This window comes from Microbacterium sp. NPDC087589, assembly GCF_044743635.1.
Taxonomy (GTDB): Bacteria; Actinomycetota; Actinomycetes; order Actinomycetales; family Microbacteriaceae; genus Microbacterium.
Map to the genome: position 1 here is coordinate 165,561 of NZ_JBIUWV010000002.1, position 57,671 is coordinate 223,231.

Below are 57,671 nucleotides of genomic sequence, written 5' to 3' on the forward strand. Positions count from 1 at the left end.
GCAGCTCACGCTCGAACTCGGCGAAGATGACGAGGGCCCGCTGTTCGCCACTCTCGTGAGAGCGCTGCCGAGGGAGCTGCCCTGGTGGCATCGCGTGAGCGGTCGTCGTCTTCCGCTCGATGACGTCGACGTGCTCTACGTTCACGGCTGGTCGGACTACTTCTTCCAGAAGCGGCTCGCGCGCTTCTGGACCTCGCGGGGTGCACGCTTCTTCGCTCTCGACCTGCGCAAGTACGGACGCAGCCTGCGCGACGGCCAGACTCCTGGCTACATCACCGACCTCGTCGCGTACGACGACGACATCGCTGCCGCGCTGCACGCGATGGGCCGCGGGTCCGAGGTCACTGCATCCCCGCGCAGCCTGGTGCTTCTCGGCCACTCGACCGGTGGGCTGATCCTGAGCCTGTGGGCATCGCGGCACCCCGAGACGGCGGATGCGGTGATCCTGAACAGCCCGTGGCTCGAGTTCCAGGTCGCCTCGGCCCGCCCGCTGATCGCGCCGATGGCCGAGCTGCAGGCGCGGTGGGCTCCGCGAGAGGTCGCCCCGCAGGTCGATCTCGGGTTCTACACGCGCGCACAGCAGGAGGTCGCCGACCCCGAGGATCCTGTCGAGGTGAACCTGTTGTGGCGGCCGGCGCAGACGATGGCCGTGCATGCAGGATGGTTCCACGCGATCCTCTCCGGTCATGCCCAGGTCTCGGCAGGGCTGTCGATCGACGCGGCCGTGTGCGTGCTGCTGTCGGCACGATCGGCGACGCCTACGCGATGGTCCGAGGATCTCACCAGAGCAGACTCGGTTCTGGTCGTCGACGACATCGCGCGGGCGGCGCTCAAGCTCGGCCCGTCCGTCACTGTCGAGCGCATCGACGGAGCCCTGCACGACGTATTCCTCTCTCGCCATGAGGCGAGAGAGGAAGCGTATCGGCGCCTCGACCGGTGGGTCAGAGGCTGGACGGCCGCGCGCTGACCGCGCTCAGAACTAGCCCTCAGACGTAGTGCATCAGGCGCGCCTGGCGCTCGGCATCGTCGGCATCGCCGCGCAGCACCGCGTCATGGAAGCTCCGATAGACCTGGAGCATGCGCTCCCGGTCGTTCTCGGGCACGCTCCAGCCGCGGAGGTTGCGGAACAGCGCCATGCTCGCGTCGTTGATCAGCACCTGATGCTGCAGGTTTCGACTTCGTGCGCTGAGAAACGAGAACACCGCCCACCGGGTGTTGGAGATGTGCACGTCGTCATCGAGGGCCGTGTACATCTCTTCGACGAGTTCCGCCAGGCTCTCGCGCTCTTCCTGGCTCATGCGCGCGACGCCCATGCGCGCCGCGATCCCGGCCTGATAGCCCGCGAACTCGAGCGTCTGCTCGACGGTCTCGGGAGTGACCGCGGTGACCTCGGTGTATCTGCTCGGGTACATCGTCACGAGCCCGAGACGCTCGAGGCGCTGTAACGCCTCTCGCACCGGAGTCCGCGACACGTGCAGTTCTTCAGCGACATCGACATCGCGGATTCGATACCCCGGCTCCAGCACACCGTCGACGATCTGCGCGCCTATGTGCTGAAAAACCTCCTCCGCCAAGAGCTGCTTGCTCTCTCTGACACTCGTCATCGAGCTGTTGTTGTTCATGGATTGCCCCCAGTTGCTTTCCAGATCCGGGCTCCCCATGATGTGCCCGGACGGCCACTACATCACGAAGTCGATCGCGATGCCAATAATCCACAGACGAGTTTTCGGGCGAGCGCATCGGCGCTCGCCCTCGGGGCGTCGTCGCAGAGTTCAGTACGGGTGGTTTTCTGTGGCCGACGGGTGTTGGGACACCCGCCGGCCACAGACGATGGCGTGCACGGAGCTGCACTGCGCCCAGTCCCCACAAGGCGGGAACCGCGATCCGCGAAGCGCGGAGCCGTGGTTCGGCAGCGCGTCATGCATCGCCGCATCGTCTGTCGCGTTCGGGACGCGACTGCATCCAGTCTCGGGCACTGCGGCCCATATATCGGAATGGGATCAGCGGGCATAAAGAAGGGGGACGGATGCCTCGGCATCCGTCCCCCTGAGATCTGAGAGGTCAGCGGTAGTTGATGAACTGCAGGTCGAGATCGAGGTCTGAGCTCTTGAGCAGAGAGATCACGGACTGCAGGTCGTCGCGGCTCTTCGACTGCACGCGCAGCTCGTCGCCCTGGATCTGGCTCTTCACGCCCTTGGGGCCCTCGTCGCGGATGATCTTGTTGATCTTCTTCGCGTTCTCCGACGAGATGCCGTCCTTGAGGGTCGAGACGATGCGGAACTCCTTGCCGCTCGCGAAGGGGTCGCCCGATTCGAGGCTCTTGAGTGAGATTCCGCGCTTGATGAGCTTGGACTGGAAGACGTCGAGAACGGCCTTCGCGCGCTCCTCGGTGCCGGCGATGATCAGGATCTGCTCGCCGCTCCAGGCGATGGAGGAGCCGGTGCCCTTGAAGTCGTAGCGCTGCTCGATCTCCTTGCGCGCCTGGTTCAGGGCGTTCTCGGCCTCCTGGTGATCCACTTTCGAGACGATGTCAAAGGAACTGTCAGCCATAAGCAAAGTGTATCGACACCACCGTTTTCCTGCTCACTTGGAAGCGCTTCCATAGGTCGCCGTCCTGCATTCCGCGGTTACAGCTTGATATCGAAGGCCTCTTGCGTTGTCATTCCTGTCGATCTCGTTGCATACTGTAAGCGCTTGCAGTACCGCAGGTCACCAGCACTTCAGAGAGGCACACACCAATGAAGGTGAACAAGAGGGGCATCGTCGCCGCCGGCGTCATCGCGATCGTTTCGACTCTTACGCTTGCCGGTTGCTCGACCGCGACCGATGGCGGCGACTCGGCCGAGGGCGAGAGCAGCGGCACGCTGACCGTCTGGGTCGACGCCGAGCGCGTCGCCGCGCTGCAGAGCGCCGCCGACTCCTACGAGGACAAGACCGGAGTCAAGGTCGAGCTCGTGGGCAAGTCCGTCGACGACATGAAGGACGACTTCATCCAGCAGGTGCCGACCGGCAAGGGGCCCGACGTCGTCATGGGCGCTCACGACTGGCTCGGTGAGCTGTCGACCAACGGCGTCGTCGCACCGCTCGAGCTCGGCGACTCGTCGGCCGACTACCTGCCCGTAGCCCTGCAGGCCGCGACCTATGACGGCACCGTCTACATGCTTCCCTACGCGGTCGAGAACATCGCCGTGCTGCGCAACGCCGACATGGTCCCCGCCGCCCCGTCGAGCTTCGATGACATGGTCTCGAAGGGCACCTTCGTGGTCGAGCAGGGCACCGAGGGCAACCCCTACCACCTGTACCCGTTCCAGACGGCGTTCGGCGCCCCGGTCTTCGGCACCGACGACTCGGGCAGCTACGATTCCGCCGACCTCCAGCTCGGCAGCGAGGGCGGCACGGCGTTCGCCGACTGGCTCGCCGCTCAGGGCGCAGCGGGCACGCTGAACACCGACATCGACGGTGAGATCGCCAAGCAGCAGTTCCTCGACGGCACGGCGGCCTTCTGGCTGACCGGCCCCTGGAACGTCGGCGCGGCAACCGACGCCGGCATCAACGTCGCGATCGACCCGATCCCGAGCCCCACGGGCGAGACCGCTTCGCCGTTCGCCGGTGTCAAGGGCTTCTTCGTGAGCTCCGAGTCGAAGAACAAGGTCGCAGCGAACGACTTCCTCGTGAACTACATCGGCACCGAAGAGGTGCAGCTCGCGCTGTTCGAGGCCGGCAACGTCCTGCCCGCGCTGACGGACGCCGCCGACACCGCGGCCGCCGATTCGATCATCGCCGGCTTCCAGGCCGTCGGTGCCGATGCCGTGCCGATGCCCGCGATCCCCGCGATGGGTTCGGTCTGGGAGTTCTGGGGCGTGGCCGAGGCCGCGATCATCAACGGCGCCGACCCGACGACGACGTGGCAGAAGCTCGTCGACGACGTGACCGCAGCGATCCAGTAAGACACCCAGCACAACCCCTGCCGGGGCGGACCTCGTCCGCCCCGGCAGCTCGACGACGGGGACGAGATGACACTGACCGAAGAGCCCACGGCTCCACTGAACAAGCGCCAGCGCCAGGCGGCGAAGATCGCCGAGGCCGCGTCCGGCCCCATCGGCTGGATGCTGCTGAAGATCCTGCTGCTGGCGATCGTCGACGCCATCGCGCTGTACGCGGCGTTCGTGCTCTTCGGACAGCAGGAATGGCTGGTGCTCGGCCTGGTCGTCGCCGTCACGGTCCTCGTCAACTACATCTACTTCTCGCGCAAGCGCATCCCCGCGAAGTACCTGACCCCTGGCATCATCTTCCTGATCATCTTCCAGGTGTTCACCCTGCTGTACACGGGGTACATCGGCTTCACGAACTACGGCACCGGGCACAACGGCACGAAGGACCAGGCGATCTCGTCGCTCCTCGCATCCGCCCAGGAGCGCGTCGAGGACTCCGCGACCTATCCGGTCACGGTCGTCGAGCAGTCCGGCACCTACGGCCTGCTCGTGACCGACCCCGAGTCGGGTGACGCGCTGCTCGGCACTGCTGAGCAGCCCCTGCAAGAGGTCGACGCCGACTTCCAGGGTGGCCAGGCAACGGCCGTCGACGGATGGACCACGCTTCCGCTCGCGAAGGTGTTCACCCTGTCGGAAGAGCTCGAGAAGCTCTCGGTGCCGTTCAGCGACGACCCCAACGACGGCAGCCTGCGCGCTCCGGACGGTCAGAAGGGCTACCTGTACGTCTCGACGCTCGAGTACGACGCGGATGCCGACACCATCACCGATACGACGACCGGCGCCGTGTACTCCGACACCGGGCAGGGGTCGTTCATCGCCGAGGACGGCGCCGAGCTGCTGCCGGGCTGGCAGACCACCGTCGGGTTCGACAACTTCGTGCGCGCGGTGACCGACGAGAACATCCGGGGTCCGCTCATCTCGGTGACGATCTGGACCTTCGCGTTCGCGCTGCTCTCCGTCGCGACCACGTTCTTCCTCGGGCTGCTGCTCGCCCTGGTCTTCAACAACACGCGGATGCGGTTCCGCAACGGCTACCGGATCATCCTGATCCTCCCGTACGCGTTCCCGGCGTTCCTGTCGGCCCTCGTGTGGGCGGGCATGATGAACGAGAGCTTCGGCTTCATCAACCAGGTGATCTTCGGGGGAGCGGACATCCCGTGGCTCACCGACCCGAATCTCGCGAAGGTGTCGGTGCTCCTGGTCAATCTCTGGCTGGGATTCCCCTACATGTTCCTGGTCTGCATGGGCGCCCTGCAGGGCATCCCCGAGGACGTCAACGAGGCGGCGGTGATGGACGGCGCGAACCCGTGGCAGGTCTTCCGCCGCATCAAGCTGCCGCTGCTGCTCGTCACGGTCGCGCCGCTGCTGATCTCGTCCTTCGCTTTCAACTTCAACAACTTCAACCTGATCTACATGCTGACCAAGGGCGGGCCGCGGTTCGAGGACGTCAGCATCCCGGTCGGGCACACCGACATCCTGATCTCGATGGTCTACAAGGTGGCGTTCACGGGTCAGTCCCGCGACTACGGTCTCGCCTCCGCGTTCACCATCCTGATCTTCATCGTGGTCGCGACGATCTCGATCATCAGCTTCCGCAAGACCAAGGCCCTCGAGGAGCTGAACTGACATGAGCACCACGGACACCGGCACCGCCCGCCCCGTCGCCGTCGACGTCGCGCAGAACCTCGCGCCCCGCCGTCGCAGCGTCGGCGCGTGGTTCGCAGACACCGGATGGCGCCACGTGATCGCCATCGTCGTGAGCGCCTTCGCTCTCTTCCCGCTGCTGTACGTCGTCTCGGCGTCGCTCAACCCGAACGGCACGCTGACCGGCTCGAACCAGCTGTTCTCGGCGTTCGGCTTCGACAGCTACGTGCGCATCCTCAGCGATCCGCAGAATCCCTACGGGCTGTGGTTCCTGAACACGCTGGTCATCGCAGTGGTCACCGGAGCCGTCACCGTCTTCATCGGCGCCCTCGCCGCATATGCCTTCTCGCGCATGCGTTTCGCCGGTCGTCGCATCGGGCTCGTCACGATCGTGGTGGTGCAGATGTTCCCGCAGCTGCTCGCCGTGGTGGCGATCTTCCTGCTGATGTCGACGCTGGGGGACTGGTTCCCCGCCATCGGCCTGAACACGCACACGGGCCTGATCCTCGTGTATCTCGGTGGCGCGCTCGGCGTGAACACCTACCTGATGTACGGCTTCTTCAACACGCTCCCGATGGAGCTCGACGAGGCCGCCCGCATCGACGGAGCCGGGCACGCCCGCATCTTCTTCACGATGATCCTGCCGCTGGTCGCGCCGATCCTCGCCGTGGTCGCGCTGCTGTCGTTCATCGGCACGGTCAACGAGTACGTGATCGCGAGCGTCATGCTCGTCGACGTCGACCAGCAGACCCTGGTCGTGGGGCTGACGAAGCTCGTCGCCAACCCGCGCTACGCGGACTGGTCGGCGTTCTCGGCCGGCGCGGTGATGGCAGCCATCCCGGTGATGATCCTGTTCCTCTTCCTCCAGCGGTACATCGTCGGCGGGCTGACGGCCGGCGCGACCAAGGGCTGATCGACGGTTCTGGTCGTATCGCGCCCGGCGTTGCGATGCCGGGCACGGCGCCGGCGGTCGTAGCGTGAGGGCATGACACGTGTCGCGGGGCGGAACGCGGTGATCAGCTGGATCGCCGCAGTGCTGTGCATCGGGGTGGTGGGTGCGCTGATCTGGTTCTCGATGCCGATCGTGCCGGTCGTCGCCTCGTTCGTCGGCGACGTCCTCCGCTCGACTCTTCCCTAGCGGTGCCGCCATGCCTCGTCCGGTGAGCGAGGCGCACGATCACGGGCTCGGCGACACGTCGGCACGCCTCCGTCGGGGCGCGGGCGCGCGGCGGTAATCTCGCAGAGCACACATCCGATGAGAGGCGCACCCATGAGTGACCCCGAGGTTCCCCAGCCCGAGCGGCCGAAAGACGTCAACGACGTCGTCGACAGCGCGAACGCTGGACTCGACGACGCCGCTGCAGCGAGTGCAGGCGTGCACAGCACGCCCGCGGACCCCACGAACGAGACGTCGGCCACGACACCGAGTGAGCCCGTCGTCGATCCCGACGTCGCCGCGTTCGAGGCTGCCGAGAACGAGCACCCCGGCACCTTCGCGACGCCGGAGCTCAACGACCCGAAGTACCTCGACGACGCGGACGACACGACGAAGTCGTGGAACACGGATGCCGACACGACGAAGTCGTGGAACACGGATGCCGACGCGACCGCCGCATACACGCCGCCGGCCGCGCACGATCAGTCGGCTCTGGCCGGAGCCGCATACTCGTCGTCCGACCAGGCCGAGACCCGGATCGTCCCTTCGGAGCCGGCGGTCGCCGAGCCCGTCGTCGCTCCGGTCCAGCAGCAGCCGATCTTCGTCCAGGCTCCCGAGCCGCCCCGCGAACGCGGCAACCGCGGCACTGCGGGCGCCATCGGCCTGCTCGCGACCATCGCCTTCGCGATCCTCTACCTGGGTGCGACGCTCGGCCTCCGCGCCGTCGCGGGCGACATCACGGGCGAGAACATCGGCGAGGCCGCGCTCGCTCCTCTGATGACCTGGGGCTACTGGGTTCCGGTCGTCGGATTCTTCCTCGGCTTCTGGCTGCTCGGAGCGTTCATCAACCGCGGACGCTGGGGACTCTGGGTGGTCTTCGGCATCCTCGTCGGCCTCGTCGCCTACGGTGCGCACATCCTCGGTGCGCTCTTCGAGGCGCCGTTCTGGCTGCTGACCGCTCGCGAGGGCAGCGAGCTCATCGGCGCGCAGCTCTTCCACCCGCTCGCCATCGCGGCGTTCGTCTTCGCCCGTGAGCTGACCATCTGGTTCGGAGCCTGGGTCGCCCGCAGCGGCGCACGCAAGACCGAGCTCAACGCCGAGGCACAGCGCGAGTACGAGCGCACGCTCGAGGCCGGCCCGACGCTGGCCAGGTAGTCACGGACATGTCATCGCCGAACCCCCGTGGACCCGAGTCCGCGGGGGTTTCGGTCATCCTGGCGCTGGTGCTCGCCACGGTCAGCTTCTTCGCTCTCGCGGTGTTCGGCCTCGGTGCGGTGAGCGTCGTCACCGACAGCGACATCATCGCCGTCCGAGGTCTCGGTCCGCTGCCCGGTGCGATCGGGATGCTGGCTGCGGTGGCGACATTCGCGCTGTCGCTCCGATCGTCGCTGCGGCGAGTGCAGCCGTCGTTCGTGTCGGCGCCGGGGGTCGCACTGGCCACGGCGCTCGCGCATCTGGTCGTCGTGTGGATCGGGGTCGCCGTCGCACGCGGCGACCTCATCGTCGCGACGGTCGTCGCGGGGGATCTCGTGCGCGGGGGAGCGAGCGCGGTGCTCCTCGCCGCCGCCGCGATCGCTGCCTGGGGCGGGATCGCGCTGCGGCGCACGCGCGCTCAGCATCCGCAGTGGCCCTGGGAGCGCGAAGAAGACGAGTGACGCGCCGCCGTGACGCGGAAATCTCCGCGTCGGCGGCGCCTGAGCCGTACGCTCTAGGTGTGGAGCGCTCGTTGGAGACGCAGGTCGACCAGGCCGTCGAGGCCTGGTTGCGCTGGGTGCCGCGCTGGGAGCCGGCGACCCATCGCGGTCGGGTCGCGCCCTGCCGACGCTGCCTGGGGTCGCCGATCCTGTCGGCGGCGGGTATCGGTTCGAACACTCCGCACGGTGTGCAGCACGGACTCTCGACGCGGATCAAGACGATCGTCGACCACGCGGTGGCGGACTACACCGCCAGGAACCTGCCGATGCTGCAGCGTGAACTCGATCAGCAGGCCGCGCGGAACCGGGCGCGCAGCTACCACCCGGCTGACGGTCTGGATCCCGAGTTCGACGGACTGCCGCTCGACCCCGAGCCCGTTCCCGGCGCGCCGTTCCTCTTCACGATCGCGGGCATGGCCGATGAGGCCGTTGCCGATCTGCCGCCCCTGCCTCCGCTTAGCGACGAGGCGAAGGTCGCCCTGCGGCAGGAGGTGGCCCTCGCCGACGAGTACGCGAACATGGTCGGCCGCGAGATCTGCGGCATCCTGCTGCGTCACCGCCTCTACATCCAGGCCGCGATCTCGCAACACGTCGAACCGCAGATCGAAGCGCTGCTGGCCGAGCTCACCGACTCGCTCGATTCCCCTTTCGACGCCGATCAGCCGTAGCCGTCCCGGTCCGTTCCGCTCAAAGGCGCCCGTGCGGCCACGGCTCTGCCTGCGGATCCGCTGAGAGCTGCGAGCGCGAGTGGCCATGACCCATGCCCACTGGGTATCGTTTTTCGATAGATACCCATTGGCGATCGATAGGGCAACCATCCATCCACGTGTCACTCGCGTTCTCAAGGCGCTGATCATCGTTCTGCTCGCACTCCTGCTGGCGAGCCAGACCCTGGTCATCCCCGAGGTGGCCCGCATCACGGCCGTCCGCAATCCCGACGTCGCCTGGCTCGAGGTCCCCGGCATCATCGGCGCGGTGCTCTTCCTCGCCCTGATCCAGGTGACGCTCGTGTGCATCTGGTTCCTGCTCTCGCTCGTGCAGGACGATCGCATCTTCCGTGTCGAGGCGTTCCGATACGTCGACATCATCCTCGGCGCGCTCATCGCAGCCGGGGCGGTCATCCTCGCGTCGTACCTGGTGATCGTCGCGAGCCGCGCGGTGTCGCTGTCTCTCTCCCTGCTCGCAGTGCTGGGAATCGTGGTCAGTGCGGCCCTCGCGCTGCTCGTGGTCGTGCTGCGAGGTCTGCTGCGCAAGGCTCTGGAGCTCGAGCAGGACATGTCGGAGGTCGTCTGATGCCGATAGTCATCGACCTCGACGTGCAGCTCGCGATCAAGAAGATGAGTGTGCAGGACTTCGCCGACGCGATCGGCATCACGCCGGCGAACGTCGCCGTGCTCAAGAACGGTCGGGCCAAGGCAGTGCGTTTCACCACCCTCGAGGCGATCTGCCGCGTGCTCGAATGCCAGCCGGGAGACATCCTGCGCTGGGTTCCCGATTCCGAGGAGCAGTGATGACCACCACATCGACCCCGAGTGTCGAGGCGTCGTCGATCACCTGGGGTGAAGCCGTCGCGCGTCACCTGCTCGATGGCGGCACCTGCCCGGTGTGCCAGTGGGCACTGGACGGCGGATGCTGTGCGCGATGCGGTTCCGACCTGCGTGGCCCTGTCGGCATCGAGATCTGGAAGGCGTCACTCGCGGCTGCCGTCGCGCTCCGCGCTCGCGATGAGACCCTCCGTCGTGTCCCGACCGTTCCTGCGCCGGTCGCCACCGCGCGGGTGTCCGTCCCCGTGACGAACGCACCCCCGCCAGCGGGGGTGGCCGGGCCGCCGTCGTCGCCGCCACCGAGAACGGGTGGGCGGGGCGCCGCGACATCCCCGCAGAGCAGCGCGACGCTGCAGTCGGTGCTGGCGACGGCCGGGGCAGGGCTCTTCGCCGTCGCAGCGATCGTCTTCACCTACTTCAACCCCGACCTCGCCGACCGCGCTCTGCGCAGCGTGATCGTCGGGCTGATCACGATGCTGTTCCTCGGCGGAGCCTGGCTGCTGTCGCGCCGAGGTCTGCGTTTCTCCGCCGAAGCGGTCGGCGGCCTCGGCCTCGTGTTCGCGGGCCTCGACGTGCACGCGGTCGCCCAGCTCGCGGCGCCGCAGATCGACCCGTGGGGCACCGCGGCGGTCGCGACCGCCGGCGCCGCGCTCGTGGTGCTGGGCGCCGGCAGGCGTTTCGGCATCCGGATCTGGCAGTGGGTCGCGGTGGTGGCGCTGTCGGTCGCCCCGGCGATGCTCGGCGCTGCCGGCGGCACGGCACTCTCCGGTGCCGTCGGTGCGATCGGGGTCGCTTTCGCGGGCGCGGCGATCGTCGAGTGGCTCAGACTGCCCAGGGTCGAGCGCATCACGCTCGTCGCCGTGCAGCTGATCGCCGCTGTGAGTGCCCTCCTGCTGCTGGTGCGCATCGACGGCGACCTGACGACGTCACTGTTGACGGCGAGCGGACTGCTGCTCCTCATCGCGGTGCACGCCGTGATCGCTGCCCGGCGGATGCTGCGGCCCCTCTGGTCGTATTCCGCTGGCGCGACAGGGTCCGCGGCGCTGGTGCTCGCCGTCTACGGAGTGCCCGGCATCCGCGACCTCGACATGTCGTGGCACTTCGCGATCGCTCCGGCCGTGGCATCCGTCGCTCTTGTGCTGGTGGGCGTGCTGGTGCCGCTGCCGTCTCGTGTGCCTCGCGCATATACGGTCGCGGGCGCGCTGACCGTGCTCGCCGTGCCATCAGCCGTGCTGCTGATGCTCGCCGGAATCACCGGCGGGACGACAGTGATCGCGTTCCTCCGACAGGGCCCCGCACTCACCGGCGAAGGCGTCGCGGGCTGGGGAGGCCCGCTCGGGCTCGCCGCGGTCAGCGGTGGCCTGGCCGTCTACGCCTCGCTCGCCCGCGAACGCGACGGCATACGGTTCTTCGCCGTTCCTGCCTCGCGACTCGCACTCGCCTTCGCTGCCGTCGCGATGCTCGTGCTCGGCTGCGGCGGCCTGCTCGTGCTGCCGGCGTCGATCGTCGTGCTGATCGGGATGGTGCTCGCGATCTCGGCGATGCTGCGGTGGATGCCGAAGAGCATGACGGGCAGGGGCATCCGTCCGATTCTGCTCGTCGCCGCTCATCTGGCTCTCGCCTCGGCCGTGATGGTGGCCTGGCGGGAGCCGTCGAGCGTCGCGGCGGCGGGCGCGGCGACGCTTCTCGCCGTTGCCGCCCTCGCCGCGGTGCGCCCTGCGCGCTGGCGATTCCTCTACGTCGGTGCGGGCTTCGCCTACGGCCTGGTCCTGGTCGCGACGGCCCTCGCAGAGAGTGGCGTCGACGGCATCGCGCAGCTGTGCCTCACCGCATCCTCGGGTCTGCTGGTCGCGATAGCCGCGACCTATCTGCCCGCGATCGGCGCTCGCTCGTGGCAGGCGATCCTGGTCGTCTCGGCGGTGCCGTTCGGCATCGGGGTGCTGCAGGTCGTCATCGAGCGCAGCGGATGGACGGCGCTGTCGACGGGGCTGATGTTCGTGCTGGCGATGACGCTGCTGCTCACCCGTCGACCGGGACTCACCGTGCTGGTCCGCACGACGGCGGCCGGGATGCTCGTGCCCACGCTCTCCGTAGTGGTCGTCTGCCTGGGTGCGCAGCTCCTGGCATCGAGCGGGTCTCCGATCGTCCTGCCGATCGTGGCGGTCGTGGTCGCACTCGCTCTCGCCTCGTCGTCGCTCGTGAGTGATGTGCTGCTCGCCAGGGGCCACTCTGCGCGCACGGTGAAAGCCGCTCGCGTCGGGATCGAGGCCTCGGCGCTGCTCACCGGGGTGATCGCGACGGCGCTCGCTCTCGCCCGCGACGCGGCCGGGCTCGGAACAGCCCTCCTGGTGCTGCTGATCATCGGTCTCGGGGCCGTGGCCGCCGCGCTCTTCGCCGGTCGTCGCTATGCGTGGGCGGTCGCCGGGGCCTCCTTCACGGGTGCCCTGTGGTGCACGTGGGGGATCGCCGGGGTCGACGTGCTCGAGGCGTACCTGCTGCCGCCGACTCTCGGGGCCGCGCTCGTCGGCCTGCTCCTCACACTCCGCGGACGCCGCTCGACGGCTCTGTTCTCCGCAGGCATCCTCATCGCCGTCGCTCCGCTGCTCGCGGCCGTCGCCGTGGCAGGGGCAGATGCCGATCAGCCCGCCGTCGCGTGGCGGGTCGTCGGGCTCCTCGCCGCATCGTGGGCGCTGCTGGTGTCGGAGATGCGGCTGGGCCGGGTTCGGGCGGGGTCCCGCCTGCATCGAGTCCGCGCCCTGCGCATCCCGATCCTCGCGGCCGCGGCGCTCGCGGCGACCGTCGGGCCACTGCAGGGCGTCCGCATCGGTCTGGGCTGGGACCTGCCGGCGGTGCACGGTCTGGGGCTCTTCCTCTGCTGCGTCGGCGTCAGCGCCGCGGGTGCTGCGGCGCTCATGCTCGCGGGCCGAGGGATCAGACGCGCGGCCGCCGATCGCTCCGTGCTGCGCACCACGAGGTGGCTCGGAGCCCCTGCGGCATTCGCCCTCGCAGTCGGCACCTGGTTCGCCATCGAGCGCGACTGGTTCTCGGTCTGGCCGATGTGGATGCTGATGCTCGGCTACCTCGTGGCGACCGTCGTCATCGCACACCGCGTGACTCGGCGCGAGACCACGGCGCCGCCGGTGTGGTTCCTCTTCGCGGTCGCGTTCGTGACCGCTGTCGTGGCGTGGAGTCCGCGAGACCTGCGTGTCGAGTGGTTCTCCCTGCCGCTGGGGGCGTTTCTCCTGCTCGCCGGGGTGATCGCCCTGCGGCGACAGCCGTCGGAGCCGGGTGGTGCGCGCCCCACGATCGACAGCTGGCCGGGTCGCTGGACAGGGTCGTGGGCGCTGCTCGCGCCGGGCATCGTCACGATGATGATCGCGTCTATCGTCTCGACCTTCACCGACCCCCTGACCTGGCGGGCGATCCTCGTGATGGTGCTCGCGCTGATCGCCATCCTCGTGGGTTCTCGCGAGCGGCTCGCCGCTCCGTTCCTGCTCGGTCTCGTCGTGCTGCCGGTCGAGAACGTGTTCGTGTTCTCGGTGCAGATCGGTCGGGGCGTGGAGTCGATGCCGTGGTGGATCACGCTCGCGGTGATGGGCGCGGTGCTGCTGATCATCGCCGTCACCGCCGAACGCCGGACGGGGGAGGGGAGCGGTGTGGCCGCGCGCGTGCGAGACCTGCGCTGAGCGCGGTCGAACACCTGCGCTCATTTGACCACCACGTTGCGCGGCATTACACTTGATCAGGTGTGTGCACGTCTCGACGTGCGCGCTGGGCGTCGGCACCATGCCGGTCCGCCCCCACGGCATACCCACCACCACAAAGGCTCGTCGATTCCGGCGTGCCGGTGGGTCACTGATGTGAAACCCATCACGCTGTCACCGTGCAGCATTATGAGGAGAGAACGTGCCAACCATTCAGCAGTTGGTTCGCAAGGGTCGCTCGCCCAAGGTCACCAAGACCAAGGCGCCTGCACTCAAGTCGAACCCGCAGCAGGCCGGGGTCTGCACCCGCGTCTACACCACCACCCCGAAGAAGCCGAACTCGGCGATGCGCAAGGTCGCTCGTGTGAAGCTCCGCAACGGCACCGAGGTGACCGCCTACATCCCGGGTGAGGGTCACAACCTCCAGGAGCACTCCCTGGTGCTCGTCCGCGGTGGTCGTGTCAAGGACCTCCCCGGTGTTCGCTACAAGATCGTCCGTGGCGCCCTGGACACCCAGGCCGTCAAGAACCGTAAGCAGGCTCGCAGCCTCTACGGTGCAAAGAAGGGCTGAGTCCAATGCCTCGTAAGGGTCCCGCCCCCAAGCGTCCCGTCGTCAACGACCCGGTATACGGCGCTCCGATCGTCAGCCAGCTGGTCAACAAGATCCTGGTCGACGGCAAGAAGTCGCTCGCCGAGTCGATCGTCTACAACGCCCTCAAGGGTGTCGAGGCGAAGAACGGTCAGGATGCCGTCGCCACTCTGAAGAAGGCGCTCGACAACGTGCGCCCGACTCTCGAGGTCAAGAGCCGCCGCGTCGGTGGCTCGACCTACCAGGTTCCGGTCGAGGTCAAGCCGCACCGCGCGAACACCCTCGCGCTGCGCTGGCTCGTCAGCTACGCCAAGGGTCGTCGTGAGAAGACGATGACCGAGCGTCTCCAGAACGAGATCCTCGACGCGTCGAACGGTCTCGGTGCAGCGGTCAAGCGCCGTGAGGACACGCACAAGATGGCCGAGTCGAACCGCGCGTTCGCTCACTACCGCTGGTAAACAGCTTCGCCCGCCCCTGATCACCATCGGGGGCGGGCACCCCCTCTTCGCAGTACGACTGCACAAAAGATAAGGACACTCCTGTGGCACAAGACGTGCTCACCGACCTGAACAAGGTTCGGAACATCGGCATCATGGCTCACATCGATGCTGGCAAGACCACCACGACCGAGCGCATCCTGTTCTACACGGGCGTCAACCACAAGCTCGGCGAGACCCACGACGGTGCCTCGACCACCGACTGGATGGAGCAGGAGAAGGAGCGCGGCATCACGATCACGTCTGCCGCCGTGACCTGCTACTGGAACAAGAACCAGATCAACATCATCGACACCCCCGGTCACGTGGACTTCACGGTCGAGGTGGAGCGCTCGCTCCGCGTCCTCGACGGTGCTGTCGCCGTGTTCGACGGCAAGGAGGGCGTCGAGCCCCAGTCCGAGACCGTGTGGCGTCAGGCCGACAAGTACAACGTCCCCCGCATCTGCTTCGTCAACAAGATGGACAAGCTCGGCGCGGACTTCTACTTCACCGTCGACACCATCATCAACCGCCTCGGCGCCAAGCCGCTGGTCATCCAGCTGCCCATCGGTGCGGAGAACGACTTCATCGGCGTCATCGACCTCGTCGAGATGCGTGCGCTCGTCTGGGCCGGTGACTCCAAGGGTGACGTCACCATGGGCGCCTCCTACGAGATCCAGGAGATCCCGGCCGACCTCAAGGAGAAGGCAGACGAGTACCGTCAGCAGCTCCTCGAGACCGTCGCCGAGACCGACGACGCTCTGCTCGAGAAGTTCTTCGGTGGCGAAGAGCTGACCGTCGCAGAGATCAAGGGTGCGATCCGCAAGCTCACCGTGGCTTCCGAGATCTACCCGGTGCTCTGCGGTTCGGCGTTCAAGAACCGTGGTGTGCAGCCGATGCTGGATGCCGTCGTCGACTACCTCCCGAACCCGCTCGACGTGGGCTCGATCGAGGCGCACGACCCCAAGGACTACGACACGATCATCGAGCGTCACCCCGACGCGAAGGACCCGTTCGCGGCTCTCGCGTTCAAGGTCGCGGTGCACCCGTTCTTCGGTCGCCTGACCTACGTGCGCGTCTACTCGGGCCAGCTCGACTCCGGCGCTGCGGTCATCAACTCGACCAAGGGCAAGAAGGAGCGCATCGGGAAGATCTTCCAGATGCACGCCAACAAGGAGATCCCGGTTCCCTCGGTCACCGCCGGCAACATCTACGCGGTCATCGGTCTGAAGGACACCACCACCGGTGACACCCTCACCGACCCGACCTCGCCGGTCGTGCTCGAGTCGATGACCTTCCCCGAGCCCGTCATCGAGGTCGCGATCGAGCCGAAGACCAAGGCCGACCAGGAGAAGCTGGGTGTCGCCATCCAGAAGCTCGCTGAGGAGGACCCGACCTTCCGCACGGAGCTCAACCCCGAGACCGGTCAGACGACCATCAAGGGCATGGGCGAGCTGCACCTCGACATCCTCGTCGACCGCATGAAGCGCGAGTTCAACGTCGAGGCGAACGTCGGCAAGCCGCAGGTGGCGTACCGCGAGACGATCCGCAAGGCCGTCGAGAAGTACGACTACACGCACAAGAAGCAGACCGGTGGTTCGGGTCAGTTCGCGAAGATCCAGTTCAACATCGAGCCGCTCGACCTCGACGACGAGAAGACGTACGAATTCGTCAACTCGGTCACCGGTGGTCGCATCCCGCGTGAGTACATCGGCTCGATCGATGCCGGCTTCCAGGACGCCATGAACGTCGGCGTGCTCGCCGGCTACCCGATCGTCGGCGTCAAGGCGACGATCGTCGATGGTGCTGCTCACGACGTCGACTCTTCGGAGATGGCGTTCAAGATCGCAGGTTCCATGGGTATGAAGGAAGCCCTGCGTCGGGCGAACCCGGCGCTCCTCGAGCCGCTCATGGCGGTCGAGGTGCGTACGCCTGAGGAGTACATGGGCGACGTCATCGGCGACCTGAACTCGCGTCGCGGCCAGATCCAGTCGATGGAAGACGCTGCTGGCGTCAAGGTCGTCCGTGCACACGTCCCGCTGTCCGAGATGTTCGGCTACATCGGCGACCTGCGCTCGAAGACCTCGGGTCGCGCCGTCTACTCGATGGAGTTCAACAGCTACGCTGAGGTTCCCCGCGCTGTGGCCGACGAGATCGTCCAGAAGCACCAGGGCGGCGAGTAACACTTTCCTGGGAGCCGGGCCCCGGCTCGGCTCCCAGGTCACCTACAACTTCACATTCCCTCTCTACTAAACTGAGATTCACACCCGTAGAGAACCGGTCGCAAACCAGTGCCCGGCACCCTCTACATGACGTCCTGAGGAGGACCCAGTGGCTAAGGCCAAGTTCGAGCGGACCAAGCCGCACGTCAACATCGGAACCATCGGTCACGTTGACCACGGCAAGACCACGCTCTCCGCAGCGATCTCGAAGGTGCTTGCTGACAAGTTCCCGTCTGACACCAACGTGCAGCGCGACTTCGCTTCCATCGACTCGGCGCCGGAAGAGCGCCAGCGTGGAATCACCATCAACATCTCGCACATCGAGTACGAGACCCCCAAGCGCCACTACGCGCACGTTGACGCCCCCGGCCACGCCGACTACGTCAAGAACATGATCACCGGTGCTGCTCAGATGGACGGCGCGATCCTCGTGGTCGCCGCCACCGACGGCCCGATGGCTCAGACGCGTGAGCACGTGCTGCTCGCGAAGCAGGTCGGCGTGCCGTACCTGCTCGTCGCGCTGAACAAGTCCGACATGGTCGACGACGAGGAGATCCTGGAGCTCGTCGAGCTCGAGGTCTCCGAGCTGCTCGCCTCGCAGGGCTTCGCTGAGGACGCTCCTGTCGTCCGCGTCTCCGCTCTCAAGGCCCTTGAGGGCGACGAGAAGTGGGTTCAGTCGATCCTCGACCTCATGGAGGCCGTCGACGAGAACGTGCCCGACCCCGTGCGCGACAAGGACAAGCCGTTCCTGATGCCCGTCGAGGACGTCTTCACGATCACCGGTCGTGGAACCGTCGTCACCGGCCGCGCCGAGCGTGGCACGCTGGCCATCAACTCCGAGGTCGAGATCGTCGGACTCCGTCCGACCGTCAAGACCACGGTCACGGGTATCGAGATGTTCCACAAGCAGCTCGACGAGGCATGGGCCGGCGAGAACTGTGGTCTCCTGCTCCGTGGCACGAAGCGTGAGGACGTCGAGCGCGGTCAGGTCATCGTCAAGCCGGGTTCGGTCACGCCGCACACCGACTTCGCCGGTACCGCGTACATCCTGTCGAAGGATGAGGGTGGGCGTCACAACCCGTTCTACACGAACTACCGCCCGCAGTTCTACTTCCGCACCACCGACGTCACCGGCGTCATCACGCTGCCTGAGGGCACCGAGATGGTCATGCCCGGCGACACCACTGACGTGACGGTCGAGCTGATCCAGCCGATCGCCATGGAAGAGGGCCTCGGCTTCGCCATCCGTGAGGGTGGACGCACCGTCGGCGCCGGTACGGTCACGAAGATCATCAAGTAAGCATCTGCTTTCTCGCACAGGGGTCGGGCCTTCGGGTCCGGCCCCTTTGTCGTACCCGGCTGCGGATGACCTGCGCGCAGGGTTCTCGGCTACTTCGCGGTGGAATGAGATTGGTGATGGATACGATGGCCCGAGCCTGCCTGCGGGCATCGCCGTCGCCCGACCTCGGGCCTGAGAGAGGAACGCGACCATGACACAGATCCAGGTAGGGCCCCCGCCGCCGCGAAGCCATGCACGGCTGTGGATCTCGACGCTGCTGCTCGTCGTGTACTCCGCCTTCGTGCTGCTGGTCACGATGTGGCCGCAGCCTGAGCAGCTCGAGTTCGACAGCATCGCAGCGCGGGTGCTCCGTGCGCTGCACAACCTCGGCGTGCCCGAGCGGTTCGGCTACAACGAGCTGGAGTTCGTGGCCAACATCGGCATGTTCGTGCCACTCGGCTTCCTGCTCGGGTTGGCACTCGCCCGCAAGGCGTGGTGGGTGGCGATCTTCCTCATCCCCGCCTTCTCCGGCGCGATCGAGTTCACGCAGGGCGTCGCCCTCGACGAGCGCGTGTCGACCATGCTCGACGTGCTCGCGAACACCCTCGGCGGATACATGGGTCTGCTGCTGGCGATGATCCTGAGGGCGATGATCCACGCCAGGGACCGCACCATGATCGAGCGCGAGCTGTGGGAGCGTCGTGCCGCCGCTGCCGAACTGCAGCGGCAGAATGCGGCTCGTGCAGCTGCTCGTCAGGCGTCGCCGGTGCAGGCGGCGCCGGCGTGGGCGGAGGAGCCCGATCCGGTGACCAGAGTGCTGGACGCGGACTTCTGGGAGACGGGGGATGCGCCTACCGTGCGGATTCCGGTATGAGGGACGAAGCGAAGGGCTTGTGGTGCCCTGGGTAGGGATCAATGCCGGCCCCGTATGACACGCCCATTCGGAGCAGGAGCAGGAGCAGGAGCAGGAGCAGGAGCCGGAGCGCGCGCATGACTCCCACTAATGCAGTCCTCGATGATAAGTCCGCAGACGGGATCTTCGCGGTCCGAATCAAGTCTCGCTGTGTATCCGCTACAGTGAGGCGGGTGCACGGGTGCACGGGTACGCGGAACGCTTCGACTTTGACAAGCAGACCCTCACCGGTTGGGTGTTCGACCCGGAAGCAGCTGACAACCGCCATGTGCGAGTCGTCGCACTTTTCGACGGCGACGTCCTCGGGGAAGCAAGTCCGAGCGGCTCCCGAGCCGACCTCCTGAAGACTACAAACCAGATCACGACATTTTCCCTCCGATGTTCTCGAAGAATCACTGCTCTCGACGTGGTGTCCGGCCGTCTTATCGTGAAGGCGCTCAGCGATGGCCGCGACGCGGCTTTGAGCCTCGGAGATGAGGGCCTCGCCAGTCTCACGAAAGCTGCTGTCGAGGAGCTGAATGGGGTTTCGGCCCCGTCCTATGGACTCGCGCTGAGCGCGACACGGTGAGATCACACAGGTAGAGGCGGGCAATATGCGACCTATCCTCTTGCCTGCAGGGGTGCCCTCACGGGATGGCTCAGCAGTGATCGGACTGCGCGGGCAACTCTTCCTCACCGGTGGGAGCAACTCCCTGCTATCGCTGTACGACGAGGCTGTCGACGACGCGCTCATGGCGCGAGTGGAACGCTGGATGGATGTACTCGCCCAGCGAGTACGAGGATGCGAAACGCGGGGGATGCGCTTCCTGCAAACGATCATCCCGGAGAAGTTGACGGTCATGCGCGACGCCGCACCCTTAGATATCGAGGGTCCGAGCCCCGTACTCCACGAGATCGATAGCAGGCTGCGCGACGCCGACTTTTACGTCAGCGGTGTCGCACCCTTTGAGCAGTCGAACGACTTCGATGATCGATTCTTGATGACGGACACGCACTTCTCGGCGGTCGGTGCTGAGGATGATCTCTGCCCTAGCCGCTCAAATCGACCCGCAGCTAGTTCCCCTCGTCGATGCTGTTCGCATGTACCAGTTCAGGTATGCCCTCGGAGACCTCACGGGGCGCTTCGCGCTTCCCGTCTACTCGCGGATCGTTGAGCCGAGCGACGATGAGTTCACCGCCTACGCCGGGCGCATCACGATGGTGGAAAAGTACTTCCCGGCCGAGGGCGGATTCAGGGGCCGCCGGTTCAGGTGGGTCAACAGCAACGCGCGAGCCCGCTCAAGGTGCTGACCTTCGGAAACTCGTTCTTCGAGACCGGTGACTTCGCCGGCTACCTCTCCTGGTGGGGAAAGCACCTGTTCCGAGAGTTTCACTTCCACTGGGGCCCGGATTTCGATTGGGATCTCGTGGATGAACTGAAACCCGACGTTGTGATCGGGCAGACGGTCGAGAGATTCCTCAACAAAGTCGCCGCCGTCTAAAGCTGATTGAGGTGCCCAGTGCGTACGCGGCGACGGACCGGCCTCGGACTCGTTGACGAGGAAGCTGCCAGCGATCTACGCATTGGGCCGCCCCGGCATTGAAGCAGCAGGATCCGGTCCTCGATGGGCCCAACGGGAGATCGGGCGTCTGACGCGTTTCCGGATAGAGGGAGATCCAAGACCCGCAAAGGGCCCCAAGGCCTGGCGAGCTAGACGCGCGCCCGCTCCGCTCCACTCTCATCTACGCTGAACCCATATACTTGCATCCGTGCAGAAGACACGGATGAACGCGGATGAATATGACTTGTTGGCCGAAACTGGGTGGTATGTCGTCAAGTTTCAGCATTTCGAGTTGAACATCTATTTCCGATCGTCTGACGTGAAACGCGCTTTTGTCGTTTCGCCCGGATTCATGAAAAGGGAAGACTACGCGCATCCGTATTTCCAGCGGATCAAGATGTTCGACGAATTGGACGGAATTGCCATTTCGCTCGCCGATCCGTCACTGGACCTGGCTGAGGATATACAGATAGGATGGATGCTCGGTTCTCGGTGGGTGAACTACGCAGAGACCGTGGCTAAGTTCTTTGAGGGGCTATTCGAGCACTTCGGAATCCGCAACGATCAGGCGTTGTTCTTCGGGTCTTCCGGCGGTGGATTTATCTCGCTGGTGTTGGGGACACTTGTGCGCGGAGCAAAAGTGTTGGCTATGAATCCGCAAACTGAGCTGCTTCGCTTCCATGACATCCGAGAATTGTCTCGAGTGCTCGAGGCTGGCTGGGGCGGCATCAGCAACATGACCATCTATCGGAATTATCACCATAGGTTCAGCATCGCCGCTCTCTGGGAAAAGGAGCAGCACATCCCTAACGTCACTGTCATGGTCAACACGTACGATGCCTGGCACATCGAGCACCATATTGCACCGATGATCAAGGGAATGGTGAACAAGGAAATCGAAACGGGCGGGTTGCAGATCCGATTCTTCAGCAGCGAAGCGGCCGGGCACAATCCCTTGCCCGCTAGTGCGCTGATTCCAGTAATAAAGGAACTCAATGGAATCTAGTGCACAGATCGAACCGGGGGTGTCGACGTGTACCGGCCAGGCTTCAAATACTCGATTGAACCGTTGACGCGTCCTTTTTTCGTAACGAATCCAGTTCCCGCTGCGCGAGACGCAACTCAGCTTCGAGTTTGCGCTTCTCGCTAACCGCTTGGCGCAGTTCGAGATGTAGCTGGTAGACATCAGTCTCACTCAAGAACGCTGCGTCGTTCCCAGACGCAGCTTCGATGACCAGGTCGGGCGCCTCTGTCATCGGAACGCCGTCGGGCACCTCGGAAGCGGCGTCATCGACAGGGACCCCTTTCCCGCGCCCGTCGAAAAGCACTGCGATGCCCGACCTCGTTTTCAGTACGGTTCGAGCTTCCACGGTTTCCACCCCAGCCTCGCTGTTGAACTTGAGTGGGAGCTCGTATCCGTGCGCGTAGCACAGAGACGTCACGAGCGAGTACAGCCGGGTCATCTTGATCGATGGAATGTCCGCGCGAGCGTCGGTGATCGCGGAACGCGTCTTCTCCTTGTCGAAGTAGTCCCATAGCGGGCTCGATCCGCATTCATCGATGATCTGAAGGAAGCGTCTCTGCAAAGGTGACTTGAAGAACAGAGCGGACTGCCAGCCTGAAGCCGACACAAGCTGGCGCGTGTTGCGCACGGGGGGAACGTGCACGGCGCTGCAACCCGCATTCAGTTCCAGACCCTGATGCCAACCGTGCTCAGCGAACGGCAAGTCGACGAGATTGAAACCGCTTCTCTTGATGATCTCGTAATGGATGCGCTCGTCGTTCCGCCAGTCCGGCGGAGCCAAGAAGGAGAGATCGATCAAGTCCGGGTCATAGAGAGGATGAACCGGGTGGCTCGCCCACAATGCTCCCTGTGAGAACTGTGCGCTTTCCCATGACTGCATTCCCTCGATGCGGAAGACACCTCCCAGCTGGGCTGCGCTGGCGCCGTTGTCGACGTAGTAGCGCGCACGGTCGACCAGCTGTTCGCTGAGTTCGGCGGCAGCATCCGCCCGCAAGAGATCGTTCGGGTCGACGTTGGCTCCCGCGAACATCCTGCGAGCGAAATCTTCAGGAGACGCGTAGGGGGTGGCGAACCACTTGTCCCGAAACACCTCACCCACGTGGCCTTGGAGCAGGACCGCGGGCGAGATGCCCCGGGCCGCCTCCGCCATCCCAAATCGGCAGCATTCCGTCGTAGCGGAAGACTGCTCCGAGTCGCTGCCTGAATATGTCTCCGGAGGAGAAGCTCGACGGCTTCGGGACATTGTTGGTGAACTCAGCGCCGATCGCATCCGCCACACTACGCCCGACGACAACGTCGGGGTGATCGCGGACGCCGTTGGAGAACGCCGACAGGGTGGGCGGCAGCGGCCCTGGCATGGTTGCCAAAGCCGCGATGGCGCGCGAGTCGCGACCACCGGTGAGCGCCAGATTCACCCTTGCACCCGTGTCGAACACAGCGCGAAGCGAAGCAGCCATGTCACCGACGACCCGGTCCAGCACTCTTTCGGGATCTCTGTCGAGTTGCGCTCGCATCTCGCCGCCGTCTTGGCGGTTGAGATAAGAGAGGGGGCGCTCATGGACCAGAACGCCGCTGTCCGTAATTCCGAGCCATCCGCCTTGTGGAACACGACGAATGCCGCTGACCAGAGTGTCTTCCCCGAGCGGCCAGAAGGCGATGGCCTGCCAAGCGAGGCTTCGGTAATCGAAGCCCAAGTGCGGCATCAACGCCTGGATCAAACGCGGTCGGGTCGTGACAATGCAAGTCCCATCCCGTGCCTCATGGTAAAAGAGCGGGACCATGGACAGGGGGTCACTCACGAACGTCGCGTCATCTCCGTCGAAGTGACAGATGCAGTATTCGCCGACGATGCGTTCGCGCAGAGTCGGCGAGCCTCCACCCGCGATCTCGCCGGAGATCGCCTCGGCGGGCAGGAGCTGCGCGTCGTCGCGTCCTCGCTTGATCGCATGGCCCTTGAGCAGGGTCACCGCGCCGTCAAGATCCGTGTGCCTCTGATCGCTCGCCCGATAGAGGTGAGTGGAGCGTGAGAAGTGCATGGCCGCCATGCGTCGATTCGCTGAGACCAGTAGCTCCGCGCCTTCGGAGCGGTATCCGAGCGCCGCGATCTAGGAAGAGGACCGGTTGTTGAGGATCTGTGCAGCCTGGCCAGTCCGGTCACTGATGAACACATAATCGCTCATTGTCCAGCCACTCCCAATCTTCTCTGCGCAGGCGCGTCTGCCTTCAGTAGCGTACATGCGCGCGCTCGCGCTGAACTTCTCGGTCTGAGCTGCCCGGTATGGCGTGGTGACGGGTCCATGCGTGGACCGGGGCCGCGCGGGGCGTTGCGATATCCTGGCTTCGGCTCGTGATCCGCAAAGACAGGTTCTTTCTGCGTGCCGTACTAGGAGGGGTGGGGGCTGCCAACATGACAGCACTGGTCGGAGTGATCGACGGGTTCAATGGACGAGGTGTGTTCGGGTGGGCTCGTCGCGACGGCGATGGCTCGAGTCTTCACATCGACATCGAGCTCGACGGCGTGCTCGTCGCGACGAACGTCCCCGCCGACAGGTTCCGAAAGGACCTCGTCTCTGCCGGCAACGCGCACGGTAAGCACGGTTTCGTATTGGAACTCCCGGCATCAGCGACGTTTGGCGACCGGGTGAAGATCGCAGTCTTGGCGAGCGGATCGGGCGAGCTGGTCGCAGAGCGAGAGTTCCGAGCTCCTTTCAGTGGCACGCCCTGGCGCGGTGCCATCCGCGAGCCCAAGAACCGGGCGCTGAACGGTTGGGTGAAGCTGAACGGCAAGAATGGCCCTGTCGTCGCTGACATCTATCTCGACGAGCATCGCGTCGCGGCAGGTCACAGGTGCGACCTCGCAGTTCCGGAACTCGCCACGGGAGCCGGAACAGGATCGTGGGGATTCAGTGTTCCCACCGGCAAGTTCCGCCCCTCGGCAGATTCCGTCGTGGTATCGCTCCGCGATCCCGTAGACGGGTCGATCATGCTCGAGAGAGAGGTGAGCACCGCAGCCCTCAAAGACTCGTACCGCGGCAGCCTCGAAGTCACCGACGCCGCTGACGTGCGAGGGTGGGCCATCAATGAGAACTGGCCGGACGACGTCTTCGATGTCGAAGTGCTTCTCGACGGCCATCCATACCTGACGGTCAAGAACTCGCTGCCGCGAAATGACTTGCGCAAAGCTGGCCTCGCCAACGGCCAGGGTGGGCTGAGATTCGTCAATCCGCTGCACCGATGGATCTCCGACGGTGCTGAGCACGCACTCTCGCTGCGGTTCCCTGACCAGATGACGAGCAACGAGTTTCGCTTCAGCTCACGCCCGCGCCAGTCACAGGGGGGAAGCGTCCGCTTCGAAGAGCCCTCGCACCGTGGCGTGACCATCATCGTCCCGATCTACAACGCGCCGGACGATGTGGAGATATGCATCGAGCGTCTCCTGGCTCACACGCCTGCAACCGCACGCATCCTGCTGATCGACGACTGCTCACCTGATGCGCGGGTGAAAGAAGTACTTGCTCGCCACCGCGACGATACGAGGCTCAGAATCCTCGGCAACGAGACGAACATGGGGTTCACGAGGACCGTGAACCGGGGGATCGTCGAAGCCGGGGACGACGATGTCGTGCTCCTGAACTCGGATGCGCGCGTGACGCCCGGATGGCTCGACGGCATGCTCGCGGCCGCCGCCAACTCGCCTCGGACCGCGACAGTGACCGCCATGTCCGACCGAGCCGGCGCGTTCTCGGCGCCGCGAATCGGAAACGATAATCCGCTGCCTGCCGGCGTCGACGAGATCGCGTATGCGCGCGCGTTCCGCCGGGAATCGGTGAGGGTGTATCCGAGAGTCCCCACCGGCAACGGTTTCTGCATGTGGATCAGCCGACTCTGCATCGAGGAGATCGGGCCGCTCGATTCGCAGGCTTTTCCGCGCGGTTATGGCGAAGAGAACGACTTCTGCATGCGCGCGGGCCGCGCCGGTTGGATCCATGTCATCGATGACAGCACCTATGTCTTCCACGATCGATCGAAGAGCTTCGGTGATAGCAAGACCGAACTGCTCGCCGCAGGCCGGGCCGTTGTAGACGCTCGATACCCCGAATACAAGCACGCGATCCGCGTTTTCCGAGAGAGCCCGGAGATTGCGATCGCGCGAAATCGCGCGCACGTCGCGCTGACCGTGGCGTCCAGGAGCGCTGCCGCGCTTCCTCGTGTTCTCTATGTCATCTCGACGACGACGGGTGGGACGCCTCAGACGAATGCGGACCTCATGAACGCGCTCGACGATGCCGTGGAGCCTTGGGTGTTGCGCTGTGATTCGCGGGAGATGACTCTGAGTCGGGTCGTCGACGGCGAGCTTCACGAAGTGAATCGACACGAACTGCATCACGAGCTCGAGCCGATCGGCCACATCTCACCCGAATACGACAGCGTGGTCGGGTCGTGGCTCAGACAGTGCGATTTCGACATCGTCCACATCAGGCATCTGCTGTGGCACTCGCTGTCGCTGCCGGGCATCGCGAGCCAACTCGGGATGAAGGTCGTCGTCTCCTTCCACGATTACTACGCCTTGTCTCCAAACCTGAAGTTGATCGACGACCGGGGAACGTACCTGGGTGACGAGTACGTCGGGTCAGGTTCGGTGTACCGCGACTCCGGCTGGCCGGTGCAGCAGTACCCGACTCCAGCAGGTGACTGGCTTCAGTGGTGGCAGGACCGCTTCTGGCGCGCGATTCGGATGTGCGACGCATTCGTCACCACGTCGGAGAGCGCACGCGACCTGATCCTCTACCACTTTCCCGAGATGGATCCCGAGCGGTTCAATGTCATCGAACACGGCCGCGATTTTGAGGTGCTCAAGTTTGTCGCCGCTCGGCCGGTATACGGCGAGTCCATCAGAGTTCTTGTGCCAGGGGGAATCAACGCGGCCAAGGGCGCGGAGATTCTGCGTTCGATGGCTGACGCCGACACTCTCGGGCAGATCGAGTGGCACATTCTCGGACCGATTAAGGAGAAGTTCGAATCCGAGGGCTCGCGCGTCGTGTACCACGGTGCCTACAAGCGTGAGAACTTCGGCAAACTCGTCGAGAAGATCGCCCCCCACGCGGGAGCAGTGCTCTCGATTTGGGACGAAACGTACTGTCACACCCTCACAGAGATGTGGAGCGTCGGCGTTCCCGTCTTCGTTCTTGACTTCCCCAATGTCGCGCAGCGCGTCAGACGCTTCAACGCGGGCTGGGTCCTAGACGGTCTTGACGGACCCTCCCTGCTCACGCAGATGACGGAGGCGCTCTACGATCGTGAATCACGCGTCAAGGCTCTGCGCGGCGTCGACGATTGGCAGAACGGCTGGGGTATCGCGTGGACCACGAAGCAGATGGCACTGCGGTATCTCGACATCTACCGTGGGGTTCTCTCCGGATCGGAGGGCGAGCCGTCTGACACGCTCCGAGTAGGTGTACTCTCAGGTTCCTCCCGCGACCTTACGCGAGCGCCTGCGTCGACATATGTGCGCCTGTGGGAACGTATGCGAAACTCCGTGGCCCGCGACGTGGACTTCGTGAGGGTCACACCGGACGGCGCGATCGCATCCGTGCGGCAGGGCTTGCTCGATGCTTTGATCGTGCAGCGCGACGCAGTACCCGAGGCAGCCGTCACCGACCTCATCAAGGCACTCGGAACCGCCGGCGCGGCGCTCGTGGTCGAGGAGGACGGCGATCTGATGTCGACCAACTCCGAAAGCGGGGTGCGTCCGAGAAATGTCGCAGATGCGCCTGCGCCGACAGCGCTGTTGCGCGGCGCGACGGCGCTCTCGGTGTCGACAGAGGCGTGCCGTGAGCGATGGGCGGACCTGAAAGTCCCGGTTGAGGTCTTCCCCGCGGCGTTGAGTGATCGCTTGTGGAGCGTGCCGGTCAGCCCGCGGGTGCGAGACGGCAAGGTCCGCGCGCTTTACTTCGGAGACCGGACGCACAGCGGGGATCTCGGCCTCGTGCTCCCGGCACTCGATGCGTTCGCGGCCACCCGCCCCGACTTCGAACTCGTGCTGATCGGCGTTGCCGCCGAAGACGAGGTGGAGGATCTGCGAGACAGTCGACCTTGGCTGCAGAGCGTCGAGGTGCCGGAGAGCGCTCAGTTCCCCCAGGCCGTCGAATGGCTCCGTGAGGTCGCCGAGCGAAGCGACTTTGCGATCGCGCCATTGGCAGACACGGAGCTCAATGCGTCCAGGTCAGACCTCAAGCTCCTTGAGTATCTCGCACTGGGACTGCGTGCCATCGGCAGCGCCGTCGGGCCTTACCGTGAGACGTCGGTCCCTGGAACCACGGTGGTCGCGAACTCGCACGAGGCATGGGTCGATGCGCTCCGTCGAACGAGTGCCGAAGTCGAGGCTGAAGGTTCGCGGATTGAGGGCCGTGCCTGGCTGGTCGAGAATGGCATGCTCGCAGGTCAGCAGCAGCGGTTCGACGGGTTCCTGAGAACAGCAGTGAATACCGCGCGAGCCTAGCGCCCGGGGCTCAAAGTGGTGTGATCACGTCGGCCCCGTTGCAACGGGGCCGACGGAGGTCGTCCGGCACGCCCGGTCGACGCCCTCGGTCGCTATGGGGTAGTGATCGGCCGGGTACCGCCCTGCAATGCAGTGCGAAGCTCAGTCCAGTGATCGTTGATCCTCGTGAGGGCTGGCTCGATTGCAACTGGCGCGAGCGCGCTCGGATCACCGGTGGGTCCGAGGAGGTTCAGGGCCTCGTCCCAGCTCGAGACCAGGCGTTCCTCGGCGTCGAGGTGAGCCAGCACCCCCCGGAACTTGTGCTGGGCGGCGTGGCTGGCGACGATGAGTCCGGGGACTCCGAACGACGCGGCAGTAATGAACCCGTGCATGGATGATCCTATGTACGCGCACGAGCGAGAGATCACGTAGGCGATGTCTTCTACGGCCTTCGGCGCACCGAACACGACCGGGTCAGATTGCATCTGTGCAGCCACGGTCTCGGCGAACTCGTCGTCGCCGTGACACGGACCGATGGCGATGAGGACGATCGTCCCTTGAAGCGTCGCTGAAAGCTCATCGAGACGTCGGGCGAGCGACGCGACGTCGCCGCCCTTGTAGCGGGCATTGATGTGCACAGCTGCGAACCGGGAGTCCAACGTCTCCGTCAGCCGGGTCGGCACGTCCAGGTTCGCAGGCGCGTTCGTGGTGAACATGTCGCGGAGTTCCAGTGCGGAATCCGGGACCACGGCGGCGCCCGGGACCCCGATAGACCGCAGTACTTCTTGGCTGTAGGTGTCGCGGACGGAGAGGTAGTCGGCTCGGGAGGCGAAGCGACGCATCAGAGGCGCGGCCGTCCTGCCCGGCACCTTGGGAACTCCCGGGGCGTTCACCACCAGAGGGATCCGTTGTCTCGTTGCGAGTTGCGTGGCACCGAGCCACAATCGCGGGTACGCCACGCTTTTGACACTCTTGTAGGTGGCGAGGTTGGTCCCGTTGTCATGGATGATGTTCCCGCCCCCGACAACGACGGCGTCGAATTCGCTTCCTGCTCGCTGAACGTCAGCCAGAGAATGGCTGACGGGAACGTCCCGGTAAATCCGTATGCCGCCTACCGGCGATATGTGAACAATCTCATCTGCGATGTCTGCGAGTCGCCATTCCAGAAGACGGGGGAACAGGAGATCGCCGTAGTTGGCGACATCGAATGTGCCGAAGTGAGCAATTCTCACTAGGTCTCCAAGTCTTCGTGCACGATGCGGGTATTCAGGTCAGAGCAAGCCGAGGCGCCGGCGCCGCTCGTCCAACCGGGCAGGTACTTGACGGGCGCGGAACCTTCGGGTGGTCTTCTGACCGGCGACGCTGTCACGAACTATACAAGCGTCAGCTACGCCGCGACAGCGCCGCTTCGAGAAGCGTGCGAGCCCGTGAATCGAAGGAGTGATCCGCTCGGATCCTCGAGGAGATCTCGGCCATCCGCTCCGTCGACGGCATCCAGCTTCGATCGGTGACGAGCTCGCGCATACGCTCCGTCGAGTCCGCGATGACCACGGCCCCTTCGAAGATCTCCAGGCCGTCGATCGCGTCGCTGATCAGCGGGGTTCCGCAGGCAAGGGCATCGAACGTGCGGTTGTTGATGAAGCCCCACTCCGCCATGTCGGAGAAGTGGTCATTGAGAACGATGTTCGCCGACCTGTAGGCGTTCGGCAGGCGATCGGTGTCGAGGTACCCGTCGCGCACATAGCGCTCGGGCGCGAACTTGTGCCAGCCGGGGCCCCAGAGGCCGACCGGAGCTTCGGCCTGCACAGCCATTCCTACGATGGCGCGTCCGAATTCGTGCCCATGACTTCCGCCGACGAAGATCAGATCATCGGGCTCGCTGACCGGCTCCAGGTCCGGCCGGAAGCGTTCGGGTGATGTCGCCTGAAGAAGCGGCTCGATGGTTCGACCGGAGCGTGCCGACATCCAAGCGGCCCACTTCTCCGAGGCGGCGTACACCAGGTCGTATCCGCGAACCTCGTCGATAGTCACCAGCTCCGGCCGGCTAATCACCCACAGGATGTTGACGGCCCCGGGCTGTGGAGGAATCGCATGGCGTCCTCGCAGTGTCAGCACGACGTCGTCGAGGTACGAGGTCGACCGGGTCCAGGCTTCATGCCGATCCGTGACCACCTGCTGCCCGTGAGACCTGAGTGCACGTGCGAGATCGGACGCGAACGGGATGTCGCCCCAGTGATCGCCGCCCCGCGTGCACGGAACGCCGGTCTTGATGGCCCAGCGCAATTGCCTAGGTGATGCCGCGGATGCGGTCTCCAGACGACGCGACTCTCTCAGCAGTACGGGAATGGCGGACGGCTGCCCAGGGCTGAAGGTGGGCGCGAAGCCGGCGACCGTCATACCCAGAGCGCCGTAGCGGTCTCGGTCGTCGGGTGTGCTCTGTCCGTGCCAACGCTCGAGATAGGTGCGGCGATTCTGCACCTGTCGGCGTTCCCGATAGGCACTGGTCCCCGGTTGATGTACGACGATCGCCCGCGGTTCGCACTCGAACTGAGCTGTGGGCATCTCGCGTTTCGCCCGGCGGCAGAAGTCCACGTCTTCGAGCCCATTCGCATACATCGGGTCGAACCCCGAGAGCTCGGCGAAGATCGCGGCGTCGAAAAGACTGGCGCTGGCGCTGATGGCGGTCAGGTCATCGATCCGTGCGACTGCGGCGTCGTCGATAGTGAGGTTTGCCAGTAGCCCGCTCGGCAGGGGCAGCTGCTCGTAGAAGGCATAGCCGGCGTGCTGCACCGTGTAGTCCCGGTTCACCAGGAGAGCTTGGACGCCAGCCGCCCCGACGTCCCTCCGCCTGGTCGACAGAGTCTCCAGCCAACCGTCGCGGGCATCCGTATCAGGGTCGAGGAACGCGACCTGAGCGCCCGTGGTGAGGGAGAAACCGTAGTTGGCGGCGAGGGCGAAGTTGTTGTTCGCCGGGAGTCGAACGTATCTGACTCGCGGTTCACTCATATAGCGAAGGGTCAGATGCCGGCCGACCCCAGCACGTGAACCGTTGTCGATGATGACGATCTCCAGATCCTCGTCGAAGGAGTGCAGGAGACGGTCGATGGACCGAGCTGCGTGCCCTGTCAATCCTGCGACGACAGTCACGAGGCTCGTACGATCTGCGACACGATCTTCCACGGACCGGCGCAGGGCACTCCAATCGATGAGGTTGCGCTCCCGGACGACCCACTCCCAGTGCTGTGACTCGTTCTGCGTGATGCGCCCATCGGCGCTCTTGTTGTCGTACTCGCATCCAATGAACGGGAGGTACTCGAGCCGTCCGAGCTTCGCCAAGCGCAGGACGAGGTCATAGTCCACCCAACGGCGGAGCGTGACGTCGAAGACACCGGTCGTCTGCAGGACCTGCGCTCGGATGACCAGCACGTTGAGGTCGATGGAGTTTCCGAGCTGAAGGTCGGTGAGCTGCGCATCGCCACCTCGATACGCCACCTCATCGTCGCCGTGCAATCGGAGCCCTGCATGTGAAGCGACGACGTCGGGAGCCGCGTCGAGGGCAGCCAACGACAGCTCGAGAAATCTGCGGGTCCAGCTGTTGTCACTGTCGAGGAACGCGATGAACTCGCCGTGTGCCTGCTGCAGTCCGGTGTTGCGGCTGGCTCCGACGCCCGCGTGGGGCCCTGAGAGAAGGCGCACCCGAGGGTCGGCGCGCACATACTCCGCGACGACGTCACGCGTGGTGTCGGTCGAGCCGTCATCGACGACGATCAGTTCCAACTGCTCGTGAGTCTGCGCGAGGACGGATTCGATAGCCACGGCCACGAGATCGGCTCGATTCAGCACCGGCATGATCACGGAGACGAGCGCGCGCGAGGGAGTGCTCGACGAAGTGACGCTCGTGGTCCACTGCTGAGTCTCTTTGTGGTCCCATGTCTTGCGTCGAGGTGGCAGGGCGGCAGCCATCTGGTCTCGATGGGTCTCTGCGAAGTCGAGGGCCGCCCTGCGCGCCTCGCCAAATGTCGGGACGGCGCCCGAGAAGCCCTCGGGTACGGGGAGCAGCTGGTCCGGCCGAAGGCGGGAGATCAGGTCGAGGGGGTCTTCGTCTGTGAGGCGAGGATCGAACAACGGCCCCCAGGCGTGTGTGCGCGCGTTGGGGCTGCGCAGATAGCTGAGCAACGTCGCCACGCCGTCTCGCGCTCGGATTGCATTACGGATGGTTGCCGGAAAGAACTCGATCTCTATCAGCGGGTGCGGAGACAATCCCGACCCGATGCCGTGAGCTAGATAGTGCTGCATCGCCTGGCGGGGAGTCTGCCCCTTCAGCTGGACGATCTCCGAGTAGTAGGAATGGTCGAATATCCCGCTCCTGAACAACGCGCTCGTGGCGTACACGCGACGTGCCTCAATGTACTGAGCCCGCGCCGTTTTCTTCAGTCCTGCTACCGACACTTACGATTCCCCCTGATATGGCGTTTTGTCTGATGCTATTCGATGTCGTCCGCGCTCATGCAGAGGTGATCGCACGCCGCACACGCTCGGCGGCCGGTCTCAGCCACGGCGCACGGGCGAGCACCGCCCGTGCCGCCGGGGTCGTCTTTCGTGAGATGCGTCGTGCGAGCGCCCCTCGCTTGCTCGTTTCGGCGTCTTCGCCTCCGCTACGCACATTCGTTCTCCGAGAAGGAGCGCGCGTTGCCGCATGTTGCTCGGCGAGCATGATGGACAGTTCGAGGATCTGTCGGACGTCGGCGAGGGTGGGTTCGGGCGACAGCTCGGACGGCAGCGTGCCAGTGACCAGCTCGTGGTACCACAAGGGGAAATTGTGGGACAGTTCTCGACCAGCCGCGACCAGCGAGGCATCGGACATGCGTGCGTAGCGGGACGGATCGGCCACGATCTCGGCGACCTGTCGGGCGAGTGCCTCGGCATCCCCCCACTTCGTCGTCGCGACGCCTCCGTTTTCGCGGGTCACGGCCAACCACGGCAGGTCGTACATCGCGACCGGGAGACCTCGCGACTGCGCCTCAGGAATGGTGAGCGGGTAGCCCTCGATGATGCTCGTGTTCACGAAGAGGTCGGACGAGTCGACCGCAGCGAGGAGCGCGGCACCACGAAGAGGTCCAACGGCCTGGACTCGGTCACCCAGTCCCCGTTCCTCGACCAGTCCGTTCAACCGGACGGCCGTCATGTCGCGCCAGTCGGGGCCGATGATCCGGAGCCTGAAATCGACGCCCATCCGGTCGAGGTGCTCAGCCACGTCGATCAGCTCGCTCACACGTTTGGTTCGCTCCTGCAGACGCCCCCACCAGACGAGTTCGACCCGGCGGCCCGTAGACGCGCGCCTGGGCGCGGCCACGATGCCTGCGGCGAGCAGGTTCGAGGAGGGCGGATTGGGCAGGTAGGACACGCGCGGCATCCCTCGCAGCTTCCAGAACGCGACGTCGAGCGGTGAGAGCACGACGAGGTGCGAGAGAAGGGGGAAGTAGCGCGGGGCGGATTCGAGACGATCGAGACCGAGCAGCAGCGATCGACCGGCGAAATTGTGCGACCACCCGATGGTGGCGACACCCTCTGCGCGCGCTGCGAGGGCGAAGGCCTGCCACGACGTGGAGTACTGCCACTGATGATCGATCACCAGATCCACTTCGTGGTGCGCGCATACCTCGGCCCACTGCGCGAGCGCGGTGGCGAGGGTGTCTGTCGACACCTCAGCGAACCCCACCCCGGCCGGAAGGCTCGAGAGGTCGCTGCCAGGTTCACGTGCGACGACCGTCACCCGGAACCCGGCCGCCTGCAGCACACGTGCCTGAGAGATCACTACGCCCGAGATCCCGCCGGTGCGCAGGTGGTTCGTTGCGAGAACGATGCTGTGCACCGGTCGAGGTGCAAGGTCGATCGCGTCACCGTGCGCGGCGAGTGTGTCTATCGCCTCGGGCCCGTGCAGTGCGGTGGACTGCACGATGTCGCTGGCAGACGCACGCATGTACAGGTCGGCGAACACCGCACCCTGCAGATCCGAGCGCGTGTGCTCCGCAAGATAGCGCGTGGTGTAGCCGATTATGGCGCGTCGGACGGACGCATAACTCGTGAGCACGAGACCGGATTCAGCGCTCGTGCTGGCGATCTGTCGAACCGCGGGCTCGATCGAATCTATGGATCGGATGGCGCCCGCGTAGAACGATGCAGTGCTGAGATCGCGCACTTTCTGACCGCTCCCACCGCGCCCGAAGTGATAGCGGTACAGACGATCGGGGATTGACTCGAAGCGTCTGGCCAGTGCTGCCGCGAGGAACATGATCGGTAGGTCGTTGACCCTTGGGAGCACGAGGTCTGCAGGCATGAGGGCGTAAGCATCGACGAGGAGGCGCGTGCGGAACAGGTAGCGCCACAGCTGCCCCTGAGCGGGACGCTCGAGCGGGAAAAGGTTACGCAGCACGCCGCTTCCGGTGAGCGTCGAGTGCTTCGGCTGCAGACGCGACTCGAAGAGCCCGCCGGTGCGCCCGTCGAGATGGACGACGTCCACTCCGAACTGCACGAGATCCGCGCCGGTCGCTGTAGCCTTCGCGAGCGCCGCCTCGGCGGTGGTCTCGGCGAGCTCATCGTCGCCGTCGAGGAAGAGCAGGTGATCGGTCCTCGCTGCGAGGATCCCGGTGTGACGTGCTTGGTAAGCCGAAGCGTTCTGCTCGTGACGGATCAGCCGAATGCGAGGGTCTCTCGCGATGTGGCGTTCGACGATCGCGGCAGTGTCGTCTGTCGACGCGTCGTCGACGACGATGATCTCGATGGCGGTGAGAGTCTGTCGAACGCAACTGTCGAGTGCGCTGCTGATCACGTCCGCGTCGTTGAAGACGGGGACGACGATGGATACGAGGGGAGTCGCGTTCATGTGATCTCTCGCTATCGGCGCAGCAGTAGGCGTTTGACCTTCGTCGCTGCCGGTCGCAGCCAGGGGGCTGCATCGATGATGCGGCGGCCCAGCGGGGCCAGCCCGCGTTCGACGCGACGGCCGAGAGCCAGGGTCCGCGATCGAGGGCGGAGTGCGGGTGCGATCGTCGTCGACCGAGCCGGTACGGGACGGGGGGGTGGGGTGCTTCGCTCGGCGAAGAAGACGAGCAGCTCGAGCACCTTGCGTCCGTCCTCCAACGTCGGCTCGGGGGAGTGGTCCGCCGGGAGCCCCCCGCGCAGCAGCTGCTGGTAGAGCTGCGCGAAATCGTGCGAGGTCGCCTCGGCAGCAGCTGCCACCGAGGCGCGGGACATCGACTCGTACCGCGCCGGATCGACGGCGAGGTCGGCGATCGCCACGGCGAGAGCTTCTGGATCTTGCTGGGGCGTGGTGATGACTCCCGCGTTGCCCTGAATGAGGGAGAGCCACGGCAGGTCGTACATCGCGACCGGAAGGCCGCGCGACTGCGCCTCCGGCAGCGTCAGGGGATAGCCCTCGATGATGCTCGCGTTGACGAAGACATCAGACGAGTCGATCAGGTCGAGCAGGTCCGCGCCGTGCCGCGGCCCGGTGGTCTCGATACGCTCGGCGACGCCGCGGGTCGCGGCGAGAGCCAGCATACGATCCGCACTCATGTCCGCCCAATCGGGACCGACGATCCGCAAGCGGAAGTCGACGCCGAGTCGCTGCAGTGCCGACGCGACCTCCACGAGCTGCGTGACCTTCTTGGTGTGCTCTTCGAGTCGACCCCACCAGACGAGCTCCAGACGCCGGCCGAGCGGCGCCGGCTTCGCACCGCGTGCTTCGCCCGCGTTGAGGAGGAACGGCGACGGCGGGTTCGGGAGGTAGCTCACATGGCGGATGCCCCGTAGCTTCCAGAACGCCACATCCAGCGGAGAGAGCACCACCAGGTGTGCGAGCGCCTGAAGGTGGGTCTGCAACAGGGACTGCAGGTCGTTTCCGTTGTAGGTGGGACGCCCGGCGAAGTTGTGCACCCAGCCGATGGTCGCCGACCCCGCTGCGCGGGCAGCCAGCGCGAATGAGGGCCAATCACGCGAGTAGAGGATGCGGTGATCGACGACCACATCGACGTCGAAGCGTCGGCAGAGCTGTGCCCACTGCATCACGCGCTGACGTCGGCTGGTGCCGGTCAGTTGCACGAGAGTCGCGCCCTCGGGAACGAGCGACTCGGCGCTCCCCGCGCGGTGCGTGACGATCGTCACCCGGTACCCGGCTTCGATCAGTAATCGCGCCTGCGTGAGCAGCACGCCGGAGACCCCGCCCGTGGTCAGGACGTTGGTTGTCAACAGCACGCTGCGTACCGGAGTGCGACCGAGTTCGAGGCGCTCCCCGTGAGCGACGAGCACGGGGACAGCGTCGGGAGCGAACGTCACGGCGGCCGAGATGATGTCGAGGTCGGCGACGAAGGAACGCAATTCCTCGTACCCGCGAGCGCGCGTCTCCGGTGGGAGCGCGGTGAAGGCGTCGAGCGCTTCCCCGATGATGGTGAGATAGCCCGCGGTGTAGCCATCGAGCAGCGGTTCGGGGTCGGAGCTGTGACGAGCCCGCTCGCGGATGATCGCCTCGATGGTCCGGAACGACGTGATGCGATGCAGCGCCCGCTCGAGGCGGCGCTCCGGCTCAACCTCGACATTGGGTCGGGGCGGACGGTGGAGATCCTGCACTGTGCTGACAGCCGCGTACGACGTGGCCGATGCATAGGCGAGAAACACGGTGGCGCGTTCGTCGACGGGGTGGCCAGTGGGCGTTGCGGCGTATGCCTGTCTGAGCAGACGAGTCTCGAACAGGTGACGCGAGATTTCCAGCTCGGCCGCCGTGTCTCGAGGGACGAGCGTGCGGAGGATGTCGGCTCCGTGGAGGAGGCCAGCCTCGGCGGAGCGCTTCCCGCGGTCGCGGTGAGCCTCTGTCGCCGGGAGGGAGAATCCGACGAGCTGAGCACGTGACTCCACGGCGCGGCGATGAAGGCGCATCGCCGTGCCACGCTGCACTTCGTCTCCAGGTTCGAGCAGCAGCACATACGACGCCTTCGCAGCCTCGGCGCCCGCCCGACGGAGCTGCACGTGAGCTGAATCAGAAGGCTCAGTGATGGTGACGACGCGTTCGTCGGAGGAGAGGTCCGTCGCGACGGAGTAGGTCCCGCCGGAAAGGACACACACGACCTCGATCTGGGTGAGTGACTGTGCGAGACAGGATCGAATGCTGCGGTCGACGGCGTCTGCGTCTGCATTCGCAGCGATGATGAACGAGACGAAGGGAGGAGTCGTGGGCGTCTTCATGGGAGTGGGTGCGGGTCAGCGCGCTACTGCAGCGGCGCGATACACGGCGCCGTACTGCGCGCTGATCAGGTTGGGTGCACGCGAATCGAGGTTCGGCCGGCCGGTGGGAGGGTCCGCTCGGAATGCGGCGAGTGTCTTCTCGAGAGCGTCAGCTGTCAACGGGCCGGTGTGACGTCGCACCCAGGAGGTGCCGACCTCCTCGGCGAGCGACCGCGTCTGCTCCGTGTCTTCCACGATTATCGGCCGGTCCAAGGACAGGGCGAGCATGAGGATGCTCTGCGACTCGTAGGCCTCGGCTGCTCCGATGATCACGATCTCGGCCTGACTCACCTCGGAGACGCAAGTGGCATCGGACATGAGCTCGTCACGGAGTGAGATCGAGGCGGGGTGATCAGCGAGGGTGCGCATGTACGCTGCCTCGTGCTCGTCCGGCACCTTCCCCGCGACGCGCAGCGTCCAGTCGGGAAGGTCTGCGACGCCGAACACGGCGAGGGCGGTTCGGCACGATGGGTGCAGCGTTGTGACCGCCGTGATCAGCATGCGCCCTGGGACGGCCTCCTGCCGAGGAAAGCCGAGGAACCGATCGCGCAGGTGACTGTGGGCGACGACCTGCGCCGATCGTCCATCCGCCGCAGTCATGGGGTACAAGGCCAGCACCGTGGTCGCGGCGCCGTCCACAATGGCCTCGGCTCGAGAGCCGCGGCGACTCGCCACCTCTCCTCGGAGGGTCCGCACGAGCGCGATGCGTCGGCGCCGCAGGAGCCTGACGAAGCGCTTCGCACGCCTCGTGCGCACACGTGCGCCATGGTCTCCGAGGACCGTGGCGATGTCGGTCAGATGGATCACATCTACCCCGTGTGCGCGAAAGGGGTCCGTGCGGAACTCCAGCACGGCATCCTTCGGTGCCCGACCCTCGGAGTCGTCGCCGATGAGCTGGTCGACGTAGTCGACCCGAAAACGCGGGGGACGCGATGTGACGAGCACCGTCGGAACGGAAGCCTCGGTCGCGCCCTGTTCAGTCGCTGCCACCGTCATGGGAACGGGCACGGAGAGCACAGAGCCACCATATAGTGGGGTGCAGTGATTGTGAAACCGACTCAGCATGTCTTCGCCCATCTCAGCGGGCAGGACGACAACCTCGGCGACTCTGCATTGCGACTGGCATATCTCGCCGCACTGCGCGGCCCGGGACGGCATGTGCATCTCCATTTCGGGGAAGCGACGAGCGATTTCATGGCGGGGTTCACACCTGCGCCCGACCTGACCATCTACAGCGCTCGAACGGCCTGGTCGGCTGCCGAAGCCGCGACGGCTCGCCCGGTGCTTGCGTTCAACGCCGGCGAGATCAACCCGCGTACGGGTCACTTTCCTGTTCCGGCACGTGCTGCTGAGTGTGCGCGCGCACTCGACGCGGGAGGGGCGCTGATCTTCGCGGGCATCGGCATCAAGAACGTGAACAGGCTGCAGGGTGTCGCCTTCGACCGGGTCATGCGTGAGGCATCGGTGATGTCGTGGCGGGACCGGGGGTCGCGCGATGGTGCCGGTTTCGGCGATTTCGCTCCGGATTGGGCGTACTCAGAGGGTGCTTCTGTCGACGACTGGGCGCCGGCAGCCGAGCGGCCACTCATCGCGGTGACGATGCGCTTCGACCGTGGGTGGCCGGGGGAAGAGTGGCTCGCAGCAGTGCGGGCATTCGCGGTCGCGATGCAGACCCGCATCGTCACCGTGGCGCAGGTGGCGCGCGACGCGCCGCGAGCAGTTCGCCTCGCGCGCGCTCTCGGCGGCGAGTACGTGACGCCCTCGAGCATGCGGCACGACGCGCTCGACGACTACGTGCGCGCGGTGTACCGGCAGTCGCTCGTCGTCATCAGTGACCGGGCGCACGGCCTCATCATCGGTGCGACCGAGGGTGCTTATCCGATCGGTTCGGGAACCGACCCGAGCAAGATCTCACGCCTGCTGACAGCTGTTGGACTCGGCGACCTCGTCGGTCGGTATGACCAGTTCGGCGACTTCGCCGCGCGGTTCGAGACGCATCTGCCGAGGCTCGCACCTGCGGTGACTGTTGCCCGCGCCGAGATCGCAGACCTCACCGCGCGAATCCATACGGCGATGGACGCCGTGGCGTAACGCTGGACGGGATGGCTCAGCGCGCGCCGAGCCATCTCTTCGCGCGGTGCGCAAGTGGTTGCAGCCCAGGGACGCGCCGCAGCGTCGCTCGCCCGAGCGGCGCTGCCGACTGCCAGACGCGCTTGCCCCATGTCGACGAATCGGTGGATGCGAGGGTGCGACCCTCCGCGCGCTCCGCGAAGAACACCAGCAGTCCGAGCAGCTGGCTGGCGTCGTCGAGTGTCGGCTGCGGTGAGAATCTCGGCGGGAGCGTACCGGTGACCAGGTCGACATACAGCTGAGCGAAGTCGTCCTCGCGCGCCCGTGACGCAGCGTCCAACGAGGCGCGCGAAAGCTGCACATAGTGTGCTGGGTCCGCGAGCGTCTCGGCGAGCCGAGAGGCGAGCCCCCGCGCGTCGCCCTGCGGCACGGAGACGACGCCCTGGTTCTCCTGCACGAGTGTGAGCCAGGGCAGCTCGTACATGAACACCGGCAGCCCTCGCACCTGTGCCTCGGCGATCGTGAGCTGGTACCCCTCGATGATGCTCGTAGAGATGAAGGCATCAGCCGAGTCGATCGCGGCGACCAGGGCAGCGCCCCGCAGCGGTCCGACCGCGGTGACAGCGTCACCGACGCCGCGCCGCCGTGCGAGCGCATTGAGCTTCTTCGCGGTGACGTCATCCCAGTCGGGGCCGATGATCGTGAGGGCGAACGGCACATCCAGCGCGCGCAGCTGCGCGCCCACCTCGACGAGCTCACGCACCTGCTTGGTCCGCTGCTCGAGCCGTCCCCACCACACCAATTCGAGTCGCCCAGACGGCGCGGGCTTCGCACTCGCGTGATCCGCCGACTCGAGCATCAGGGGAGATGGAGGGTTGGGCAGGTAGGCCACGTGCTCGATGCCGCGCAGCCGGAAGTAGGCGACGTCGAGCGGCGACAGCGTGACGAGCTGGGCGAGCGTCGGGCTGCACCGCTCGATGAGTGTCAGCCGATCGTTGCCGTCGTACACGGGTCGAGCGACGAAGTTGTGCAGCCAGCCGATCGTCGCCGCGCCCTCGGCTCGCGCCACGAGGGCGAATTCCGGCCAGGTGTCCATGTAGAGCACCTGATGGTCGATGACCACATCGACATCGTGTGCTCGGCAGAGCTCAGCCCACTGCGTGAGCTGGGCCGGCAGCGCGCGTGAGGCCAGCTCGATGAACGGGATGCCATCGGGCAGTGCGCTCGCGTCGCTGCCGCCGTTGCGCGCCACGACGGTCACGCGGTAGCCCGCTTCGTGCAGGTAACGCGCCTGCGAGGAGAGTACTGCGGAGACGCCCCCGGTGCGCACAGTCGACGTGACGAGCAGGATGCTGCGCGCGGGGCGCTCGGGCAGGCCCTGCCACGTCGTGTGGAACTTCAGGGCCTTGAGGGTCGCCGGATAGAACCGCGCAGCGGCGTGCACGATGTCCTGCCCGCTGGCGACCGTGTGCAGGTGCGCGAGAGCGCTGTCGAGCACTGCGTCATCGCTGTGCTCGACGAGCTGAAAGCACACGTACCCGATGATCGACAGGCGCACGGATTCATAGGTGTCGCGCACGAGGCCTGAGTCGGCATGAGATACGGCGAGGGCATCGACGGCCGACCCGATCGCATCGACCGAATTGATCGCTCCAGTGTAGAACTGCGCGCGTTCGACCGTGTCGACACGGTGCCCGCTGCCGCCGCGACCGAAATGGTAGCGGTAGAGCTTGTCGGGAACAGCGGCGTAGCTCGTCGCGAGCGTCGCCGCGAGGAAGAGCAGCGGAAGGTCGTTGACGCGGGGCAGCACGAGGTCTTCGGGCACCAGGGAGTAGGCCTCGCGCAGCACGCTGGTGCGGAAGAGGAATCGCCAGAGCTGGCCCTGCGCAGGCTTGCCGATGGGAAAGAGCCCACTCAGCACGTCGTGGCCGGTGAGCGGATGCTGCGGCGGCTGCAGCCGCACCTCGTAGGGGCTGCCGGTGCGGCCGTCTCGCTCGACCACGGTGACGCCGAAACCGACGATGTCGGCATCCATCGCCTCGGCCTGCGCGACCGCGGTCGCCGCGGCATCCGGCGTCAGCTCGTCGTCTCCGTCGAGAAAGATCACACGTTCGGCGCTCGCCGCGAGCACCCCGGTGCGGCGGGCCTGGAACGCCGACAGGTTGCGCTCATGGCGCACGACGCGGACGCGCGGGTCGCGTTGCCGGAAGCGCTCGAGCACGGCGGCGGTGCCGTCGGTCGACGCGTCGTCGACGCAGACGATCTCGATGTCGACGAGAGTCTGCGCGACGGCGCTCTCGAGAGCCGTCGCGACAGTCGCGTCGTCACCCGAGACAGGCATGACGATGGTGAGCAGAGGGCGCAGTGTCATCGCGGACGAGTCTATCCGCGGGCCGATATAGCCTGAGGTAATGAAGATCGCCATCGCAGGGACCGGATACGTCGGCCTGTCCAACGCCGTCATCCTCGCCCAGCACCACGAGGTGTTCGCCGTCGACATCGACCCCGCGAAGGTCGAGATGCTCAGCCGCAGAGTCTCGCCCATCGCCGATGTCGAGCTCGAGGACTACCTCGCCACGCATGAGCTCGACCTCACGGCGACGGTCGACGCTGCCTCGGCCTACCGGGATGCCGACTTCGTCGTCGTCGCGACGCCGACGAACTACGACGAGGTCACCAACTACTTCGACACCTCGTCGGTCGAGGGGGTCATCGACACCGTGCTCGCGGTGAACGCGGACGCCGCCATCGTGATCAAGTCGACTGTGCCGGTGGGGTTCACCGCGCGCATGAAGGCGGAGCATCCGCAGTCGACGATCGTCTTCTCGCCGGAGTTCCTCCGTGAGGGCCGCGCGCTGCACGACAACCTCTATCCGTCGCGCATCGTCGTCGGTGACCGGGGTCCCGTCGGGGAGCGTTTCGCCGCCCTCCTGCTCGAGGGCGCGATCGCCACCGACGTGCCGGTGCTGCTCACCGAGTCGACCGAGGCCGAGGCGATCAAGCTCTTCGCCAACACCTACCTGGCGCTGCGCGTGGCGTACTTCAACGAGCTCGACACCTACGCGGTCGTGCACGGGCTCGATACGAAGCAGATCATCGAGGGCGTGGGACTCGACCCGCGCATCGGGTCGCACTACAACAACCCCTCCTTCGGCTACGGCGGATACTGCCTGCCGAAGGACACCAAGCAGCTGCTGGCGAACTACTCCAAGGTGCCGCAGAACCTCATCGCCGCGATCGTCGATGCCAACAGCACACGCAAGGACTTCGTCGCCACCGACATCCTCGCCCGAGAACCCCGCACCGTCGGTGTCTACCGCCTCGTCATGAAGTCCGGGTCCGACAACTTCCGCGCGTCGTCGATCCAGGGCATCATGAAGCGCATCAAGGCGAAGGGCGTCGAGGTGGTCGTCTACGAGCCCTCACTCGACGAGGACGAGTTCTTCCACTCGGAGGTCGTGCGCGATCTCGACGAGTTCAAAGCCCGGGCCGATGTCATCGTCGCCAACCGCTCGACCGATGCGCTCGACGATGTCGCCCACAAGATCTACACCCGCGACATCTACGGCCGCGACTGAGTCGCCTCCGGGCGACGGAATCGCCATGTGGGGTAGCATGATCCGATATGTCGCCCGGGTGCAGACTCACCGCGCATCGGGGTAGAGAGAGGTAGAGGATTCCGAATGGGAGCGATGGCTGTGCCCGCGACCGCCGGTCTGACAGAGGTGGGCACACGCCCTCCATTGCGCGACTATCTGGCAGAGACGTGGAGACTTCGCGCCTTCGCCGTGCGACTGGCCGGCAGCAGGCTGCTCTCGGGTCTGCTGCCGAATCGCCTGGGTGTGCTGTGGATCGTCCTTAAGCCGCTCGCGCTCGCGATCACGTATGGCGTGATCTTCCACTTCATCCTCTCGGGGCCCGCCCGCCCGGAGAACTTCGTGCAGTACCTCATCGTCGGGGTCTTCATCTTCGAGTTCTTCACCGGCTGCTTCGGCAACGGCTCGAAGGCGATCACGAGCAACAGCAAGCTCGTGCAGAGCTTCGGCTTCCCACGCGTCCTGCTCCCGCTCTCCGTGATCGTCGAGCAGGCGATGCGGATGATTCCCGTGGTGCTGCTGCTGGGCATACTTCTGCTCATCCTGGGCGAGCCGATCTCTTGGTCATGGTTGCTCATTATCCCGGTCCTCGCGGTCATGGGCGTGTTCAACTTCGGGGTGGCCCTCGTCGTCGCTCGGATATCTGTGCGCACGAGAGATGTTCAACAGCTGATCCCGATCGTGACTCGTGTGCTGTTCTACGCCAGCGGTATCTTCTTCGATGTCGACGGAGCGCTCGCCGACTACCCGACACTGCTGACCATCGTGCACCTCAACCCGATCTACGAGTTCATCGCCATCGCCCGCGACGTACTGCTCGAGGGCTACACAGCTCCGCTGCTCGCCTGGATAGCGGCTCCGATCTGGGCACTGGTGCTGCTCGTCGGCGGCGTGATCTACTTCTGGCAAGCCGAACCGAAGTATGGCCTCAGTGACTGATCTTCTTCTCCCCGGGCAGCAGCCAGCCATCGCCGATCAGGCGCCCCGCGCCATGATCGTGGCCGACGATGTGCACATCAACTACCGCGTCTACGCATCGGGCAAGCGGATGACCACCCGCGAATCGCTGTTCAGCCTGCGCTCACTCAAAGGCGGACGAGACCTTCAGACAGTACCCGCGTTGCGCGGAGTGAGTTTCACGGCGACAGAGGGCGAGTCGATCGGCGTCGTCGGACATAACGGCTCGGGAAAGTCGACACTCTTCCGGGCGATGACCGGGCTCATCCCGCCTTCTGAGGGGCACATCTTCGCCCGAGAGCGTCCGGTGCTCCTCGGCGTGAACGCGGCTCTCGTGCCCGAGCTCTCGGGCGAGAACAACATCCGCCTCGGACTGCTGGCGATGGGCTTCACCCCGGAGGAAGCGGCCGAGCACGTCGACGAGATCGCTGACTTCGCGGAGCTCAACGACTTCATCTATCACCCCATGCGCACGTACTCCTCCGGTATGGCGGCGAGGTTGCGATTCGCGATCGCGTCGGCGAAAGCGCACTCGATCCTCCTCATCGACGAGGCGCTCGCCGTGGGAGATCGGCGATTCCGGACCAAGAGCGAGAAGCGCATCAACGAGCTGCGCTCCAGTGCCGGTCTGGTGATGATCGTCAGCCACTCCACCAGTTCGCTGAAGGAGACCTGCGAGCGGGTGCTGTGGGTGCACAAGGGCGAGCTCATTGCTGACGGCCCCACCGAGGACGTCATCGACGAGTACATCGCCTGGACGAAGAACCCGGGATCCAACGCCGTGGGCGCGGCCTCCGCGCCCAGGCCCTCGACGAAGAACGCCCCCGTCGCCGTCGGATTCGACGCCGGCGGCATCGAACATCCGCAGAGCGCTCGCTCGACGGGCGGCGTGCCCGGTGCCGCCGCGATCTCGTCTGGCGCTGGGGAGCCACGAGCGCTCGCTCGACGCGACCGTCACCGTCGGGCCGAGAGACGAACGAGAAAACGCAGTGTGCTGCTGATGGTGCTCTCCGGCGTCGCCGTGCTGCTCGCTGTGGCCGCCGGTGCGATTATCGGAACGCTGAGCAGCGTCGCAGCACCGGTAGACGCCGAGCCGCCAGCGCGTCCGACGCCTGAGCAGTCCACCCCCGCGGCGGATCCGGTGATCAAGAACTTCACCGCGAATACGGCAACAATCGAATGCGCCTCGGAAGAGGCCGAAGACGCACAGGTGCTGCTGAGCTGGCAGATCGACGACGCAGAGAGTGTCGCGATCGGGGCAGGAGAAGCGCAGGTCGACGCACTCGAGCTTCCGATCGCCGCAGCCCTCCCGGCGAATCTCACCGATCGAGCCGTTCCGTTCTCCTGCGCCACGGAGTCCGTTGTCTACACGGTGACCGCCGAGAATGAGGATGGCGTGCGAGTCAGCGCGCCCGTCACGGTCACGCGCGTGCTGCCGGTCGAGACCGAAGAACCCGACTACGAGGAGCCCCGGCCCGACCCGCGTCCCTCGCAGCCGAGTGAGCCTGAGCCGGTCACCCCCTCCGAGCCGGCACCTCCTGTAGAGCCGGAGCCGGAGCCGACCACACCGCCCACCGAGCCGACGCCCGACCCGACGACGCCGCCGGTGATCAACCCGCCCCCCGTCTTCGAGCCCGGAACCGGCACAGAGACCCCCTGAGCGCCCGATGAATCGGAGCGAGGAGATTCACCTCATGCGCCGCCCGGATTCACGATCGTCCAGAGCGTCCCGCGCCACCCGAACCTTCGTGTCGCTCACGGGACCCGCAGGCAACATCGGTGACGCGCTGATCCGCCGCGAGACCCTCGCTTGGGCGATGGGCACGAGCGACGAGCTGGTCGCCTACACCGGAGATGCGCCCGATGTCTGGCTGACCCAGCTGGGCCTGCCTGCTGAGGCCGTCGTGCTGCGGTACAAGAAGTCGGTGCCTCGCTGGCTCCGGCTTCTCGTTGTGGCTCCACGTCACCCCGTCCTGGTGTTCGAAGCGGGTGAGATCCCGCTCGACCGCGGCAACGGTCTCAGAGAGCTCGTCTTCCTGGCCGAGACTCTCATGGTCCGACTCAAGGGCGGGATCGTCGTCCGGCCGCCGCGCGGCATCCGCGCGCCCTCGTGGCCGGCCCTCGCCATTCATCGCCTGGCGGCTCGTCTCTCGCAGGTGACGCTGTGGCGCGACGAGGCGACGCTGACGACTGCGCGATGCGGCCGACTCGCGCCGGACATCGGATTCTCCGCCGGTGCGCGCCCCGGTCTCCCCTGGAGCGAACGCTCCGAGCTGCTGGTGAGTCTGCGCGGCGCGCGCCCGCTGCCGGATGCAGAGTGGCTCAGCGCGGTGCGTGAGACCGCCGATCGTGCCGGACTCTCGATCCGCACCGTCGTGCAGGTGCGCGAAGACGAGGGCCGAGCGCGTGCGCTCGCGCAGCTGCTCGGCGGTGAGTTCGAGCCCTGGGGTGACTCTGATCCCCTCGTGCAGGAGGAGCGCCTGCGCCAACGCTACGACGCGGCGCAGATCGTCATCAGCGACCGCATGCACGTGCTCGTGCTCGCGTCTCTGAGCGGGGCGGTTCCCCTCGAACTGGTTCCCCGACCCACGATGAAGATCACGAAAGCCTTCGCGGCCATCGGGCTGCACGGCGTCTCCGTCGACTCGTCGGCGAGCGATCCGACGCGCATGCACGCGGCTCTTTTCCCGACGCCGGAACGCGCGGCGGAGGTCTCCGAGCGCGTGCGCATCGCGGCGGCGACTCTCGAAGACATTCAGCACGAGATCCGCGACGCTGTGCGCAGGGCGCGAGCATGACCGACGCCGCGGCGCGAGTCAGCGCCCCGCCCGCGCGCATCCTGTTCCTCTCGCACAGCCATCCGTTCGGCGCCTTCCGGGTCGGCAGCCACCACTACGCTCGCGTGCTCTCCGCGCGCGGAGCGGACGTCGTGCACCTGAGCACTCCGATCTCCCTCATCCATCGCCTGACCGGACGTGTGGATCGACAGCACCTGGCATGCGTGCCGCGTCGCGCACGGCGCGACGACGATGGAGTTCTGCAGGTGGTCCCGCGCACGATCCTCCCAGCGCCGGTCGGAGTGCCCAGCGTTGCTCGGATACTGGAGCGTGAGCGCATCTCTGCTGGATTCGACGCCGTGCTCATCGATCAGCCGCTGCTGTGGGATGCTTCCGTGCGATCGCTCTCGAATCGTGTGATCTACCGGCCCACCGATATGTATCCCGACGGGCTGAAACACAGCCTGCAGCGACGCATACTCGACGAGGTCGACGGTGTGATCGCCACCTCGGACGAAGTCCTGCGAGGACTCGGAGCGCTGCGCATCCCCTCGCTCGTGCTGCAGAACGGGGCCGAGGTCGCCCGCTTCGCACCGCAGGTCGCCGAAGATGGTCCCCGTGCGGCGCGGTGCGTCTATGTCGGGGCGCTCGACGACCGATTCGACTGGCACCGCGTCGAGGTCTGGGCGCGAGCACGACCCGACGTCGATTTTGTCATCGCCGGACCAGCCGCCCGCCCGACGCGGTCCGTGCCGTCGAACATCGACATCGTCGGGCCCGTTCCCTACGACGAGGTTCCGGCGTTGCTGCACACGGCGCGCGTCGGCCTTCTGCCGCTCTCCGACAGTCCGCTCAACGCCGGCCGCAGCCCGATGAAGCTCTACGAGTACCTCGCAGCCGGGCTCGCCGTCGTGGCGCGCGAGACCCCCGGCATCCGCGCAGCATCCGATCTCGGCATCGAGGTGTACACAGACGACAGCGATGCGGATGCCGCACTGGAACGCGCGCTCGCACAGACGTCGCCGAATCGCGCCGGCGGCGAAGCTGCGTCCTCCGCATCGTGGGAGCGCAAGACCGATTCGCTCGAGGATTTTCTCTGGTCTGTCCGGGGACGCCGAGCCTAGTCAGTCGTGCAGCCGGGTGATCGTCTCTGAGATGATCGCCGCGGTGCGGTTCCAGTCGTAGCCCTCGGGCGGCGAGACTCGACCCTGGGCGGCGACGGCCTCGGTGAGCGCGAGCGCCCACTCGTGCGCATCGTCGGCGGAGTCCAGCGCATGACCGCGGTCTCCGACGATCTCCTCGACGGATTCGCACCCGGCCCAGTACACGACAGGTGTGCCACAGCGGATCGACTCCAGGGCGGGAAGTCCGAACCCTTCGAGTGTCGAGGGCATCACGGTCGCCGCAGCCCCCCGGTAGAGATCAGCCAGCTTCTCGTCGTCGACGCCGCTCACCCAGCGCACTCTGGCGTCGACGCGCCGGTGCGTCGCCCTGGCCTCGAGGTCGGCGATCTCGCGTTCGGGGACCACGGCGACGAGGCGCACATCACGCACCGCGCCCAGCGCGTCGAGGATGACGTCGAGATTCTTGTGGGCGCGTCCGTTGCCGACGAACAGCACGTAGGGATCGGACTGCTGCAGCGCGCCTGCGCGTGGGTGGAAGGCGTCCGAGCATCCGTTGCCCGCGTTGACGATCTCGACGTCGTCGTCCCGCACCCACGAGCGAAGCGCTCGAGCCGACGTCTCGGAGACGGTGAGCACGACGCCGGCTCGCCGGACGACGTTTCTGACCGGACCGGAGTAGTAGGCCGCGAACTTCCAGCGGCCGAGCCCCGGGCTGCTCAGCTGGATGAGATCGTGCAGCGTCAGCAGCTGCTTGCGAGCGCGCACGAGCGCGCCGTAGCCCGGTGAGTAGACGAGGGCATCGGGCGCGGTCGCCGCCCCCACCGAGCGGAACGCATCCACCGCGGAGAACGGCGTACCACCGAGGTGCAGGGACTCCCAGGGCAACGTCAGTCGGGGGAGAACCTCTGCGGCGTAGCGGCCGATGCCGTGCGTGCCGCGATACCGGTCGTCGACGAGAACGGTCATGCGCTTCTCGCCTCCGACGGGCGTGCGCCCTCGACCGACTCCGCCACCCAGTGCCTGATGCGATCGGCGAACACCGCTTCGGAGAACTTCATCGCCTGCGCCCGACACGCGTCGGGTGAGACGCCGGCTGCCACCTCGACTGCGCGGCGCATCTCGTCGTGCGACCAGCTCTCGACGAAGGCGCCGGTGCTGCCGTCGACGATGGTCTCGGCCGTGCCGCCCACGGCTGCGGCGATCACAGGTCGACCTGCTGCCATGGCCTCGACGGGCACGATGCCGAAGTCCTCGACCGCGGGGAAGACGAGCGCGATGCAGCGCTGCAGCAGTGCGCGATAGAGTTCCGCTCCCGGTGACCTCACGAAGAAGACTCGACCGGGTGCATGCTCCTCGGCGAACGAGCGCAGACGAGCCTCGTCCGGTCCCGCACCTGCGAGCACGACGGGCAGGTCCGCGGCGATGCCGGCCTCGATCACGAGATCCAGCCGCTTGTAGGGGATGAACCGAGAGAAGCCGAGGAGGAAGGTCTCGGGCAAACGCGCGAGAGCGTCCTCGTCGCGCTCGTTCGGTTCCGGTGCGCGGAGGAAGCCGGTCACATCGACGGGCGGGTGGATCACGGTGCTCTCGCGATGCCACGCCTCGGCGATGCGCTTCTGCACGAACACGCTGTTCGCGGCGATCGCGACCGGTTCCTGGGCTCGCCTGCGATCGAGGCCCTTGAGCATCTTCGCTGCGGCCCTCGCAGCTAAGGTGTCGCCGCGCACATCGAGTTCGGGGTTCCAGATGTAGCGAGCCGGGGTGTGGGCGTACACGAGCTTCGGGGCGCTGCGCCCGGCGCCGGCGAATCTCGCGTGGTGTGCGAAAAGATGCGAGCTCGTGAGGACCCAGTCCGCATCCACGCTCGGAAGAGTGCGCCAGGCGAGAGGCATCAGCCCGACGGCCGCGGCCTTGCTGCTGCGCAGCGGTGTGCGGGCCAGCCACGTCTCGCCGTCGACGACGAAACGGCCGTCGCTGTCGTTCCACAGGCAGTAGCGGGCGGCATCGGGGAACACTTCGCTGAGGGACTCGAAGACGTTCTCGGAGCCGCCTCTCGGAGCGAGCCATTCGTGCACCAGCACACCGCTCACAGCGCCGACCTCGCACCACAGGGCACGCGGGCGCACAGTCTGGGCCGACCCTCTGCAAGCATGCGTCGAGTCTAGGGAAGTTCTCAGCGCACGGGCCCCGGGCCGCTGTCAGGTTAGTCCCGAGTACGACCCGATACATTGGAAGCGAACATTCGGGGGGAAAGGACATGATGGCTCTGCGCGCGACGAAGAAGACGATCATCATCGCGAGCGCGGTCACCGTGCTCCTTGTCGGTGGGGGCGCCGCGGCTGCGATGGTGATCTCCGGACAGCAGGCGCAGCCTCGCGCCGACGCATCGCCATCGCCCGATGCCACTTCCGACCCCGTCGTCACCGACCCGCCGGCCGTGGTTCCTGTCACGAACGTCGCCCGGGCATCGATCGACGGATGGACGCTCGCGGACCGCCGAGTGGTCGGCACGGTTCTTCCCGAGGTCGGTGACGCCGCGCAGGGCGCTGTGTCGCTGCGGGTGGATGCTCCGTCTGACGACGCGGACATCATCGCTGCGTCCGCTCCTGTCGCGCTCGCTCCGAGCACGGACTACACGCTCAGCCTCTCGGTGCGGGTGCTCGCCGAAGAGAAGACCGAGACCGGGGTTCGCCTGAACGCGGCAGGCCAGACCTTCACCCTTCCCGAGCTGGATGCCGAGTGGGAGACGGTCGAGTTCCCGTTCACATCGGCGGCCGATCAGGCTGCCGCATCGACGTTCGATGTCGTGCTCTCCGGTGCAGTGCGAGGTTTCGGGATCGACGACGTGTCGATCACCGCGGCCGGCAGCGACAACCTCGTGCCGAACGGATCGTTCGAAGCGGTGCAGACCCCGGCCGGCATCGTCAACGACTCCCTGATCATGACCGATGAATCCGCCCTGCTCGCTGTCTCGCTCGCTGAGGGACCCGTGCAGTGGAGCGCCACGTCGACGGCCGGTGGCGAGCCGATCACCGGCGAATTCGGGTCCACTGGCCCGCTGTCAGCCCTGCCGTTGACCGGAGTATCGCAGGGGCACTACACGGTCGCCGTCAACGATTCCGCAGGTCGCCAGATCCAGACGGACGTCGCTGTGATCGACGCCGATGGCTTTGCCGTGACCCAGGACGGGCGCTTCGGAGTGGGAGCCCACGTCGAGAAAGATCCCTTCGTCGGAACCGGATCTCTGGCAGCCGCGATCGGCTTCGCCGAGGTTCGCAACGACATCTCATGGGAGCGCAACGAGAAGGTCGCCGGCCAGTACGTGTGGGACGAGAACTATGTACGCGAGTTCGAGCGCATGCACGCGAACGACGTGAAGCTGCTGGGCCTCGTCGTGTACGGCAACAGGCTCTACGGCGCCAGAAAGGCGCCAGGCAATGAGGCGGCGATCCAGGCCTACGGCGCCTATGCGAAGGCCGTCGCCGACAGGTTCGACCTCGTCGGTCTCGAGGTGCTGAACGAGTTCAACCATCGCGAGAATGACACTGCGTGCGGCCCGGCGCCGGCATGCTACGTGCCCATCGCCCAGTCCGTCCGCGACCAGGTCAGCCCCGCGTATCCGGATCTCCCGATCGTCACGGGCTCCACCGCCCTCTACGACGGCGAGTGGTTCGCGGGATTCTGGCATGCCGGCGGCATGGCTGTGACCGATGCGGCGAGCTACCACCCGTACGAGTCATGGATCAACCGCGATGCCGATCTGATCGCCGGAACCGTGCAGCAGTCCTACGCAGACATGCAAGAGGTCGCGGGGGAGACACGCCCGGTGTGGGTCACCGAGATGGGATTCCCCACGCACTACGACGGCGTCTCGCTGCTCGAGCAGGGGCAGATGATGGTGCGCAATCAGGCCCTCGCCTTCGCGAACGGCGTCGAGAAGTACTTCTGGTACGACCTCGTCAATGACACCCCCGACCCCGCCGCGGGCGAGGCGAACTTCGGGCTCTATGAGAACTCGCCGCGGGCAGACGTCGTCGCTCTCGCACCGAAGCCCGGGGCTTTCGCTCAGGCTCTGATGATCACCCAGCTGCACGACAGGGCCTTCGTCTCAGACGAATCGGATGACACGACCACGGTCGAGGTCTTCGGATCAGGAGAAGACGAGACCCGCATCGCGTGGGCGAAGCAGGGTGAGGTGCAGCGCAGCTTCGCGTCCGAAGTGCCCCTGATAGTCACCGACATGTCCGGGAGCACGACATTGGTCGAGCCCGAAGACGGTGCGGTCACGCTGACCCTGGGTGCGTCTCCGGTCTTCATCTCATCGGAAGCGGAGTGACTGCCGCAGAGACTGCCTCAGGTGTCGCCACTACAATTCACCAGATCACTCCCGCACGAAAGGCACGTCGTCCATGAGCGCAGGTCGTCAGGATGCGCAGAGCATCGACGAACAGAAGTCGGGCCGTCCAAGTCGACGTCGTCGTGTCTGGATTATTCTCGCTCTCGTCGTGATTGCGTTCCTGCTCGCGGTGTGCTGGGTCGGACTGCGAGCCATCACCGTGAAGGACGGGCTGATCAAGAGCCAAGAGCTCATCGGTCAGATCCAAGACGGTAGTGGCTCTGTCGACGATGTGCTCCCCGAACTGTCCGAGAGCGCCGCCAGCGCGGGTGCCGCGGCATCCGACCCGGTGTGGTGGGTCATGGAGTGGATCCCCGTCGTGGGCGACAACCTCAAGGGGGTGCGTCTCGCGGCACAGTCGCTTGATACGCTCGTCAACGATGTCGCGCTGCCCGTGATGGGCGACGAGGATTCCACCGGCTCGATCACGGAGCGGCTTCTCGATGCCACCGACGATCAGGCGACGCACATCACCGAGCTCGCCGATGGGCTGGAGTCCGTCTCCCAGTCTCCCTTCCTCGTCTCCGTCGTGCGCGAGGGCGTCGATCAGGTCGATGAGGTGATGTCGGCGGCCGCCCCCATGATCGGCGTTCTTCCGAAACTGCTTGGAGGCGACGGCGAGCGCAAGTATCTGCTCGTCTTCCAGAACAACGCCGAGACTCTCGCGCTCGGGGGAAGTGCTGCCGCACAGACTCTCGTGAAGGTCGATGAGGGTGCGATCGAGATCGGCGCGCAGGGCGACAGCGGCAATTACCAGAACGGCGTCGCCGTCGACGTGGAGGTGCCCCCGAGCGCCATCCAGCTGTACACGAGCTATCTCATCGACCACATCAACACGAGCATGAGCCGCCCCGACTTCCCCACCGCGGCGAAGATCATGCGTGCCTGGTGGCAGCGTGACATCGCCGACGATGAGATCGCCGGGGTCATCTCGATCGACCCGCTGGCGCTGGGGCGCATCCTCAAGGCGACCGGCCCCATCGAACTCGCCTCGGGTGAAGTGCTCTCCGAAGAGAATGCGGTCTCGCTGCTGCTGAGCGAGGTCTATGGGCGCTGGGACTCCTACAAGGAGCCCGAGCTCGTGGATGGATTCTTTGCCGACACGGCGGCAGCGGTCTTCGACAAGATCGCCTCGGGTGACTTCGATCTGAAGGACATGCTGTGGGCGATCACTGAGAGTGCGTCGCAGGGCAGCGTGCTGGCCTGGAGCGATGACGCTCAGGTCGCCGCAGCGATCGAAGGCGAGAGGATCAGCGGCGTTCTGCCGACGGACAACTCGGATGCCACGACTGTCGGCATCTACTTCAACAACAGCAACGGCTCGAAGATCGACTACTTCACGGAGACCGCGACGACGGCCACGGCAGTGTGCGAGGCAGATGCGGCGACGTTCACCGCCACCGCGTCGCTCACGCTGCCCCTGACCCAGCGGCAAGCTGAGGCGCTGCCTCGCTACGTGCAGAGCATGACCTTCGGTGCCCGCTTCCGCGACTGGATCTTCATCTACGGGCCTCCGGGAACCACGCTGAGCGATGCGACCTTCAACGGCGACGAGGTGTCGGTCATGCATCGCGACATCGACGACCTCGGTCGCCCGGTCGTCGCGTTCGAGGCGTGGTTCGACCCCGGAGATTCGGTTGATGTGACGGCGACATTCGTCGGATCAGACGGAGACTACGGACCACTCGCGGTTCAGACGAATCCGATGGTGCGGGGTGAGAAGCCCGTCGTCACCGACGACTGCGCCCGTTGAGGTCTTCCCCGGACTCTGAGGCAGAGCGATATACTTGCTCGCGTTCTGGCGTCAGCGCGGTCAAGGGGGGGGGTGAGAGTCGTCGTCGTCCAAATCGAGCACGGTGGTTCCAGCGCCTCGCGTGAGCCGATGAGCACCGCCCCGGTTCAGGTGAAGAAGCCGCGGCGAGTCGCCTGGACCCGGCTCTATGCAAGTCGTCTCTTCTACAACGACGTCATCGTCGTGCTGATCGCTCTGATCGTCGCCGCGATCGTTGTGCTCCCGGGACTGCTCACCGGTGTCTCCTGGCCGGGCGGGCCGCGAGTGTCGTATCTCGTGGTGCTCGCGGTGATCGGCCTTCTCTGGTTGATCGCTCTCGATGTGACGGATTCCCGCGACCGCCACACCGTCGGGCACGGAGCGGATGAGTACCGCCGCATCGTCAATGCGTCAATCGGCGTGTTCGCGGTCACGGTCGCCATCGCCTTCTTCCTCGGAATGGAGCTCTCCCGTGCGCTCGTCGCCGTCGTCTTCCCTCTGGGGCTGGTGCTCCTTCTGCTGTCGAGGTGGATGTGTCGTCAGTGGCTGCGCGGGCGGCAGAAGACCGGTCGGTATCTGCACAGGGCGGTGGTGATCGGCGAGCCGTCGAAGGTCGCGCTGGTGGGGCGCGAGATCCGCCGGGCCAAGAGCAGCGGGTACGAGATCCTCGGGGTGATCACCGAGAGCACCTCCTCTGCTGACATCTCGGGATTCGAGGTGCTCGGCGACATCGCCAACGTCGAGAGGGTGCTCGACGAGGTGCGCTTCGACGCGCTGATCATCGTCGGGTCTGACGACCTCGACCCGCTGACCATGCGCCGCCTGGGCTACTCGGTGTCCGATCGTGACATCCAGCTCATCATGGCCCCGGTGCTGACGGATATCGCCGGGCCGCGCATGCATGCGACCCCCGTCGCCGGTCTGCCGCTGGTGCACGTTGACTTCCCGAGGATGGAGGGGGCGAAGCGCTTCCTCAAGCGCGCCTTCGACATCGTCGGATCCTCGTTGCTGCTCATCGTCATGTCACCGGTCTTCCTTATCGCGACCATCGCGATCCGCATCGACGGGCCGGGAAGCATCCTCTTCCGTCAGGAGCGGATCGGCCGGGGAGGGCACACGTTCGGCATGCTGAAGTTTCGCTCGATGGTGGCCGACGCAGACGACCAGCTGGCGACGCTCCTCGATCTGCAGGGCGCCGCCGGCACGCCGCTGTTCAAGATCAACGACGACCCGCGCATCACCAAGGTCGGACGCTTCTTCCGCAGGCACTCCATCGACGAGCTGCCCCAGCTGGTCAACGTGTTCTTCGGGCACATGAGCCTCGTGGGTCCGCGGCCACAGCGTGCCACGGAGGTCGCGCTCTACGACGACTTCGCGCATCGCCGCCTGCTCGTCAAGCCGGGCATGAGCGGGTTGTGGCAGGTGAGCGGACGCTCCTCACTGTCGTGGGAGGAGACCATCCGTCTCGACCTCTACTACGTCGAGAACTGGTCGCTCATGCAGGATCTCATCATTCTGTTCCGCACTGTCCGTACGGTGGTCGCCCCCGGGGCTACTGCGCACTGAACCCGAGTCGCGAAGTTTCCCGACGACTGTCCGCGTCGCATCCACGACTGAAGCCCGGCGCTGGGTACATTCAAAATCATGAGATCCCCCCTTGCTCGGTGCCTCGCCGCGAGCGCTCTGGCTGTCGTCCTCGTCGGTGGTATCTCGGGCTGCGCTGCGGCCCCGAGCGCGTCCAGCCCAGTGCCGACCTCGACGGCTTCGACTCCCGACCCCACGCCGTCGGTCGCCGAGCCCACCACTGAGCCCTCGGCCGCGCCGGCGCCGACACAGGCTCCCTCCGATGACTTCGGGGGATTCGCCGGTGAGGAGCTGGCGCAGATCTGCATCGACGCGACGCTCTCGGCGTTCCCGGCTGATGTCTCCTTCGCCATCGACGACACCCGCATCGAGCAGCGGCTGGTCTCGCCCGAGTGGCTCGTGCTGGTTCCGGCGCAGGCCTCGGGGCTCGAGGCGCAGGCCCAGTGCACGATCGGCGGCTCGCCTTCCGCACCTGAGCTCGGCATGTCTTCGGCCTCGCTCGAGCCGCTTCCCGAAGAGCAGATCGAGAACCTGATCCGCGGCGAGAACGAAGGCGGCGATCGCTAGTGTGTGACTCGGGGGTGGACTCCGAGCCCTCGACCGGCCACTCGCCGCGGCCGACCCTCTCGCGTCGCACGATGCTGATCGCTGCGTCCACCGCGATCGGGGCTTCCGCCATCGGACTCGACCTGTTCTCTCCGGGCCTCAGCGCGACCGCAGCCGGAACCTATCTTCGGCCGTGCGGCGACGTCCGCATCTCGAGTTCCTGGCAGGGACATAAGAACCGGAATCCACCGTCGGGTGAGCCAGGCACCGACTATGCGGTGATCACCGGGACGCAGATCCGGGCCGCTGCGAACGGAGTGATCGTCGATCGGAAGGATTCCACGACGACCGCCACCGGACGCTACCTGGCGCTTCGGGCAGACGACGGCAACTACATCCGGTATCTGCATCTGCAGTCGAGCACTGTCCCGTTGGGGGCACGTGTGGCTCGCGGACAGGTGATCGCGTATTCGGGCGCGTCCGGTTTCGGCAGCGATACCGGCTACGGCCCCCATGTCCATGTCTCCCTCTGGATCGGCGGTACGCCCCTCCAGCTCGGTTTCACTAATTCTGTCGACTTCGAGAACTATGCCGAAGCCACGCCGTACCCGCCACCACCGGAGGACCCCGTGCCCACTCATAAGTCAATGACACTGTCGTGGAACGCTGTCTTGCCGGAGGGAGCATGGGCTCGCATCCCGGTGGCCCCTGGTTCCTTTTGGCTGGCTGAGAGCAGCGCGACCATCAAGGAGACAGGCGAGCTGTCGCTCTATCTCGCGGCGACCGGGGTCACCAAAGGCTTCCAAGTACGCGTAGTTGCACAGACGCTCAATACGAGCGGAGGCGTTGTGAGCACGTCGCCTCAGCCGATGCTCGAGGTCCCGGCGACAAAAGCCACGACAGCGAACGCTCCGACATACGGTCTCTACACCCTGCCTTACTTCCTGTCCGGTCCGTTGCGCCTATATGCCGACATACGCGCTCTCAATCCGGGTATTAGGGTGCAGCAAGTTGTGTTTAAGAAGAACTACTGGCAGTCGTAAGGTCGACTATCTCCGATCGGGTGACCCCGTTGCAGCCATCGCAGGCGGCGTCCGACGACGTTCCTGCCTGCACACCTTCCGCCGGCACCCCGTTCCGTGCAGAATGAACGTGCGTCGGGGATCCGCCGCATCAGAACAGATACAAGGGGGCCCGCTATGGGTATCGATGAGACTGTCAACAAGGGCAAAGACCTGTACGAGCAGAACAAGGACAAGATCGCCGAGGCCGTGAAGAGCGAGCAGGCCGAGGACATCAGCGACAAGGTCCTCGACGG

45 protein-coding genes (2 of these 45 cut by a window edge) are annotated in these 57,671 nt (G+C 65.8%); 33 read left to right on the forward strand and 12 right to left on the reverse strand.

Annotation, left to right across the window (positions count from 1 at the left end; all coding sequences use genetic code 11):
- On the forward strand, nt 1-967 hold the 3' portion of the coding sequence (locus tag ACIOU8_RS06740) for an alpha/beta hydrolase (protein ID WP_400787369.1). 41 nt of this gene lie to the left of the window's left edge; the window shows 967 of its 1,008 coding nt (coding positions 42-1,008); its start codon lies beyond the left edge, outside the window; its stop codon occupies nt 965-967.
- Nucleotides 968-986: 19 nt separating this feature from the next.
- Here the strand turns inward: ACIOU8_RS06740 and ACIOU8_RS06745 are convergent, their stop codons facing one another.
- Both ACIOU8_RS06745 and ACIOU8_RS06750 read right to left on the reverse strand, forming a co-directional pair.
- Nucleotides 987-1,622, reverse strand: a complete 636-nt coding sequence (locus ACIOU8_RS06745; RefSeq protein ID WP_400787371.1) for a GntR family transcriptional regulator — start codon at nt 1,620-1,622, stop codon at nt 987-989.
- Between the two features lie 439 nt (nt 1,623-2,061).
- A complete protein-coding gene (locus ACIOU8_RS06750) occupies nt 2,062-2,550 on the reverse strand; it encodes a YajQ family cyclic di-GMP-binding protein (protein WP_400787374.1) in 489 nt (162 codons plus the stop codon).
- 188 nt (nt 2,551-2,738) lie between these two features.
- Between ACIOU8_RS06750 and ACIOU8_RS06755 the strand changes: the two genes are divergently transcribed.
- The 19 genes from ACIOU8_RS06755 (at nt 2,739) to ACIOU8_RS06845 (ending at nt 21,760) form a co-directional block, all read left to right on the forward strand.
- Entirely contained in the window at nt 2,739-3,947 is a 1,209-nt protein-coding gene (locus tag ACIOU8_RS06755) for an extracellular solute-binding protein (RefSeq protein ID WP_400787377.1), read from the forward strand.
- A gap of 66 nt (nt 3,948-4,013) precedes the next feature.
- Complete coding sequence (locus tag ACIOU8_RS06760) at nt 4,014-5,618, forward strand: ABC transporter permease subunit (protein ID WP_400787378.1); 1,605 nt, start codon at nt 4,014-4,016, stop codon at nt 5,616-5,618.
- A gap of 1 nt (nt 5,619) precedes the next feature.
- Nucleotides 5,620-6,549 (forward strand): sugar ABC transporter permease, encoded by a 930-nt coding sequence (locus tag ACIOU8_RS06765; protein ID WP_400787381.1) that lies wholly within the window; start codon nt 5,620-5,622, stop codon nt 6,547-6,549.
- A 72-nt stretch (nt 6,550-6,621) separates the two neighbouring features.
- On the forward strand, nt 6,622-6,774 hold the full coding sequence (locus ACIOU8_RS06770; RefSeq protein WP_400787383.1) for a hypothetical protein: 153 nt from the start codon (nt 6,622-6,624) through the stop codon (nt 6,772-6,774).
- Nucleotides 6,775-6,906: 132 nt separating this feature from the next.
- Nucleotides 6,907-7,947, forward strand: coding sequence for an ABC transporter (locus ACIOU8_RS06775; RefSeq protein ID WP_400787386.1), 1,041 nt, complete (start codon nt 6,907-6,909; stop codon nt 7,945-7,947).
- An 8-nt stretch (nt 7,948-7,955) separates the two neighbouring features.
- Nucleotides 7,956-8,447, forward strand: coding sequence for a hypothetical protein (locus ACIOU8_RS06780; RefSeq protein WP_400787388.1), 492 nt, complete (start codon nt 7,956-7,958; stop codon nt 8,445-8,447).
- A 59-nt stretch (nt 8,448-8,506) separates the two neighbouring features.
- On the forward strand, nt 8,507-9,154 hold the full coding sequence (locus ACIOU8_RS06785; protein WP_400787390.1) for a spermidine/putrescine ABC transporter substrate-binding protein: 648 nt from the start codon (nt 8,507-8,509) through the stop codon (nt 9,152-9,154).
- A 127-nt stretch (nt 9,155-9,281) separates the two neighbouring features.
- Nucleotides 9,282-9,779 carry a DUF2975 domain-containing protein gene (locus ACIOU8_RS06790; protein ID WP_400787391.1) on the forward strand — a complete coding sequence of 166 codons (498 nt, stop codon included), beginning with the start codon at nt 9,282-9,284 and terminating at the stop codon, nt 9,777-9,779.
- Nucleotides 9,779-9,997 (forward strand): helix-turn-helix transcriptional regulator, encoded by a 219-nt coding sequence (locus ACIOU8_RS06795; RefSeq protein WP_140037917.1) that lies wholly within the window; start codon nt 9,779-9,781, stop codon nt 9,995-9,997. The genes ACIOU8_RS06790 and ACIOU8_RS06795 overlap by 1 nt, the downstream gene beginning before the upstream one ends.
- Nucleotides 9,997-13,716 carry an SCO7613 C-terminal domain-containing membrane protein gene (locus ACIOU8_RS06800; RefSeq protein ID WP_400787394.1) on the forward strand — a complete coding sequence of 1,240 codons (3,720 nt, stop codon included), beginning with the start codon at nt 9,997-9,999 and terminating at the stop codon, nt 13,714-13,716. The genes ACIOU8_RS06795 and ACIOU8_RS06800 overlap by 1 nt, the downstream gene beginning before the upstream one ends.
- Before the next feature lie 220 nt (nt 13,717-13,936).
- On the forward strand, nt 13,937-14,305 hold the full coding sequence (gene rpsL / locus ACIOU8_RS06805; RefSeq protein ID WP_042538704.1) for a 30S ribosomal protein S12: 369 nt from the start codon (nt 13,937-13,939) through the stop codon (nt 14,303-14,305).
- Nucleotides 14,306-14,310: 5 nt separating this feature from the next.
- Nucleotides 14,311-14,781 carry a 30S ribosomal protein S7 gene (gene rpsG, locus ACIOU8_RS06810; protein WP_042538706.1) on the forward strand — a complete coding sequence of 157 codons (471 nt, stop codon included), beginning with the start codon at nt 14,311-14,313 and terminating at the stop codon, nt 14,779-14,781.
- 83 nt (nt 14,782-14,864) lie between these two features.
- Nucleotides 14,865-16,982 carry an elongation factor G gene (gene fusA / locus ACIOU8_RS06815; protein ID WP_400787399.1) on the forward strand — a complete coding sequence of 706 codons (2,118 nt, stop codon included), beginning with the start codon at nt 14,865-14,867 and terminating at the stop codon, nt 16,980-16,982.
- Nucleotides 16,983-17,130: 148 nt separating this feature from the next.
- Nucleotides 17,131-18,321, forward strand: a complete 1,191-nt coding sequence (gene tuf / locus ACIOU8_RS06820; protein WP_042538710.1) for an elongation factor Tu — start codon at nt 17,131-17,133, stop codon at nt 18,319-18,321.
- Nucleotides 18,322-18,511: 190 nt separating this feature from the next.
- Nucleotides 18,512-19,174 carry a VanZ family protein gene (locus ACIOU8_RS06825; RefSeq protein ID WP_400787402.1) on the forward strand — a complete coding sequence of 221 codons (663 nt, stop codon included), beginning with the start codon at nt 18,512-18,514 and terminating at the stop codon, nt 19,172-19,174.
- A 220-nt stretch (nt 19,175-19,394) separates the two neighbouring features.
- The gene (locus ACIOU8_RS06830) at nt 19,395-19,781 is read left to right on the forward strand and encodes a hypothetical protein (RefSeq protein ID WP_400787405.1); all 387 of its coding nucleotides are present in this window, start codon (nt 19,395-19,397) and stop codon (nt 19,779-19,781) included.
- Between the two features lie 449 nt (nt 19,782-20,230).
- Nucleotides 20,231-20,503, forward strand: coding sequence for a hypothetical protein (locus ACIOU8_RS06835; protein WP_400787408.1), 273 nt, complete (start codon nt 20,231-20,233; stop codon nt 20,501-20,503).
- Entirely contained in the window at nt 20,497-20,694 is a 198-nt protein-coding gene (locus ACIOU8_RS06840; protein ID WP_400787411.1) for a hypothetical protein, read from the forward strand. The genes ACIOU8_RS06835 and ACIOU8_RS06840 overlap by 7 nt, the downstream gene beginning before the upstream one ends.
- Before the next feature lie 268 nt (nt 20,695-20,962).
- Nucleotides 20,963-21,760, forward strand: a complete 798-nt coding sequence (locus tag ACIOU8_RS06845; RefSeq protein WP_400787413.1) for a hypothetical protein — start codon at nt 20,963-20,965, stop codon at nt 21,758-21,760.
- A 43-nt stretch (nt 21,761-21,803) separates the two neighbouring features.
- Here the strand turns inward: ACIOU8_RS06845 and ACIOU8_RS06850 are convergent, their stop codons facing one another.
- On the reverse strand, nt 21,804-22,928 hold the full coding sequence (locus ACIOU8_RS06850; RefSeq protein WP_400787416.1) for a hypothetical protein: 1,125 nt from the start codon (nt 22,926-22,928) through the stop codon (nt 21,804-21,806).
- Complete coding sequence (locus ACIOU8_RS06855) at nt 22,870-23,823, reverse strand: hypothetical protein (RefSeq protein ID WP_400787419.1); 954 nt, start codon at nt 23,821-23,823, stop codon at nt 22,870-22,872. Before ACIOU8_RS06855 ends, ACIOU8_RS06850 begins: the two co-directional genes overlap by 59 nt.
- Nucleotides 23,824-24,185: 362 nt before the next feature.
- Between ACIOU8_RS06855 and ACIOU8_RS06860 the strand changes: the two genes are divergently transcribed.
- A complete protein-coding gene (locus tag ACIOU8_RS06860) occupies nt 24,186-28,277 on the forward strand; it encodes a glycosyltransferase (protein WP_400787421.1) in 4,092 nt (1,363 codons plus the stop codon).
- Nucleotides 28,278-28,369: 92 nt separating this feature from the next.
- Here the strand turns inward: ACIOU8_RS06860 and ACIOU8_RS06865 are convergent, their stop codons facing one another.
- From ACIOU8_RS06865 to ACIOU8_RS06885, 5 genes are all read right to left on the reverse strand, one after another.
- Complete coding sequence (locus ACIOU8_RS06865) at nt 28,370-29,488, reverse strand: polysaccharide pyruvyl transferase family protein (protein WP_400787423.1); 1,119 nt, start codon at nt 29,486-29,488, stop codon at nt 28,370-28,372.
- A gap of 151 nt (nt 29,489-29,639) precedes the next feature.
- Nucleotides 29,640-32,441, reverse strand: a complete 2,802-nt coding sequence (locus ACIOU8_RS06870; protein WP_400787425.1) for a glycosyltransferase — start codon at nt 32,439-32,441, stop codon at nt 29,640-29,642.
- A 319-nt stretch (nt 32,442-32,760) separates the two neighbouring features.
- A complete protein-coding gene (locus ACIOU8_RS06875) occupies nt 32,761-35,139 on the reverse strand; it encodes a glycosyltransferase (protein WP_400787428.1) in 2,379 nt (792 codons plus the stop codon).
- 11 nt (nt 35,140-35,150) lie between these two features.
- Entirely contained in the window at nt 35,151-37,493 is a 2,343-nt protein-coding gene (locus tag ACIOU8_RS06880; RefSeq protein WP_400787430.1) for a glycosyltransferase, read from the reverse strand.
- A 15-nt stretch (nt 37,494-37,508) separates the two neighbouring features.
- Nucleotides 37,509-38,549, reverse strand: a complete 1,041-nt coding sequence (locus ACIOU8_RS06885) for a hypothetical protein (protein ID WP_400787433.1) — start codon at nt 38,547-38,549, stop codon at nt 37,509-37,511.
- Between the two features lie 177 nt (nt 38,550-38,726).
- Here ACIOU8_RS06885 and ACIOU8_RS06890 point away from each other — a divergent pair, with 177 nt between their 5' ends.
- Nucleotides 38,727-39,623: a hypothetical protein gene (locus ACIOU8_RS06890; RefSeq protein ID WP_400787436.1), complete on the forward strand. Its 897-nt coding sequence runs from the start codon at nt 38,727-38,729 to the stop codon at nt 39,621-39,623.
- Nucleotides 39,624-39,639: 16 nt separating this feature from the next.
- Here ACIOU8_RS06890 and ACIOU8_RS06895 read toward each other — a convergent pair whose 3' ends face one another.
- Entirely contained in the window at nt 39,640-41,973 is a 2,334-nt protein-coding gene (locus ACIOU8_RS06895; RefSeq protein WP_400787439.1) for a glycosyltransferase, read from the reverse strand.
- 40 nt (nt 41,974-42,013) lie between these two features.
- Here ACIOU8_RS06895 and ACIOU8_RS06900 point away from each other — a divergent pair, with 40 nt between their 5' ends.
- The 5 genes from ACIOU8_RS06900 (at nt 42,014) to ACIOU8_RS06920 (ending at nt 48,056) form a co-directional block, all read left to right on the forward strand.
- Nucleotides 42,014-43,180: a nucleotide sugar dehydrogenase gene (locus ACIOU8_RS06900; RefSeq protein WP_400787442.1), complete on the forward strand. Its 1,167-nt coding sequence runs from the start codon at nt 42,014-42,016 to the stop codon at nt 43,178-43,180.
- A 105-nt stretch (nt 43,181-43,285) separates the two neighbouring features.
- Nucleotides 43,286-44,137, forward strand: a complete 852-nt coding sequence (locus ACIOU8_RS06905) for an ABC transporter permease (protein WP_400787445.1) — start codon at nt 43,286-43,288, stop codon at nt 44,135-44,137.
- Nucleotides 44,130-45,815: an ABC transporter ATP-binding protein gene (locus ACIOU8_RS06910; protein ID WP_400787448.1), complete on the forward strand. Its 1,686-nt coding sequence runs from the start codon at nt 44,130-44,132 to the stop codon at nt 45,813-45,815. The genes ACIOU8_RS06905 and ACIOU8_RS06910 overlap by 8 nt, the downstream gene beginning before the upstream one ends.
- 88 nt (nt 45,816-45,903) lie before the next feature.
- Nucleotides 45,904-46,953 (forward strand): hypothetical protein, encoded by a 1,050-nt coding sequence (locus ACIOU8_RS06915; protein ID WP_400787451.1) that lies wholly within the window; start codon nt 45,904-45,906, stop codon nt 46,951-46,953.
- Complete coding sequence (locus ACIOU8_RS06920) at nt 46,950-48,056, forward strand: glycosyltransferase (protein ID WP_400787454.1); 1,107 nt, start codon at nt 46,950-46,952, stop codon at nt 48,054-48,056. Before ACIOU8_RS06915 ends, ACIOU8_RS06920 begins: the two co-directional genes overlap by 4 nt.
- On the opposite strand, the gene ACIOU8_RS06925 is transcribed toward ACIOU8_RS06920, so the two are convergent.
- Together ACIOU8_RS06925 and ACIOU8_RS06930 are read right to left on the reverse strand one after the other, a co-directional pair.
- On the reverse strand, nt 48,057-49,022 hold the full coding sequence (locus ACIOU8_RS06925; protein ID WP_400787456.1) for a glycosyltransferase family 4 protein: 966 nt from the start codon (nt 49,020-49,022) through the stop codon (nt 48,057-48,059).
- The gene (locus ACIOU8_RS06930; protein ID WP_400787459.1) at nt 49,019-50,146 is read right to left on the reverse strand and encodes a glycosyltransferase; all 1,128 of its coding nucleotides are present in this window, start codon (nt 50,144-50,146) and stop codon (nt 49,019-49,021) included. The genes ACIOU8_RS06925 and ACIOU8_RS06930 overlap by 4 nt, the downstream gene beginning before the upstream one ends.
- Nucleotides 50,147-50,313: 167 nt before the next feature.
- Here ACIOU8_RS06930 and ACIOU8_RS06935 point away from each other — a divergent pair, with 167 nt between their 5' ends.
- The 6 genes from ACIOU8_RS06935 to ACIOU8_RS06960 all read left to right on the forward strand — a co-directional run.
- On the forward strand, nt 50,314-52,392 hold the full coding sequence (locus ACIOU8_RS06935) for a hypothetical protein (protein ID WP_400787461.1): 2,079 nt from the start codon (nt 50,314-50,316) through the stop codon (nt 52,390-52,392).
- Nucleotides 52,393-52,465: 73 nt separating this feature from the next.
- On the forward strand, nt 52,466-54,205 hold the full coding sequence (locus ACIOU8_RS06940) for a DUF4012 domain-containing protein (protein ID WP_400787463.1): 1,740 nt from the start codon (nt 52,466-52,468) through the stop codon (nt 54,203-54,205).
- Between the two features lie 129 nt (nt 54,206-54,334).
- Nucleotides 54,335-55,789: a sugar transferase gene (locus ACIOU8_RS06945; RefSeq protein ID WP_400787466.1), complete on the forward strand. Its 1,455-nt coding sequence runs from the start codon at nt 54,335-54,337 to the stop codon at nt 55,787-55,789.
- A 78-nt stretch (nt 55,790-55,867) separates the two neighbouring features.
- Complete coding sequence (locus tag ACIOU8_RS06950) at nt 55,868-56,374, forward strand: hypothetical protein (RefSeq protein WP_400787469.1); 507 nt, start codon at nt 55,868-55,870, stop codon at nt 56,372-56,374.
- A 71-nt stretch (nt 56,375-56,445) separates the two neighbouring features.
- Nucleotides 56,446-57,396 carry a M23 family metallopeptidase gene (locus ACIOU8_RS06955; protein WP_400787471.1) on the forward strand — a complete coding sequence of 317 codons (951 nt, stop codon included), beginning with the start codon at nt 56,446-56,448 and terminating at the stop codon, nt 57,394-57,396.
- 156 nt (nt 57,397-57,552) lie between these two features.
- Nucleotides 57,553-57,671, forward strand: partial view of a hypothetical protein gene (locus ACIOU8_RS06960; protein WP_042538748.1) — the 5' portion only. The gene runs 94 nt beyond the window's last position; 119 of the gene's 213 nt are visible here — the first part of the coding sequence; its start codon is at nt 57,553-57,555; its stop codon lies off the right edge, out of view.

Excerpts from the sequence above, each read along its gene's own strand:
- ACIOU8_RS06825 (WP_400787402.1), top strand. The coding sequence starts at position 18,512 with ATGACACAGATCCAGGTAGGGCCCCCGCCGCCGCGAAGCCATGCACGG.
- ACIOU8_RS06850 (WP_400787416.1), bottom strand. The coding sequence starts at position 22,928 with ATGGCGGAGGCGGCCCGGGGCATCTCGCCCGCGGTCCTGCTCCAAGGC.
- ACIOU8_RS06945 (WP_400787466.1), top strand. The coding sequence starts at position 54,335 with ATGAGCACCGCCCCGGTTCAGGTGAAGAAGCCGCGGCGAGTCGCCTGG.
- ACIOU8_RS06765 (WP_400787381.1), top strand. The coding sequence starts at position 5,620 with ATGAGCACCACGGACACCGGCACCGCCCGCCCCGTCGCCGTCGACGTC.
- ACIOU8_RS06855 (WP_400787419.1), bottom strand. The coding sequence starts at position 23,823 with ATGGCGGCCATGCACTTCTCACGCTCCACTCACCTCTATCGGGCGAGC.
- ACIOU8_RS06770 (WP_400787383.1), top strand. The coding sequence starts at position 6,622 with ATGACACGTGTCGCGGGGCGGAACGCGGTGATCAGCTGGATCGCCGCA.
- ACIOU8_RS06860 (WP_400787421.1), top strand. The coding sequence starts at position 24,186 with ATGACAGCACTGGTCGGAGTGATCGACGGGTTCAATGGACGAGGTGTG.
- ACIOU8_RS06935 (WP_400787461.1), top strand. The coding sequence starts at position 50,314 with ATGATGGCTCTGCGCGCGACGAAGAAGACGATCATCATCGCGAGCGCG.
- ACIOU8_RS06950 (WP_400787469.1), top strand. The coding sequence starts at position 55,868 with ATGAGATCCCCCCTTGCTCGGTGCCTCGCCGCGAGCGCTCTGGCTGTC.
- ACIOU8_RS06940 (WP_400787463.1), top strand. The coding sequence starts at position 52,466 with ATGAGCGCAGGTCGTCAGGATGCGCAGAGCATCGACGAACAGAAGTCG.
- ACIOU8_RS06900 (WP_400787442.1), top strand. The coding sequence starts at position 42,014 with ATGAAGATCGCCATCGCAGGGACCGGATACGTCGGCCTGTCCAACGCC.
- ACIOU8_RS06835 (WP_400787408.1), top strand. The coding sequence starts at position 20,231 with ATGATCTCTGCCCTAGCCGCTCAAATCGACCCGCAGCTAGTTCCCCTC.
- ACIOU8_RS06760 (WP_400787378.1), top strand. The coding sequence starts at position 4,014 with ATGACACTGACCGAAGAGCCCACGGCTCCACTGAACAAGCGCCAGCGC.
- ACIOU8_RS06955 (WP_400787471.1), top strand. The coding sequence starts at position 56,446 with ATGCTGATCGCTGCGTCCACCGCGATCGGGGCTTCCGCCATCGGACTC.
- ACIOU8_RS06750 (WP_400787374.1), bottom strand. The coding sequence starts at position 2,550 with ATGGCTGACAGTTCCTTTGACATCGTCTCGAAAGTGGATCACCAGGAG.
- ACIOU8_RS06795 (WP_140037917.1), top strand. The coding sequence starts at position 9,779 with ATGCCGATAGTCATCGACCTCGACGTGCAGCTCGCGATCAAGAAGATG.
- ACIOU8_RS06880 (WP_400787430.1), bottom strand. The coding sequence starts at position 37,493 with ATGAAGACGCCCACGACTCCTCCCTTCGTCTCGTTCATCATCGCTGCG.
- ACIOU8_RS06925 (WP_400787456.1), bottom strand. The coding sequence starts at position 49,022 with ATGACCGTTCTCGTCGACGACCGGTATCGCGGCACGCACGGCATCGGC.
- ACIOU8_RS06775 (WP_400787386.1), top strand. The coding sequence starts at position 6,907 with ATGAGTGACCCCGAGGTTCCCCAGCCCGAGCGGCCGAAAGACGTCAAC.
- ACIOU8_RS06905 (WP_400787445.1), top strand. The coding sequence starts at position 43,286 with ATGGGAGCGATGGCTGTGCCCGCGACCGCCGGTCTGACAGAGGTGGGC.
- ACIOU8_RS06875 (WP_400787428.1), bottom strand. The coding sequence starts at position 35,139 with ATGAACGCGACTCCCCTCGTATCCATCGTCGTCCCCGTCTTCAACGAC.
- ACIOU8_RS06800 (WP_400787394.1), top strand. The coding sequence starts at position 9,997 with ATGACCACCACATCGACCCCGAGTGTCGAGGCGTCGTCGATCACCTGG.
- ACIOU8_RS06920 (WP_400787454.1), top strand. The coding sequence starts at position 46,950 with ATGACCGACGCCGCGGCGCGAGTCAGCGCCCCGCCCGCGCGCATCCTG.
- rpsG (WP_042538706.1), top strand. The coding sequence starts at position 14,311 with ATGCCTCGTAAGGGTCCCGCCCCCAAGCGTCCCGTCGTCAACGACCCG.
- ACIOU8_RS06780 (WP_400787388.1), top strand. The coding sequence starts at position 7,956 with ATGTCATCGCCGAACCCCCGTGGACCCGAGTCCGCGGGGGTTTCGGTC.
- ACIOU8_RS06755 (WP_400787377.1), top strand. The coding sequence starts at position 2,739 with ATGAAGGTGAACAAGAGGGGCATCGTCGCCGCCGGCGTCATCGCGATC.
- ACIOU8_RS06895 (WP_400787439.1), bottom strand. The coding sequence starts at position 41,973 with ATGACACTGCGCCCTCTGCTCACCATCGTCATGCCTGTCTCGGGTGAC.
- ACIOU8_RS06890 (WP_400787436.1), top strand. The coding sequence starts at position 38,727 with ATGGCGGGGTTCACACCTGCGCCCGACCTGACCATCTACAGCGCTCGA.
- ACIOU8_RS06745 (WP_400787371.1), bottom strand. The coding sequence starts at position 1,622 with ATGAACAACAACAGCTCGATGACGAGTGTCAGAGAGAGCAAGCAGCTC.